The sequence below is a fragment of the Methanoregula sp. genome (assembly GCF_052325125.1).
In the GTDB taxonomy this organism is placed as follows: Archaea; Halobacteriota; Methanomicrobia; order Methanomicrobiales; family Methanospirillaceae; genus Methanoregula.
This window is the reverse complement of the sequence record NZ_JBKQWO010000051.1, coordinates 57,385-113,866: the sequence shown is the minus strand read 5'-3', so window position 1 is coordinate 113,866 and position 56,482 is coordinate 57,385. Positions and strand designations below refer to the sequence as shown.

58 protein-coding genes, 1 tRNA gene and 1 pseudogene (1 of these 60 cut by a window edge) are annotated in these 56,482 nt (G+C 49.7%); 37 read left to right on the top strand and 23 right to left on the bottom strand.

All coding sequences use genetic code 11. The annotated features are described in order from the left end of the window. The first annotated feature begins 333 nt into the window (after positions 1-333). A complete protein-coding gene (locus tag ACLQMU_RS11785) occupies positions 334-3,900 on the top strand; it encodes a hypothetical protein (RefSeq protein ID WP_422149249.1) in 3,567 nt (1,188 codons plus the stop codon). Further along, positions 3,897-4,190 (top strand): acylphosphatase, encoded by a 294-nt coding sequence (locus tag ACLQMU_RS11780; protein ID WP_443673716.1) that lies wholly within the window; start codon positions 3,897-3,899, stop codon positions 4,188-4,190. The genes ACLQMU_RS11785 and ACLQMU_RS11780 overlap by 4 nt, the downstream gene beginning before the upstream one ends. Here the strand turns inward: ACLQMU_RS11780 and cas1 are convergent. Continuing rightward, positions 4,174-5,106, bottom strand: coding sequence for a CRISPR-associated endonuclease Cas1 (cas1, locus tag ACLQMU_RS11775; protein ID WP_443673715.1), 933 nt, complete (start codon positions 5,104-5,106; stop codon positions 4,174-4,176). The two genes, ACLQMU_RS11780 and cas1, sit on opposite strands and share 17 nt — an antisense overlap. 219 nt (positions 5,107-5,325) lie before the next feature. Here cas1 and ACLQMU_RS11770 point away from each other — a divergent pair, with 219 nt between their 5' ends. From ACLQMU_RS11770 to ACLQMU_RS11760, 3 genes are read left to right on the top strand one after another with little or no spacing between them, the layout of a single operon-like run. Continuing rightward, positions 5,326-6,615 carry a phenylacetate--CoA ligase family protein gene (locus ACLQMU_RS11770; RefSeq protein ID WP_443673718.1) on the top strand — a complete coding sequence of 430 codons (1,290 nt, stop codon included), beginning with the start codon at positions 5,326-5,328 and terminating at the stop codon, positions 6,613-6,615. Then, positions 6,615-7,916: a phenylacetate--CoA ligase family protein gene (locus tag ACLQMU_RS11765; RefSeq protein WP_424040778.1), complete on the top strand. Its 1,302-nt coding sequence runs from the start codon at positions 6,615-6,617 to the stop codon at positions 7,914-7,916. Before ACLQMU_RS11770 ends, ACLQMU_RS11765 begins: the two co-directional genes overlap by 1 nt. A gap of 1 nt (position 7,917) precedes the next feature. Continuing rightward, a complete protein-coding gene (locus ACLQMU_RS11760; RefSeq protein WP_424040776.1) occupies positions 7,918-8,352 on the top strand; it encodes an ACT domain-containing protein in 435 nt (144 codons plus the stop codon). Between the two features lie 9 nt (positions 8,353-8,361). Here the strand turns inward: ACLQMU_RS11760 and ACLQMU_RS11755 are convergent, their stop codons facing one another. From ACLQMU_RS11755 to cobT, 5 genes are all read right to left on the bottom strand, one after another. Next, complete coding sequence (locus ACLQMU_RS11755; RefSeq protein ID WP_424040774.1) at positions 8,362-9,648, bottom strand: bifunctional hexulose-6-phosphate synthase/ribonuclease regulator; 1,287 nt, start codon at positions 9,646-9,648, stop codon at positions 8,362-8,364. A 107-nt stretch (positions 9,649-9,755) separates the two neighbouring features. Then, positions 9,756-10,268, bottom strand: coding sequence for a nitroreductase family protein (locus ACLQMU_RS11750; RefSeq protein WP_424040772.1), 513 nt, complete (start codon positions 10,266-10,268; stop codon positions 9,756-9,758). Positions 10,269-10,324: 56 nt separating this feature from the next. Further along, positions 10,325-11,272 carry a DUF3821 domain-containing protein gene (locus ACLQMU_RS11745; RefSeq protein ID WP_424040771.1) on the bottom strand — a complete coding sequence of 316 codons (948 nt, stop codon included), beginning with the start codon at positions 11,270-11,272 and terminating at the stop codon, positions 10,325-10,327. 301 nt (positions 11,273-11,573) lie between these two features. Further along, a complete protein-coding gene (locus tag ACLQMU_RS11740) occupies positions 11,574-12,128 on the bottom strand; it encodes a GMP synthase subunit A (protein WP_424039527.1) in 555 nt (184 codons plus the stop codon). A 40-nt stretch (positions 12,129-12,168) separates the two neighbouring features. Then, positions 12,169-13,179: a nicotinate mononucleotide-dependent phosphoribosyltransferase CobT gene (gene cobT, locus ACLQMU_RS11735; protein ID WP_424039526.1), complete on the bottom strand. Its 1,011-nt coding sequence runs from the start codon at positions 13,177-13,179 to the stop codon at positions 12,169-12,171. A gap of 101 nt (positions 13,180-13,280) precedes the next feature. On the opposite strand from cobT, the gene ACLQMU_RS11730 reads away from it, so the two are divergent. Both ACLQMU_RS11730 and cobS read left to right on the top strand, forming a co-directional pair. Then, positions 13,281-13,715 (top strand): phosphatidylglycerophosphatase A, encoded by a 435-nt coding sequence (locus tag ACLQMU_RS11730; RefSeq protein ID WP_424039529.1) that lies wholly within the window; start codon positions 13,281-13,283, stop codon positions 13,713-13,715. Then, positions 13,712-14,422 (top strand): adenosylcobinamide-GDP ribazoletransferase, encoded by a 711-nt coding sequence (cobS, locus tag ACLQMU_RS11725; RefSeq protein ID WP_443673714.1) that lies wholly within the window; start codon positions 13,712-13,714, stop codon positions 14,420-14,422. Before ACLQMU_RS11730 ends, cobS begins: the two co-directional genes overlap by 4 nt. 240 nt (positions 14,423-14,662) lie before the next feature. On the opposite strand, the gene ACLQMU_RS11720 is transcribed toward cobS, so the two are convergent. After that, a complete protein-coding gene (locus ACLQMU_RS11720) occupies positions 14,663-14,959 on the bottom strand; it encodes a hypothetical protein (RefSeq protein WP_443673713.1) in 297 nt (98 codons plus the stop codon). A 162-nt stretch (positions 14,960-15,121) separates the two neighbouring features. Here ACLQMU_RS11720 and tuf point away from each other — a divergent pair, with 162 nt between their 5' ends. From tuf to ACLQMU_RS11705, 3 genes are read left to right on the top strand one after another with little or no spacing between them, the layout of a single operon-like run. Further along, complete coding sequence (gene tuf / locus ACLQMU_RS11715) at positions 15,122-16,399, top strand: translation elongation factor EF-1 subunit alpha (RefSeq protein ID WP_422150233.1); 1,278 nt, start codon at positions 15,122-15,124, stop codon at positions 16,397-16,399. Between the two features lie 19 nt (positions 16,400-16,418). Then, positions 16,419-16,727, top strand: a complete 309-nt coding sequence (rpsJ, locus tag ACLQMU_RS11710) for a 30S ribosomal protein S10 (RefSeq protein WP_012106238.1) — start codon at positions 16,419-16,421, stop codon at positions 16,725-16,727. An 11-nt stretch (positions 16,728-16,738) separates the two neighbouring features. After that, positions 16,739-18,367: a flippase activity-associated protein Agl23 gene (locus ACLQMU_RS11705; protein WP_422150234.1), complete on the top strand. Its 1,629-nt coding sequence runs from the start codon at positions 16,739-16,741 to the stop codon at positions 18,365-18,367. A gap of 842 nt (positions 18,368-19,209) precedes the next feature. Here the strand turns inward: ACLQMU_RS11705 and ACLQMU_RS11700 are convergent. Both ACLQMU_RS11700 and ACLQMU_RS11695 read right to left on the bottom strand, forming a co-directional pair. Continuing rightward, positions 19,210-20,346: a hypothetical protein gene (locus ACLQMU_RS11700; protein ID WP_422150235.1), complete on the bottom strand. Its 1,137-nt coding sequence runs from the start codon at positions 20,344-20,346 to the stop codon at positions 19,210-19,212. A 5-nt stretch (positions 20,347-20,351) separates the two neighbouring features. Further along, complete coding sequence (locus ACLQMU_RS11695; protein ID WP_422150236.1) at positions 20,352-21,542, bottom strand: tubulin/FtsZ family protein; 1,191 nt, start codon at positions 21,540-21,542, stop codon at positions 20,352-20,354. 190 nt (positions 21,543-21,732) lie between these two features. Between ACLQMU_RS11695 and ACLQMU_RS11690 the strand changes: the two genes are divergently transcribed. From ACLQMU_RS11690 to ACLQMU_RS11625, 14 genes are all read left to right on the top strand, one after another. Next, a complete protein-coding gene (locus tag ACLQMU_RS11690; RefSeq protein WP_422150237.1) occupies positions 21,733-22,971 on the top strand; it encodes an NAD(P)/FAD-dependent oxidoreductase in 1,239 nt (412 codons plus the stop codon). Then, a complete protein-coding gene (locus ACLQMU_RS11685; RefSeq protein WP_422150238.1) occupies positions 22,958-23,674 on the top strand; it encodes a glycosyltransferase in 717 nt (238 codons plus the stop codon). The genes ACLQMU_RS11690 and ACLQMU_RS11685 overlap by 14 nt, the downstream gene beginning before the upstream one ends. Then, entirely contained in the window at positions 23,658-24,632 is a 975-nt protein-coding gene (locus ACLQMU_RS11680; protein WP_422150239.1) for a lysylphosphatidylglycerol synthase transmembrane domain-containing protein, read from the top strand. Before ACLQMU_RS11685 ends, ACLQMU_RS11680 begins: the two co-directional genes overlap by 17 nt. Next, a complete protein-coding gene (locus ACLQMU_RS11675; protein WP_424039112.1) occupies positions 24,595-26,622 on the top strand; it encodes a DUF2298 domain-containing protein in 2,028 nt (675 codons plus the stop codon). The genes ACLQMU_RS11680 and ACLQMU_RS11675 overlap by 38 nt, the downstream gene beginning before the upstream one ends. A gap of 151 nt (positions 26,623-26,773) precedes the next feature. Then, the gene (rpl7ae, locus tag ACLQMU_RS11670; RefSeq protein ID WP_422150241.1) at positions 26,774-27,142 is read left to right on the top strand and encodes a 50S ribosomal protein L7Ae; all 369 of its coding nucleotides are present in this window, start codon (positions 26,774-26,776) and stop codon (positions 27,140-27,142) included. Between the two features lie 9 nt (positions 27,143-27,151). Continuing rightward, complete coding sequence (locus ACLQMU_RS11665) at positions 27,152-27,361, top strand: 30S ribosomal protein S28e (RefSeq protein WP_012106229.1); 210 nt, start codon at positions 27,152-27,154, stop codon at positions 27,359-27,361. A 5-nt stretch (positions 27,362-27,366) separates the two neighbouring features. Next, positions 27,367-27,558, top strand: a complete 192-nt coding sequence (locus ACLQMU_RS11660; RefSeq protein ID WP_422150242.1) for a 50S ribosomal protein L24e — start codon at positions 27,367-27,369, stop codon at positions 27,556-27,558. An 8-nt stretch (positions 27,559-27,566) separates the two neighbouring features. Then, positions 27,567-28,019, top strand: coding sequence for a nucleoside-diphosphate kinase (gene ndk / locus ACLQMU_RS11655; protein WP_422150243.1), 453 nt, complete (start codon positions 27,567-27,569; stop codon positions 28,017-28,019). A gap of 50 nt (positions 28,020-28,069) precedes the next feature. Beyond that, on the top strand, positions 28,070-28,720 hold the full coding sequence (locus ACLQMU_RS11650) for a MarC family protein (protein WP_422150244.1): 651 nt from the start codon (positions 28,070-28,072) through the stop codon (positions 28,718-28,720). Then, positions 28,720-28,920, top strand: a complete 201-nt coding sequence (locus tag ACLQMU_RS11645; protein ID WP_422150245.1) for a hypothetical protein — start codon at positions 28,720-28,722, stop codon at positions 28,918-28,920. The genes ACLQMU_RS11650 and ACLQMU_RS11645 overlap by 1 nt, the downstream gene beginning before the upstream one ends. 25 nt (positions 28,921-28,945) lie before the next feature. Then, a complete protein-coding gene (locus tag ACLQMU_RS11640) occupies positions 28,946-29,743 on the top strand; it encodes a nitrilase-related carbon-nitrogen hydrolase (protein WP_424039116.1) in 798 nt (265 codons plus the stop codon). A 53-nt stretch (positions 29,744-29,796) separates the two neighbouring features. Then, positions 29,797-31,002, top strand: coding sequence for a threonine synthase (gene thrC, locus ACLQMU_RS11635; RefSeq protein ID WP_443673717.1), 1,206 nt, complete (start codon positions 29,797-29,799; stop codon positions 31,000-31,002). Then, on the top strand, positions 30,939-31,577 hold the full coding sequence (locus ACLQMU_RS11630; protein ID WP_422150248.1) for a DUF5803 family protein: 639 nt from the start codon (positions 30,939-30,941) through the stop codon (positions 31,575-31,577). The genes thrC and ACLQMU_RS11630 overlap by 64 nt, the downstream gene beginning before the upstream one ends. 308 nt (positions 31,578-31,885) lie before the next feature. Further along, entirely contained in the window at positions 31,886-32,161 is a 276-nt protein-coding gene (locus ACLQMU_RS11625) for an acylphosphatase (protein ID WP_422150249.1), read from the top strand. Positions 32,162-32,194: 33 nt separating this feature from the next. Here ACLQMU_RS11625 and ACLQMU_RS11620 read toward each other — a convergent pair whose 3' ends face one another. From ACLQMU_RS11620 to ACLQMU_RS11595, 6 genes are all read right to left on the bottom strand, one after another. Then, positions 32,195-32,779, bottom strand: a complete 585-nt coding sequence (locus ACLQMU_RS11620; RefSeq protein ID WP_422150250.1) for a DUF7504 family protein — start codon at positions 32,777-32,779, stop codon at positions 32,195-32,197. A gap of 13 nt (positions 32,780-32,792) precedes the next feature. Further along, positions 32,793-34,112, bottom strand: coding sequence for a PAS domain-containing protein (locus tag ACLQMU_RS11615; protein ID WP_422150251.1), 1,320 nt, complete (start codon positions 34,110-34,112; stop codon positions 32,793-32,795). A 406-nt stretch (positions 34,113-34,518) separates the two neighbouring features. After that, positions 34,519-35,463, bottom strand: a complete 945-nt coding sequence (mch, locus tag ACLQMU_RS11610) for a methenyltetrahydromethanopterin cyclohydrolase (protein WP_422150252.1) — start codon at positions 35,461-35,463, stop codon at positions 34,519-34,521. 66 nt (positions 35,464-35,529) lie between these two features. Next, positions 35,530-36,654, bottom strand: a complete 1,125-nt coding sequence (locus tag ACLQMU_RS11605; protein WP_422150256.1) for an ORC1-type DNA replication protein — start codon at positions 36,652-36,654, stop codon at positions 35,530-35,532. A gap of 409 nt (positions 36,655-37,063) precedes the next feature. Beyond that, positions 37,064-38,215 carry a cofactor-independent phosphoglycerate mutase gene (locus tag ACLQMU_RS11600; protein ID WP_422150253.1) on the bottom strand — a complete coding sequence of 384 codons (1,152 nt, stop codon included), beginning with the start codon at positions 38,213-38,215 and terminating at the stop codon, positions 37,064-37,066. Between the two features lie 9 nt (positions 38,216-38,224). Beyond that, on the bottom strand, positions 38,225-39,160 hold the full coding sequence (locus ACLQMU_RS11595) for an NAD-dependent epimerase/dehydratase family protein (RefSeq protein ID WP_422150254.1): 936 nt from the start codon (positions 39,158-39,160) through the stop codon (positions 38,225-38,227). Positions 39,161-39,199: 39 nt separating this feature from the next. Here ACLQMU_RS11595 and ACLQMU_RS11590 point away from each other — a divergent pair, with 39 nt between their 5' ends. Genes ACLQMU_RS11590 through porB form a run of 5 tightly spaced genes read left to right on the top strand, consistent with a single transcriptional unit; the run spans position 39,200 to position 42,986 of the window. Beyond that, a complete protein-coding gene (locus ACLQMU_RS11590) occupies positions 39,200-40,078 on the top strand; it encodes a methanogenesis marker 12 protein (RefSeq protein WP_424039691.1) in 879 nt (292 codons plus the stop codon). Positions 40,079-40,122: 44 nt separating this feature from the next. Beyond that, positions 40,123-40,668 (top strand): pyruvate ferredoxin oxidoreductase subunit gamma, encoded by a 546-nt coding sequence (locus ACLQMU_RS11585; protein WP_422149048.1) that lies wholly within the window; start codon positions 40,123-40,125, stop codon positions 40,666-40,668. After that, the gene (locus ACLQMU_RS11580) at positions 40,668-40,928 is read left to right on the top strand and encodes a 4Fe-4S binding protein (protein ID WP_422149047.1); all 261 of its coding nucleotides are present in this window, start codon (positions 40,668-40,670) and stop codon (positions 40,926-40,928) included. Before ACLQMU_RS11585 ends, ACLQMU_RS11580 begins: the two co-directional genes overlap by 1 nt. A gap of 1 nt (position 40,929) precedes the next feature. Further along, positions 40,930-42,084: a pyruvate synthase subunit PorA gene (gene porA, locus ACLQMU_RS11575; RefSeq protein WP_424039688.1), complete on the top strand. Its 1,155-nt coding sequence runs from the start codon at positions 40,930-40,932 to the stop codon at positions 42,082-42,084. A 2-nt stretch (positions 42,085-42,086) separates the two neighbouring features. Further along, the gene (gene porB, locus ACLQMU_RS11570; RefSeq protein ID WP_422149435.1) at positions 42,087-42,986 is read left to right on the top strand and encodes a pyruvate synthase subunit PorB; all 900 of its coding nucleotides are present in this window, start codon (positions 42,087-42,089) and stop codon (positions 42,984-42,986) included. A 105-nt stretch (positions 42,987-43,091) separates the two neighbouring features. On the opposite strand, the gene ACLQMU_RS11565 is transcribed toward porB, so the two are convergent. Then, positions 43,092-44,108, bottom strand: a complete 1,017-nt coding sequence (locus ACLQMU_RS11565) for a nuclease-related domain-containing protein (RefSeq protein ID WP_424040212.1) — start codon at positions 44,106-44,108, stop codon at positions 43,092-43,094. A 225-nt stretch (positions 44,109-44,333) separates the two neighbouring features. On the opposite strand from ACLQMU_RS11565, the gene ACLQMU_RS11560 reads away from it, so the two are divergent. From ACLQMU_RS11560 to ACLQMU_RS11550, 3 genes are read left to right on the top strand one after another with little or no spacing between them, the layout of a single operon-like run. Next, complete coding sequence (locus tag ACLQMU_RS11560; protein WP_422149054.1) at positions 44,334-44,855, top strand: hypothetical protein; 522 nt, start codon at positions 44,334-44,336, stop codon at positions 44,853-44,855. Continuing rightward, positions 44,855-45,091, top strand: a complete 237-nt coding sequence (locus tag ACLQMU_RS11555) for a hypothetical protein (RefSeq protein ID WP_424040214.1) — start codon at positions 44,855-44,857, stop codon at positions 45,089-45,091. The genes ACLQMU_RS11560 and ACLQMU_RS11555 overlap by 1 nt, the downstream gene beginning before the upstream one ends. A gap of 4 nt (positions 45,092-45,095) precedes the next feature. Beyond that, positions 45,096-47,039: a type B DNA-directed DNA polymerase gene (locus ACLQMU_RS11550; protein ID WP_422149052.1), complete on the top strand. Its 1,944-nt coding sequence runs from the start codon at positions 45,096-45,098 to the stop codon at positions 47,037-47,039. An 83-nt stretch (positions 47,040-47,122) separates the two neighbouring features. Here ACLQMU_RS11550 and ACLQMU_RS11545 read toward each other — a convergent pair whose 3' ends face one another. Both ACLQMU_RS11545 and ACLQMU_RS11540 read right to left on the bottom strand, forming a co-directional pair. Beyond that, positions 47,123-47,659: a hypothetical protein gene (locus ACLQMU_RS11545; protein ID WP_424040216.1), complete on the bottom strand. Its 537-nt coding sequence runs from the start codon at positions 47,657-47,659 to the stop codon at positions 47,123-47,125. 37 nt (positions 47,660-47,696) lie between these two features. Beyond that, positions 47,697-48,116 carry a tetratricopeptide repeat protein gene (locus ACLQMU_RS11540; RefSeq protein ID WP_422149050.1) on the bottom strand — a complete coding sequence of 140 codons (420 nt, stop codon included), beginning with the start codon at positions 48,114-48,116 and terminating at the stop codon, positions 47,697-47,699. Between the two features lie 261 nt (positions 48,117-48,377). Between ACLQMU_RS11540 and ACLQMU_RS11535 the strand changes: the two are divergent. Together ACLQMU_RS11535 and ACLQMU_RS11530 are read left to right on the top strand one after the other, a co-directional pair. Beyond that, a pseudogene (locus ACLQMU_RS11535) lies at positions 48,378-48,704 on the top strand (double zinc ribbon domain-containing protein); the annotation flags it as partial. 123 nt (positions 48,705-48,827) lie between these two features. After that, entirely contained in the window at positions 48,828-49,538 is a 711-nt protein-coding gene (locus ACLQMU_RS11530) for a DUF4064 domain-containing protein (RefSeq protein ID WP_424040220.1), read from the top strand. A 74-nt stretch (positions 49,539-49,612) separates the two neighbouring features. Here the strand turns inward: ACLQMU_RS11530 and ACLQMU_RS11525 are convergent, their stop codons facing one another. Continuing rightward, positions 49,613-50,173 carry a hypothetical protein gene (locus ACLQMU_RS11525; protein WP_443673712.1) on the bottom strand — a complete coding sequence of 187 codons (561 nt, stop codon included), beginning with the start codon at positions 50,171-50,173 and terminating at the stop codon, positions 49,613-49,615. A gap of 86 nt (positions 50,174-50,259) precedes the next feature. Then, complete coding sequence (locus tag ACLQMU_RS11520) at positions 50,260-51,315, bottom strand: hypothetical protein (protein WP_443673711.1); 1,056 nt, start codon at positions 51,313-51,315, stop codon at positions 50,260-50,262. A gap of 12 nt (positions 51,316-51,327) precedes the next feature. Here ACLQMU_RS11520 and ACLQMU_RS11515 point away from each other — a divergent pair. Further along, a tRNA-Val gene (locus ACLQMU_RS11515) sits at positions 51,328-51,399 on the top strand. Between the two features lie 1,476 nt (positions 51,400-52,875). Here the strand turns inward: ACLQMU_RS11515 and ACLQMU_RS11510 are convergent. Beyond that, positions 52,876-53,481 carry an FKBP-type peptidyl-prolyl cis-trans isomerase gene (locus ACLQMU_RS11510; protein WP_424039612.1) on the bottom strand — a complete coding sequence of 202 codons (606 nt, stop codon included), beginning with the start codon at positions 53,479-53,481 and terminating at the stop codon, positions 52,876-52,878. Positions 53,482-53,592: 111 nt separating this feature from the next. Here ACLQMU_RS11510 and ACLQMU_RS11505 point away from each other — a divergent pair, with 111 nt between their 5' ends. Next, on the top strand, positions 53,593-54,702 hold the full coding sequence (locus ACLQMU_RS11505) for a hypothetical protein (RefSeq protein WP_424039614.1): 1,110 nt from the start codon (positions 53,593-53,595) through the stop codon (positions 54,700-54,702). A gap of 113 nt (positions 54,703-54,815) precedes the next feature. Then, positions 54,816-55,709 carry a nitrogenase cofactor biosynthesis protein NifB gene (gene nifB / locus ACLQMU_RS11500; protein WP_422149206.1) on the top strand — a complete coding sequence of 298 codons (894 nt, stop codon included), beginning with the start codon at positions 54,816-54,818 and terminating at the stop codon, positions 55,707-55,709. A gap of 183 nt (positions 55,710-55,892) precedes the next feature. Here nifB and ACLQMU_RS11495 read toward each other — a convergent pair whose 3' ends face one another. Both ACLQMU_RS11495 and ACLQMU_RS11490 read right to left on the bottom strand, forming a co-directional pair. After that, a complete protein-coding gene (locus ACLQMU_RS11495; protein ID WP_422149207.1) occupies positions 55,893-56,378 on the bottom strand; it encodes a hypothetical protein in 486 nt (161 codons plus the stop codon). Positions 56,379-56,417: 39 nt separating this feature from the next. Next, on the bottom strand, positions 56,418-56,482 hold the 3' end of the coding sequence (locus ACLQMU_RS11490) for a hypothetical protein (protein WP_422149208.1). It continues 265 nt past the right edge of the window; the window shows 65 of its 330 coding nt (coding positions 266-330); its start codon lies off the right edge, out of view; it ends in the stop codon at positions 56,418-56,420.

Sequence of the window (56,482 nt, the reverse complement as noted above, 5' to 3'; positions counted from 1 at the left end):
GCTCGCTAATCTTTTAGTTGTCTCCTTGCTTTTTGGACTCACAATCGAATGTAAGGAGACAATGTACCTTAGATCTTTCGGTCATTGGTACCGTCTGTTTTGGATAGGATTTCTACAGAGCAAAAATCTGGAAAAATATTCAGATTTTAACCGAATGCTAAGAAATCCAAAAAACCATTTAAAACTGCAGATTTCATGAAATATTCTTTATAAATTTAAAATAAGCGAAAATTTGACAAATTTTTAAAACAAAAATTATATCTACTAATTGAGTTAAATTGAATTTGTTCAATCGTATCTGCTTTACGTACAGTATAACAATCTGGTATAATAATGATTTTATCTTCATTAATTAACAAGAGAATACAAGAGGCGCTTGCCACTGATAACTGTGAAGTGCTTAATACAATTGTTGCCGAGGTATCCCATTTTAAAGGAAAACATGAACGTGCACTGATGCAACGTACCCTGAATTCAGTTATTGTGGATTGTGCCATTCGAAAAAATAAACCGGAACTATTATTAGCAATTCATAATATCCCCCAAGAGGGTGCTGAAGATTTCTGCTCTTTGATTTTAAAACAGTATATAACAACAAGAGAGAAAAAATGGTTCGACGGACTTCTCAATCTCCCGGAAAAATTGGGGAAAAAAAGCTTCCAATCGAAGATAATCTCCTTTATTGCACGGAAGCTAATCTCGACGGGTATCTCAGAATCAAATCCAACATATATCGAACAGGGATTAGCAGTATTGGATAAGATTCCCATCAGAAAATATCGATCGGATTCTATTACCGAATGTATCCCCAGACTTATCAGATGGACGGTTATAGGTAATAATAATACTATTTTGCACCATGCCCAAGATCGTATAGGTGAGATTAATGATATATCAAAACGGGCGGTCCTGCACGCCGAAATAGCGCAGGCACTTGCCACCATTGCTCGCCATAAAAAAGATATGGGCTTTTTTCTGGAAAGTATAAGGCTTGCAGCAACGATTCACCAAAAACTCCGCAGGAGAGAATGCCTAACCAATATTATCAAGATAGGAGTGAAATCAACATTTGGAAAGAATGTGCTGGAGATCCATATATTTATACTCAATTTTGAATCTCTACCGGATGAGATACGGGGAGATCTGATTAGTGTTCTTACTGAACAATTTCTTGATTATACAAAAAACAAAGATCAAATTAATGATAATTTAAAGTTTCTCTGCAGGAAATTACCGTTTACAAGCAATCTTATCATACAGAATCTTCTAAAAAAAGCAGAGCGATCCGGGGACTTCTGGTACCTTTTAAATGCAATAAATTTTCTCCAGTACTTGTCATCAAAAAAGAACTATCCGGTCAGGGAGATCGTTCATGCAGGGATCGTCATTGCCCAGCATTCACATTCCACTCATTCTCTTATAAAACTGATACCATTTATTGAAAACGCATGTGACAATAAAGATTCCATGGGGTTCTATCTCCAATTTTTACAAATCATGCTATTACAAGACGATTTTGAAAATGCTACAAAAATTTTTGGAAAAATAACACAATCAGAAGAAATTTTACCGCAATACACCAATTGCCTAGCAAAATTAATAGAAGAGGGCATATTTCATGATCAGCAATCATTCCAATTTAGGGAGATTCTCTCAAAAGCCGACCGCATCGTTTCTTCTGATGCCATGAGTCAGGGAATTCGCCAAATAAGTCATGCTGTACCGTTTGCGGATATTATAAAACATTATGCTTCATTAAAGCAGCTTCTGACACTGTATTCCGATTGCGACACCCTCACCCTTGATTGTATCACAACCTTGACAACCAGGGGATTTCTTGATGCATGGGATTCTTCGATTCTGGTGGATCTTGCAAAATCAATTCAGAATCTAGCCATCAGGGAACAGGCAATATCAACAGTGGTCATGAAACTTGCAGAAATTGGCGTTAGGACCGGGAACCGTGATTTTCTTCAACACGCGGTAGGAATAACCTGCCTGATAGAGGGACAAACAACTCGATCTGCAACGCTAAGCAGCATCATTGACGATGCTGTACTTCTTGCTACATCGCAAGGGGATCTTGATCTTCTTTTACGAATGCGAGTATGGGGCAGTTCACTATCGGATCCCAGACTCGTGGCCTATGCAATGACAAATATCATAGAGGGGGTGATAAAATATGCAACTGACAAACAAGTTCCGGAACCCCTTGATGAAGCATACATGATTGCACAGGGTATTGAAGATCCCTCATTAAGGATGCAGTTATGCGAGCGCATTGCGGAGTCTTTTGTCAGGATTGGGTGCGACCTCATTCAAGATACCGCCTCACAGAAGAACCGGTGGAATGAAAATGTTCCTTTGAAATCTTTCGAAAAGGGCTTACAAGTGTTAAAATCAGAGATTAAAAAAACCCGGATTTCTCTGAAAATTGCCGGGATGATAGATATTATGCTCTTCTCCTCAAAAAAAAGTGCCAGCATTGATTATATTCTCCCCTTAGTATTGTATTCTATCGAGATAGAAGATTCCTTGGAACGCAATGCCATGATGTCACGGATCGTTGCAAACCTCAATGAAAATATCATTCATCCGGACTCAGCGGATCCATATGAAGTACTGGCATATATCCTCCAGAAACACTATCAGGCGCAGTCAGCGCCGGAAATTATTGATCTGGTACATCACCTTCTTGATATGACACGTGATCCGTTTGTACGACTCAAAAGATTATGCGTGCTTGCAGATTCAGCGATTTGGATAAATGAGGGGGAACATTCCCATAGAATACTAGATGAGGTTTTTTCGGCGGTTCCAAAACTTCCCGAAGAGTACCAGAAGGTACTAGTCATGGCAGACTTAGCAATCGGATATCGCCGTATCGATCCGGAAAAAGCAAAACTCTGTCTTGATGAGGGGCTCAAGAAACTACAAAGCATAGAGTCCGACAAAAATATTGTTGCATGCCGCCAGCTTATATTTGCCATTGTCAGTATGAAAAACATCCTGCCGGATGAAAAGCGAATAAATCTTGTATTAGAGGTTATTGCAAAAATATCCGATCCCATAGAGTATGTTAAAGCTCTTATTTCCGCATATCCCATCGTCAGCGAAGACAAAGAAAAAAGCAAAAACACCATACGTCACATTTCAGAAGCAATTGAACAAATTGATTCTCCTTACGATCAGGTGCTACTCATTTTAGGGGTGGTACCGCTGGCATTACAGAACAGTGATGATGATATGCCCCTTCTCCTGTTAAATAAAGCAGAAAAGTTGTCAAAACTTATAAATATTCAGCACATTGCCGATTCTATTCGTGATGAAATCGCAAGGTTCCTATTTAATCTCTCCCGAACACGGGATAAATCACAGTATCTAAAAAAATCAGCCGAAATTCTCACTTTAATCGAAGATGATGACTTGCGTCAATATCGTCTTTCTCAGATAGGGTATAATGATGCTCCAGAAAAAATTACACTATATACAAAAATCACGGTATTCTCAAGGAGGATTATGGATGAAGGCCCCCAGCCGGGTCAGATTGCAACGCTTGAACGGATGGTACGATCCATTACCGATCGAGGAAAAATGGCACTTTTATTCTGCAGGCTTTCCATTCTTTTCCGGAACAAGGGGGATCCGAAATCTGCAAAACGAATGTTAAACGATGCAATAAAAGAATCAGGGATTATTCGACCTCTTTCAAAAAGGGCATATGTGCGGTGCGATATGGCAATGAAGATGTATATTGCAGGATACGAGAGTATTGCGCAAGATATTCTCGATGATGCGATAGACGCAGCAACAAATATCCGACAATCCCTCCTTCGGGATGTTGTCTTTAATGAACTGGGATTGGTAATCAGAATAATGCAAGGGGAGATGCAAGAGTGAAAACCCTTGAGATCGTTATCACAGGAAGAGTACAGAAAGTTGGATTTCGTGCTTGTGCAAGAAAGATCGCAATGGATTTAAAAGTGACCGGGACAATTATAAATCTTTCTGATGGAAAAGTGCAGATTTTTGCAACTGCTGATCCGATAATACTTGAAAAATTCATTTCGATGCTCTATGGTTGTCCCCGGGCGATTATAAGGGGTATAAAAACCAAGGATATAATGATACGGACCTATGATGAGTTCTCTGTAATTAAAAATGATGGACGAATTAGTACATCACTTTAAAATCTTCAATTTTTTGAATTGTTTTTAAAAAATTATTTGTTTGACCATCGATTTTTTGATTATCGATCGACTTTCTGAAAGCGGAGATTAAATGTTTTACTAATGCATCTGAAAGCATGCATCGTGAGGGAGTCAGCTCAAAGTCACTGCATTTGAGAGAGTTTTGAGCCAGGCTGCACACAATGGGATCAATCATTTCTGCCTTAAACGGTCCGATAAGATCCTGTACAAGTGCACCAGACCCTTCGTGCAAGAAACCGAGATCAGGGTTTAGCCGTGCACCGATTACGGATACGCTGCAATTTCCATAAAGCATCGCATAGCCGAAAGAGAGCATGGCATTAATCGGATCGCACTGTGGACGCACGGTGCGCCTCCTGAAATTAAAACATTCCGGAATCACACGTGAAAGTATTTCATAATACATATCAGTGGTCAGATTTGATAACCGGCGGACTTCATCCAGTTTTACCAGATACTCAAGTTCATTGAGGGCTTTGTGCAGAATCTGCAGTTCCCCTTCATAGAGAAGATCCGATTCCCGGTGATCCTGAAGTCGTTCAATCGCTATGAGACGAGACCGGAGGGAGGCCTGTGCAATTAAAGTGGCGTACCGATGACGGGGCAAATCCTGCTGGAGATTATGGATTTTTTTATCGTCACAATTTCCAAAGGGTCGGATGATCCCAACGGGATTACCGTCAGGTTCAAAGAATGAGATATATGAACCATTTTTCAGCAGATGAAAAATCGTTGTCGAGTTCAAAGTATGCCCTCCAACAACGAGAAGATTCTGTACTTCATCAAGAGGGTATTCCTCAATACTTCCTTTATTGAGAATAATCAAATTTTTTTGTGTGGACTTGATATGGGCACCGAAGCCATATACTGCCAACCACGGAATCGTTCGTGACATAAAAGCCCACATGAAAACGCTTGATTAATCTAGTTAGTGCCATTTTCACCTTGATTAAAGCATCGTTTTCAGTTATAGATCGAACTGTTTTCTAAAAATACATTGTACATTCGGTACCTAAAAACGGATTTTTAAAAATTCTCAACAGAAACGATGAGATATAAACGATAAAAGATGTCATTCATACAATGTCATGCAATAGCATAACAGATGATGCAGATGTTCTGGGACAAAAAAATGGAAACACTGAAACCTGCTGATCTTCAAGTTCTTCAGCTGAAACGTCTGAAAAAAACTCTCCGATCGGTACAAAGTGTCGAATTTTACCGGAAACAGTTTGTCAATGCCGGAATAGCGACATCCGATATTAAAACCCTCGAGGATCTTCAAAAAGTTCCCTTTACGAGAAAACAGGATCTCCGTGATGGCTATCCTTTCGGGTTTTTTGCAGTTCCGATGAGAAAAATTGTACGAATACACACAACATCGGGGACCACCGGAAAACCGACCGTTGTAGGCTATACCCGTCAGGACTTGGATACATGGGCTCGTCTTATTGCCCGTAATATGACAATGATTGGGATCGGAAAAGATGATGTTTTCCAGAATATGGTCAATTACGGAATGTTTACCGGGGGGTTGGGATTCCATTATGGCGCAGAAATGATCGGTATGACGGTGATTCCGAGTGCGACAGGAAATACGCGACGCCAGATCGAAATGATCCGCGACTTCAAAGTCACTGCTATCCACTGTACACCAAGTTATGCAATGCACCTTTCAGAAGTCGCCGAAGAGATGGGTGAAACCCTCGACAGTCTGAAGACGGGCATTTTTGGTGCTGAACCCTGGTCAGATACCATGAGAAATACTCTTGAAAAACGCCTTGGGCTCACGGCTTACGATTCTTACGGTTTGAGTGAGCTTTTCGGTCCTGGTGTCGCATTCGAATGTCCAGAACGCGATGGGCTCCACATCTGGCACGATAGTTACCTTGTCGAAATTATTAATCCGAAAACCGGAGAACGACTTTCCGATGGTGAACGGGGGGAACTGGTCGTAACACCACTTGTTAAGGAAGCTATGCCACTCCTACGTTACCGGACAGGTGATGTCACTTACCTCATGGAAGATGGATGCATCTGTGGCAGATATAAAAAAATTGCACGGATTACCGGAAGGAGCGACGATATGCTGATTATCCGTGGTATTAATGTATTCCCTTCCCAGATAGAACATGTGCTCCTCAGGATTCCGGAAGTAGGCAATCAGTTTATAGTGTATATTGACAGAATCAATCATCTGGATGAGATGACCGTGGAAGTTGAAGTTAACAGGAGCCATTTCAGCGGTGAGCTTGCAGATCTCGCAAGAATCCAGAAAAAAGTTGTGAAAGAACTGCATGACACCCTTGAGTTGCGGACAACAGTAAAACTTGTCGAACCAGGTTCGCTGCCCAGATTCGAAGGGAAAGCCAAACGAGTTATCGATCGACGGGGGGGCATCTGATGCAGTTCTGGGATCCGAGGATTGAAGAGCTGCCAAAAGCGGATCTCCGGAAGATGCAGTATAAATTATTAAAAAGCCTCATATGTCGTCTCTATAGTTTCTCACCTTTTTATCACAACCGGATGAAAGAACAAAAAGTCCATCCGGATGATATCAGGGAGTTATCAGATGTCCAAAAACTCCCGTTTATGTACAAACAGGATCTTCGGGATAATTACCCCAACACGATCTTTACAGCTACTCAGGAAGAACTCGTCCGGTATCATGTCTCCTCCGGGACAACAGGAAAACCTACGGTAGTTGGATACACCCAGAAGGATATCGACACGTGGAGTAATTCGCTTGCCCGAGGACTCACCGCAATCGGGTTGGGAAGGGGGGATGTCATTCAGGTCAGTTACGGGTATGGCTTATTTACCGGTGGCCTTGGCATGCACTACGGTGCAGAGCGTATTGGTGCAACCGTTCTCCCGACAAGTGTCGGGAATACCGAACGCCAGATTGAATTGATGCAGGATCTTGAGGTAACAGCCATTGCCTGTACCCCATCGTACCTGCTCCATATCGGTGAGGTTGCGGAAAAGATGGGTGTTGACATCAAAAAAGATACGCGGCTCAAAGCGGGAATCCTCGGAGCAGAACCTTGGACCGAGGGAATGCGCACGAGAATGGAAAACTGGCTGGGGATAAAGGCGTTCGATATCTATGGAACGAGCGAACTTTCAGGCCCGATGTTTACCGAATGCGGGGAACAAAACGGGTTCCATATCTGGTCAGATATTGCTCTAGTGGAGGTAATTGATACAAAGACCGGAGAACAACTCGAACCCGGTGAGAAAGGAGAACTTACCCTCACTATGCTCCAGAAAGAAGCACTCCCGATGATCCGTTACCGCATTGGAGATATCTCATCGATCGAGGAAGATATCTGCCCATGTGGCAGGACTCACCCCCGAGTTACGCGGATTCAGGGAAGGGTCGATGATATGTTGATCATCAGGGGCATCAATGTCTTCCCATCACAGGTCGAGTATACCCTGATGTCAATTCCCCAAGTTGGCCAACATTTTCAGATTGTCGTCGAAAGAACCGGAGCGCTGGATGACATGCTCGTAAGGGTCGAGTTGACCAAGGAATCATTCAGTGACAAGATTACAGACCTGATGCAGATCCGAAAGAACGTAGAACACCGGCTCAGAAATGCATTGAATGTTGCCGTAGACGTCGAGATTGTGGAGCCGGGATCATTACCACGATTTGAAGGTAAATCCAAGAAAGTTATTGATAAGAGGTCGTTATAACATGGATACAAAAAAGTATGTCATTAAACAGATCTCGATTTTCTCAGAAAACCGACCGGGCAGGCTGGCCTCGGTTGCACATGCACTAGGTGAAGAGAATATCAATATCCTTGCATTCAGCATTGCCGAAGCAAACGGGTTTGGTGTTATCCGGGCACTGGTGGATTACCCGGAAAAAGCATATGAAAAATTGTCATCTCTTGGTTTCAACGTTGCCTTCACCGATGTGATCGCTGTGCAGATGAAAGACCATCCTGGAGGACTTTTTGAGATTGCAAAGGTTCTGGGGGATGCAAATATCAATATCGAATATTCCTATGCATATTCGGGGAAAAAAGGCGCTGTACTTATTCTGCGGGTTGATCATGTAGATATCGCAATAGAGAAAATTCTGTCATCGGGTGCGACACTGCTGGAACACTCAGTCTTTCATTAGGATCCTTTCTCACTTTTTTTCCCATTTGATCAATTCCGAGACTGCGGATAGGGTACTGCCCCGGCGGATCTCTTCGCGGATTCTGGCTTCGGTCTTTTTGACTTCGAGCGCCCTGCGGGCAATTTCATAAGCCCGTTCGCGGGGAATTACCACAACACCACTCTCATCGCCAACAATCCAGTCTCCCGGATGAATGTACTGCCCGCAACACTGGATTTCTGCGTTGATCTCACCAAAGCCTTTAGGCTCCCCGGCATTAGGCACAATGGCCCGCGCAAAGAGGGGAAACTTCATCGCGCGGATATCATCAATATCACGCACCGCCCCATCGATTACGACACCGGCGATACCTTTTTTCAGGCAGCTTAATGTTGCAAGTTCTCCCCAAGGTGCAACATTGACACAGGCATCGTTATTGATTACAAGAACAGTGCCGCACTCCGCAATCTCAATTGCTTCCACCGGTTTCGCCCAGTCACCGGCAATCGTATGGACCGTTACAGCCTTTCCCGCCATTTTTACATCGCCACAGAGAGACACCAGTCCTGGAAGTGCACCCTTCCTGTGCATCGCATCGCTGATATTAGGAGTGGATACCTGCATCAGAAGAGATTGTATCTCTTCATCCAATCCTTTTTTTTCGGGTGCCTTCAATGAGGAGGAATCCATTGAATGACGGATTAGTTCTGTTGATCCGGTTATATCTGCTGAACGAACTATCCATCCCCCGATTATCACAATATCCGCCCCATGATGCACAGCGTCACAGGCAGTCGCAGCATTGAGACCACCTGCAACAGCGACAGGAATATGAATTTCTCCCTGAAGCGTTTTGAGGAGTTCAAGAGAGTCTTTACCAATCATCTGCTGATCGATCCCCACATGAGCGGCAATGATATCGACACCGATAGCTTCAAGTGCGCGGGCACGGGAAACGGGATCAGGAACATTGATCAGATCCGCCATCAGTTTAGTCCCGTATAACCGGCTGGACCGCACAGCTTCTGCAATAACCGCATCATCCGCATCAGCAAGAATGCAGATGATATTGGCCCCGGCTTTTGCTGCCATCTCGACTTCCATGGAGCCGGTATCTGCGATCTTCATGTCTGCCACGAGAACAGTATTCGGGAACTGTTCACGTAATGCACGGATAGCCTGCATCCCCTCGCTTTTGATCAACGGAGTGCCGGCTTCAATCCAGTCCGCTCCTCCGGAGATCGCCTCTTTAGCGATTTGCACAGCCCGTTTAAGCTCAAGAAGATCAAGTGCAACCTGCAGGATCGCCTTTTTCATAACTAGAGATGGGATGCGGGGGATGCTTAAGGATTGCGAGACGAAGAATACCTATGCGATCTTCAGAGAGAATAAATAAAAAACGAGGGGAGAGTAATATGATATCGTTAAAGTTGGCCTTGATCGCATGTATTGAAAAATACCATTTTTTTTACATCTTTCTTTGAGGCAAGAGAGATGTCCTGAGGCAACCCTGCAGGAACCAACGCGACAAGAGTGTATTTCTCAGATACATTCAGGAGTTTTCGAACTGCCTCCGCGTACTCTTTTTTCTCCCCGGCCACCCAGCAGGAGCCCACACCATAAGCCTGCAGCCCGAGGATCAGATTCTCGGTTGCAGCGCAGCAGTCTTCCAGATAATATTTCGCATTGCGCTCTCCAAAAACAGCAAAACAGACAGGTGCGTCCTTAATGAATTTTCCGTGATCGGTAAAATCTGCAATTTTATCGAGCAGTTCTTTTGACCGTATAACGCCAATGAGCCAGGGTTGGAGGTTCATAGCAGTTGGTGCATGAACCGCACACTTGATTGCATCGTGGATGACGGTTTCATCAACCGGATCTGATTTAAATTTTCGCACGCTGTGCCGGCCTTTGATTACCGCGGTTACAACATTCATACAACGGTTATGGAGAAATGGCGGATAAAAAGATTATGGACACTGTAAAAAACAGGTCAATGCCGTTTTATCAGAATAACCGCGGCAATGGCACAAACAGAAACAAGTGTCAGAAGTGTGCCAAATCCCCCGGATTGCGTAGGGATTGTTTCGAGGGGTGCGAGTGAGACTGAACCATTAGGCACTGGTAAAGTTGTTGCTGCAACAGAGGAGTTTTGAGTACCATGAGGCGTTGTCTGAAGTGAAGGGGGAATTGTCGTGATCACGGTCGTAGGTATAACCGGTTGTATTGTTGTTGACGTGGTGATGGCCTGAGATGTCGGGTTCGTAGTGGGGACATTCACCGAGATTAATGGATTCTGTTCCTGATCGAGGAGACTGGTTTGCTGACTTATCGTTTTACCGGTTACTCCATAATTATCATACATACTGTTCACATCGCATTTCGCCCAGATAGAATAAGTACCGGCGGAGTACTGGGAATTGCCGGTATCCCAGCTCCAGGGTGTTTGGTAGGTTGATACTGTAACGGGGATGTTTTCAAGAGCATGAGGAGTTCCTGAACTATCGAGAAGAGCGGAGTATGTTCCTCCAGCCGGAGATTGAACATATATAGTAATACCTTCAGATGGCGATCCGCTCGTCGATCTCGAGAATATCTGGTTCAGGTTGGTATCGATCCTGAATGCAACCTGATCGCCCCGGGGCACCCATTTGTTCGTTACATCAAGATTGATCGTCGTATCCACTACCCTGATATCCAGTGAGGGATCAGCAACAATGAAAGCAACGCCATCCGGTTTCCCCTGTGACGTGAGCCGGTACCACGTGCCGGTGTACGGACCGAATGCTGACGAAGATATATAAAAATTCGAAGGTGTTGGAACCTGTATCTGGTCATCGGGAGAACTCGTGGCAATTGCTGCACCTGACGCCCACCAGCCTATGGCGGGATCACTCCCTACGGCTGCACTAACGTCGAGACCCTGCTCACCAATAAACACGGTACTACCTTGCGGAATGGTAGTATATGCCCCCGCCATTGCCGGGATAACAAATACACACAAACACAAAATGAGAATCAAACACAGCCTGTTTGCTTTGGTTAACATAATCTTCCAATCTGCTTTTGTCTTAAAAAACGTGACGTTTCAAAATTTCATTCCATAAAGGGAACTGTATTCATATATTCCTGAGCCAAAGCGCGATTTACCTAAACTTTGACGTCCCCATCTGCGCTTCCATCAGATGTGGAGAAATTGTTCATCACAAAAAATCTTTTTTCGGTAGCCTTTTTCGGTAACCTCATTCTTTACAGATTGCATTAAAATTCTCATAAACCATCTTCCCGTCCAGCGTATGGCTGACTTCAGGATGCCACTGAAGACCATAAATCTTTTTTTGTGGGCACGCAATAGCCTCTACTTCGCATATACGGGAGCTGGCGAGCAGTGTAAAATCCTGTGGCACCCTGCAGACTTCATCCGCGTGTGATGCCCAGACCGGAATTTTTTCAGGATATCCTGTAAGGATGTCGTCATGGTCACAGATACTGACTTCTATCGACCCATATCCCCCAGATTTTCCCGGATGAACATCACCACCAAATTTTTTTGCTATAATATGAAGACCCAGACAGATCCCAAGGACTGGAAGTCCCAGATCCAGATATTCAAAACACTTTCCAGCACGCTCGATTGTCGGACCTCCGCCCAGAATAATCCCACGGTACGTGGACGCGACTTCCGCCGTAGGGGTTGTGTTTGGTATCAGCACGATATCGATATCCAGATCTCTCAGGGTACGATGTATCAGATGGTTGAACTGTCCATAATTATTGACCACGCAGATGGGGAGCATAGTTCCATTATATCTATGATAAATGGAATATTAAGCCTGATCAGCTATACCCTTTAATCGTGTCAAAGATCTTTTTTTGAATCTGATCCGGTGAAAAACCCATTGCGCAGGCCATGAACATCGCCCCTCCGGCTCCCGAACCTTCCTTGACCTCTCCGATGCAGTACCGGGCAAGGCCATCATGCCCAATCTCATCGAACCCCGGATCGATATAATATATGCAAATATCCATCATTGCTGCCAGTTCCTGCATATTGGCGGTATGGTCATCGCGGACATATGAAGTCGTTGCGACCACAGGGACGTGACCGTTCATTGCCTTGATCACACTGCATACCGCAAGCATCTGAGTCCCTCCTGCAAGCACCAGCGTACCTCTGTAGGAATGGGCAATACCCGCCGCTACAGGGATCATTGGATCCCCGGCGCGTTTGACTATTTCGAGTGGATCCTTTATATTATCGGCAACAATTCCTGCCAGGACTTGATTACAGATCGCCTCTTTCTGGTTTACCGGATTCCGGGCAAAACTGCTGCTGACCGTGGCGGGATACCCAAGAGCACGGAGAACGCAGAGTGCTGTCGTTGTCCCCCCCGGTACACATTCACCCAGTACAAGCAGATCGCTCGACCATGAAAGGAATTTTCCAATCTCTTGTCCACGGAGAAAAAGTTCCTTTGCCAGAGGGACGGCATCGCCATTCCGCGGATCCTCTCCTACCCCACCCAGCGCATCGATGTACGGAACAGTCAGAGGAAATTTCAACCCGGCATTGATAAAAAGCGGGGGGACACCAGTCAGTTCCATCATCGCCCGCGTAATGGAAGCTGGCGTGGGGCACCCGGTTGGGGTGTTGGGTTTAATGGGCAGACTGGTAATCCTACCATTCATGATTAGTTCAGCGTCAAGATTGGGAGTAAGAAGAGTTTTTTCCGGGGTCGGGCCAGCACCGGAGATACCTGGAATGACGGAAATCAGGGTATTACCAAGGATGACACAAAAGGCGGGTTTTTTGCCGGATATGAGGGGTGCACCAGAAAGAAACGGCATGAGTACTCAGGATAGAATCATCTTTTGTCCATCAGGTTTGAAGATATCGCCTTGTCGTTTCATAACCCTCTAATAGGAGCGTCCCCCAGTATATGTCTGAAATGTTTGAGATCGAAGCCCGGCTGGAAAAAAGGGGGATCACCTTTGACGCCATGGTGGATGCGGCCATGGGGCTCTATATCTCTCATGGGATGCCGGACGAACAGGCGGCTGAAAATATCAGAGGAAAGATGCAGAAATACCTCGCGGATCCCAACGTTGCCTCCCTGCTTCTTGGCGCCGTGCTGCTTGAAGAAGAGCTCTACGAGAACCGGAAAGACTCCGAGATCGCTGATGACCCGGTTTTTTTACTGAGCGATGAGATCATCGGCATGGCCATCGCCGAATGTATTGGCGGGACCTATGCGCGGTTCGAGTTTACCCGGTACGACCAGAAAAAACCCGGCATCCTTGCAACGCTCGGGCCCTTCCTCGACGATGCCGTGGCGGGTCTGATCGCAGGATGCACCTCCCGCCTGTACAGTGAATGCGTATGAGGCCCGTCCTGTCACTTTTACAGTTCACCACTATTCTCCCCTTAGGAAAATCCCAGGATTTTGATCTTTTTGCACGGCATTCCTGGATTTTTCCTGCTGCAGGATATGTGATAGCCCTGCTGGTTGCCGTGCCGGTATTTTTTATTGCAGATACGACCCTTGCTGCGGCCGTTGCTGTCGCCGGGGTAATCTTTTTGTCCGGTGCCCACCATTTCGACGGCCTGCTCGACCTTGGCGATGGCCTGATGGCACAGGGCAACAGGGAGAAACGAGTACGAGCCCTCACGGACCGGTATGTCGGTGCCGGGGGCATAGCTGCGGGACTGGTCGTGACCCTCCTGCTCTTTGCCGGCCTCCATGCAACCGCATCCCTTATATCAGCCCTTATCATCGGAGAAGTTTCTGCAAAATTTTCCATGGCTTTCCTTACAGCATACGGAACACCCTTCAAAGAAGGGATGCACAGTTACATCCACCGGTTTGCAAAGCCCTATTTTCCCTTCCTTTCGCTTCTGTTGTGTATCCCCCTTGTTCTCCTCCCGGTATCCCTCTTTCGCCTCACGGTCGCTGCCATCGTCATGATCCTCTGCCCGCTCGCACTTCTTACCCTGTCCAAACGATTGTTCGGGGGGGTCAATGGTGATGTGGTCGGGGCGGCAAACGAGATCACCCGGGCACTCGTGATTGTTGCGCTGGCATTGGCCTGAACACCCCCCCTTTCCGGGGAAACAGGCGCAGCAAATTCCTATTGCATCGGTTCGACAATCCTTGAAAAAATATCGTTTGAAGAGCATTTGACAATACTATGCAAATTGAACCATGAAAGAGATAGTTACCTGCTTTCTAAAGAATGGCGGGAATGAAGGGAGATTCGATTTGAAGACCTGCTGTCACAAGGATTGTCCGAAGTTAAAAAAATCCACCTGCTTTTGGGTTCAATTGGTGATTCAGTACAACTTTTGAAATCCCTGATTGTTATCATCATCACATTCTATTGCAGAACCGTCCCGGACCAGCGTGTTGAACATCAGTGCAGCATTCATGAGCGTTTCATCACCGACACCAAGATGACGCAAATCGCTGAGCGCTTTTACCTGGGGGGAAGGGGCCAGACGATCCCCCACCCGGACTCCCTGGCAATGCCTGCAGTACGCGCAGGTACTATATACGGATACGCTGCCCGCAGCACATGCAACAGTGACCCGGTTTTTTGCGGTGTCGCGTTGGAACGGTAGTGTCTTCATCTCCCTGAGAATAATCACACAAACGATATGAGAATATCGATATGAATTCTCACCTGAAAAAGGTGTATGGAATCGAAATACTTTATATAGATGCGTCTCATATATGTAATACTCGCATAGACAGACGGTATGCGGATAATCACAACATGGGAGGAATGTTTAATGGCAGCTGATAAGCCCCATATGAATCTGGCTGTTATCGGACACATCGACCACGGAAAGTCAACCACCGTTGGACGGATGATGTTCGAGACAGGTGCAGTACCTGCACACATTATTGAGGCCTACCGAAAGGAGGCTGAATCGAAAGGTAAGGCGACTTTTGAATTTGCATGGGTCATGGATAACCTCAAAGAAGAGCGCGAAAGAGGTATAACCATCGATATCGCACACAAGCGGTTCGATACACCCAAGTACTACTTCACGGTCGTAGACTGCCCCGGGCACAGAGACTTTGTCAAGAATATGATCACCGGTGCATCTCAGGCTGATGCTGCGATCCTTGTCGTGGCGGCCCCTGATGGCGTCATGGAACAAACCAAGGAACATGTATTCCTTGCGCGTACCCTTGGAATTACCCAGATCATTATTGCCATCAACAAGATGGATGCAGTGAAATACGATGAGAAGCGGTTCAACGAAGTTAAAAAGGACCTCTCGGATCTCATCAAGATGGTTGGATACAAGCCTGAAGAGACTCTTTTTATTCCGATCAGCTCGCTTCAGGGTGTCAACATCAAGATAAACAGCCCTGAAACCCCGTGGTACAAAGGACCTGCGCTGATCACGGCTCTGGATACCTTCAAAGAGCCATCAAAACCAACCGACAAACCTCTCCGCCTGCCAATTCAGGATGTCTACAGCATCAGCGGTATCGGAACGGTACCAGTCGGCCGTGTCGAAACCGGTATCATGAAGAAAGGCATGAAGGTCTCCTTCATGCCGGCAAACAAAGATGGAGAAATCAAGTCCATCGAGATGCACCATGAAGAGATCCCGCAGGCAGTACCCGGTGACAATGTTGGTTTTAACGTTCGTGGTATTGCAAAGGGTGACATTCGCCGCGGCGATGTCTGCGGTCCTGCCGAGCAACCCCCGACCGTAGCAGATGAATTCACTGCACAGGTCGTCGTGCTCCAGCACCCCAGCGCAATCACTGTCGGTTATACACCGGTCTTCCACTGCCACACCACTCAGACCGCATGCACATTTATCGAGCTCAAGAAGAAACTCGACCCGCGTTCTGGCCAGACCAAGGAGGAGAACCCCACATTCTTAAAGACCGGTGATGCAGCTATCGTTCAGGTAAAACCGACAAAACCGATGGTCATTGAGAATGTCAAGGAACTCCCGCAGTTGGGCAGATTTGCCGTCCGTGATATGGGGTCAACGATCGCCGCCGGTATGTGTATCGCCATACAACCGAAACAGATGAGATAATATTTTGGTGTGAATCATTATGCAAAAAGCCAGAATTCGCCTGACAGGAACAGATTTCAACAAGGTAGAGACGGTCTGTGACAGGATCCGCGAGATTGCCGAACGCACAGGAGTGAATCTGGCTGGTCCCATCCCACTCCCGACAAAAAGGCTCGTTGTACCCATCCGCAAAAGCCCCGATGGGGAGGGAACCGCAACATTTGATCGCTGGCAGATGCGTGTGCACAAAAGACTCATTGATATTGACGCAGATGAGCGTGCACTCCGCCAGCTGATGCGGATTCAGGTGCCAAAAGATATCGGAATCGAAATCGTACTGGAAAGTTGAAGGTGCGGCGCGTGGAGAAGGCCGCTTTCTTTTCCGATAAAATAAAGAAAATTTTTACTTTCGAGAGAGTCTTTCTTTTAATCCTCCTGATTGCCATTATCCTCCGGTTCTGGCACCTTGATCTCAAATTGTTCCACCATGATGAAGCCATCCATTCATGGTTTTCCTATACTCTCCTGACAAAAGGTACCTGGGTCTACGATCCCAGCTATCACGGCCCGTTCCTTTACTATGTCACCGCCGGGATGTTCTCGCTTTTTGGTGCCTCAGATCTTGTTGCACGACTGCTTCCCGCATTGTTCGGCACCCTGCTTATCCCACTGGTATACTGCATTCACCGGCTCGGGTATATCACGAGAGTGCAGACGCTGGTCGTCGCGCTGTTCCTCGCCATCTCCCCGGACATGGTGTACTTCTCCCGGTTCCTTCGTCATGACATTTTCATGCTTTTCTTCACGATGCTTCTTCTTGTTGCCCTGCTCTATTATTTTGAACGGGGTCAGCTACGGTATGTCATTATAGCGGCAATAGCCGCAGGGGGAGCGCTTTGCTGTAAAGAAGAGATGCCAATTATATTGTTGATTTTCATCTCGTTTTTTGGGTATTCACTCTGGAAAAAACGCATCCACCTGCCACCCCAATGGAAAAACGATCTCATTATAGGATTGTTTATTATTATCGGGATTCTGATTGCCCTTTATTCAGCATTCGGGATGCATCCGGAAACACTGGTCGGGCAAAATTTCCAGATAAATTCAACCGGATGGTATCAGGCCATTGATCACTGGGTATCTATGTCGGACGAACAGCGTCTGGGAGGCCCGTTCTATTTCTATATACCCCTGTACCTCTTATATGAATTACCCATATTCCTTCTTGCAATACTGGGGACACTCCAGTTTGTATTCAAAGACGCCAGCTTAATTCTTACCATCAAACGGCTGAAAAACTGGCTGTTAACCCGGCATTTTGAACTGTCAACAAAAGATGTCGTTGCGACGAGTCTGACCCAACTCAAAACCCCAAAGACCGGCAGTGAAAAATCAGATTTCTTTTTCCAGTTCTGTATTTACTGGATGATCCTGACCATGGCATTTTATGCGTATGTCGGTGAAAAAGTGCCATGGCTGATCATTCACCAGCTGCTCCCGATGAGTTTTGTTGCCGTATACAAACTGAATTGGCAGAAAATTGCATTTGCCCTTATAGGTTGCCTGTTTTTGGCCCTGATAACCTGGCATGTCGCATTTATCCCGGCAGACATCAACGAGCCTATTGTCCAGGTCCAGAACTCCGAGGATCTCAGGGACGTTATGAACATAATGGATAACTCCAGTCAGGTGGTTCTGGCATCACAGGAATACTGGCCATTACCGTGGTATTACCGGGGCGATCGGTGGGATAAGATCACGTTCTATGGCCAGAAAGAGGATATAAAAACCCTGACACAGGATCATCCGGGTGTCATTATCCTCCACGATACTGAAAGTTATCCCTCTATACCGGGATACAATAAAACGACCTACAAACTGGATTACTGGTTCTCATATTACGATAACCAAGACCGGTTGTTTGATTATTATATCCACCGTGACGGGACAATGGGGAGCATTAATCTTGATGTGTTCACACCGCAGTAGTGAGAGATCTTATTTTTTAGGCGATTTAATAGTTTGAGGTTGATACAAATTATTTATGCGGAGTGAGGATTCAAGGAGATCTATCATTTAAGATGTGACTGTGAAGTAGTTATTGAAGCACAGCTGCATTACTAGTGCAGGTCACGGACCTAGGTTTTTCCGACCACATGTTTAAGGAGTTCCTCATCGCCTGATTGAAACATTTTCAAATCAATGGAAAAAATTGAACGGTGATTCGGCTTGCTCGAATAAAAACTCAGGCTGTCTAATTTTGATGGGGAGTTCGTCATCTGGTACAACATTCTCTCCCCATATGAGTATTAACTTCGATGAATACAAAAATCTAGAAACAACTTTCTGAAGAAAATTGTCCGATGAACGGATGCTCAATTATTCAAAGGAGAGGTTTCTCTGCAATTGAATGAAATGACCACAGGATTCCGTAGAAATAATTTTGCCTCCAAATCCTAAGTACAGAATAAGTATATGGAGTCATTATCCACCAGCCTTCATTCAGCCCAAAGAAATTCCTGAAACCATCATCCTCTACGGCCAATCGAATCCTGTTGACCAGAACCCGCAGAGCGGACAAGCTAAAAATTCTATGTGTGCGGAAAACCCGTGAAAGAGCATTATTTCTTTCAAAAAATCGTTTTTTATGGCTGTGCTAATTTTCAATTCTGACCCAAATTTTTCCCTGTATAATTTTTCTTATGGAATGACATACGATCGCTGAATCTGGATCAGGGATCCATATTAATGACACCAAAAGGTCATCTCCAAAAAACTGAGCCGCTCTTCGTATAAGTTTCTGAAATTTCTGATAAAAAGATAAGATGAACTTAACCCAGTTCATCCCACCGTGAGCGTTTACGGTAGATAATGATACCGACAATAATTAATACAACGGCTATTACACCAACAATAATAAAGAGGACGCTGGAACTGAAGAGCGAACCAACCGAACCAAGTCCCGCTAAGGGATTCCATGTTGCTTCTACCGCTGCCTGAAACGTGAGTGCATCATTATAGGATTGATTTCCTTCGGTATATGCCTGCTCAGCTTTTGAGCGTGCCGATGCATAGTTACCACTGGTCACGAAATCGCTTGCTGCCGATATATAACTCACGGCAATTTCCCGCTCAGTAATAACCGTTGCCAAGCGGGGATCATTTGCCGTACTTGAATTGCCCTGGAAATACGCGATCAGTGTGTCGACATTATTTACTGGTGCCTGAGCAGTAGCGATCTCCGATTCTGCCCACGCTTTGTCAAGGAGGGTCTCGCCGTTGGCTATTGTGGATGTCGCCGTAGTGAGATCATTTAATGCATCGGAGTACTGTGTCGATGGCAACGATTGGGCCTGACTGATCTGGCTTTGGGCAGTATTATATTGCGCTTGGGCCGCAGATGTGTCAATACCCAGCGCTGTTTTTTCATCAATATCGGTTTTTAACTGGCTGAGTTGGGAATTCGCATTTGCGATTGCGGTCGTAACATCACTGGGATTGACCACGAGAACGGTCTGCGTATAGGGTGTTGCAACCTGATTGCCATTTGAATCAACCTCATAAATCTGGATCAATGTCTGGTTTGAGGTCTGGGTTACCGTGGGAACCGTCCCTGACAACGTTACAGCCACTGTTACATCATCAGTGGATTTATAGGTCAGTAAAAAACCACTGACATCAACAGTTGGAGACCCTGATGTAGCGGGTGAAGTCGGGTTACCGTTCACATTAATGATGTACGACCATTGTGGTGATTTCAATGCGGTATACATTACGAGATCGTTTGTTGTCGTTTGTCCGCTGGGCTCCTGTACCGTGAATGAAATATCAACTGTTGTTCCCGGGGTCAGGGCCCCACTGCTCGGGTTAATTGCCATTGAGTTCACCGTATATGCTACGGAAACTGCTGGTACTATGATCAATATCAGGGCAGTAATCAAAATTAACCGTTTCAATGCCTTCATCATCAACCTCACTCGAACAACGGTTCGATACCTTCCTCGAACATATTCGATTTCTTCTCCTTGGATTTAATAACCTCTTCTTTTGTTTCCTTTGCAATATCAAGGAGTTCCTTGATACGGGGGGCATTGCCAACAGTTGCCAGCATCACGACTGCCGCGACATACTCACTGTTTACCGGATAATCTCCTCCTCTCACTTCAACCCCGGCTATATTCTCTTCTACCCAGCTCTTGGCTTTTTCGACACCTTTCCGATCCATCTCGTCCGGGGGTCCTGCTATGAGGACCAGCGCACGTTCGGCAGTAGAATAATCACAGGGCAGTGTAAGACGACCGAGCATGGCACGGCGGACAAGGCCGACAATCTTTGCTGACCTGTCCTCACCCATGAGCACTTCCTCATTTGCCTCCTTCTTACCACCAAATGTATCCTTAATGTTCTCCTTGAGGCCCCCAAAAATTCCCCGCTGCTGCTTGGTGCGTGTACTGAGCACATCACTGATTGCATACCCAACCGATGTGATGCCCCCCCCACGGAGGGTGTTGATGATCTCACTTGAATCCACCACCATTTCACCGACACCCATCCGGCCCACTTCACCTGCGCGGAAGAGAATGGCAAACCTTCGTACTACTTCATTATTGAGTCGCTGGAATGCGCTCTTGACACTTTCTCCCTCATTCTTCCATGCACTGTTATCAAAAATGAAGGTATTATCTGCTTCATTTACCAACGTCGTAAGACTGCGGGCTGCATTGTAAGAATAAAGCCGTCCTTCTTCCGGTGCCGGAATAATGCCCAGTGCGTATACCGGCTCCCGGTAAATCCTCTTGAGATGACGAGCAAGTACCGGGGATCCCCCTGAGCCGGTACCTCCTCCAAGACCAGCGACTATTACAAATGCATCGACATCATGCGTTCCGCGGGTATCGACGGCATTGATAATACTGTCAATCTCATCTGCAGTAACCCGGGCCCCCGTTACATTGTCAGTGCCTACACCGTGACCTTTCACCAGTGTCTGACCAATAAGAATGCGATCTTTCATCTCAATGTTTTTAAGGCCCATCAGATCGGTCCGTGCGGTATTAACGGCAATGCCCCGGAAACTGTTAGTTCCGAGCTTCTTGTCCTGTTCAATGAACATATCGACAATTTTGCCGCCCGCTTGACCAAAACCAATGAAAAATACCCGCATCTGGTTACACCATCCAATGGGCTAACGGATAAGTATTTTCTTTTAATTCTTTTAAGTCCTTTGTTTTAAGAACTTTAAATTCAACAATACAAAAACTTTCTTACAAACTTTCGTCATGTTTTGTCGCTTTTTTCCAGAAAGGTTACGGAGCCTTTTTCATTTGATCCCGAACAAATAGTACCGGTACACCATGAAAATCGGAATACTCGGGGGAGGTATGTGCGGGCTTGTTGCCGCCCATGCATTGGCCGGGGAGCACGAAATAGTACTATTCGAGAAGATGCCGTTTCTGGGGGGGTGCCTCTCATCTTATCACATCGACGATTACTGGATCGAGCGGTATTACCATCATTGTTTCTCCGATGACAAGGATTTATTTTCCCTTATCCGCGACCTCGGGTTGTGGGACCGGCTCGAATGGCACGAGGGGAGCACCGGCTATTTTTCCGGGGATTCTGTTTATCCGCTCACAACTCCACTTCAAATCCTGCGCTGGCCGGAACTTTCGCTTATCGATAAGGCAAAACTTACGTGGCTCACCCTTCAGGCAAAAAAAATAGATCCTCTTTCCCTTGATGACATCCCGGCCGAGACCTATATTCTCGATCATCTCGGCCCCCGCATATACTCCTCATTCTTTGAGCCCCTGCTGAGAAGTAAGTTCGGGAGGAGCCGGAGCAAGGTATCCGCAGCCTGGCTGATAAGCCGCATCGCCATCCGTTCAAACAGGGGTGCCTCCGGAGAACACCTTGGATACCTGAACGGAGGATTTCACCAGATTATTGACAGGCTTGAAAAGTCGATACTGGTCAAAGGGGGAAAAATTAACCTGCAAACTCCTGTTACAGCACTCTCAAGACGCGATGGCCGTTGGGAGATTAACGGAGAGAGCGTGGATGCGGTGATGTCCACCATCCCACCCCAGGAACTTGGGGGTATTTCTGGACTGGTGATGCCGGATATTCCCTACCAGGGCGCTGCCTGTATGACCCTAGGAATCGAACGAGATGTCAGCAAGGGCATATACTGGATCAATATGAAAGACGAAGGGCCTTACGGGGCGGTCGTTGCACATACCAATTTCATCCCGTGGGAGCGCTACGGAGAGCATATCGTTTATTTGGCATCTTATTTCAGTGGTTCTGTTCCCGCACGGCTTGATCAGAAAATGAGGGAGGATTTCTGTTCACGTTTTGGTCTTCAGGAAGGAGAGATCCATTGGAGCCGCATGACGGTCGACCCATGGGCCGGACCGGTCTATACCACCGGTTACCGCTCACTCATACCTGCATATGAAAAACACGGAATCTATATTGCCGGGATGTTTTCTGAAGAGAACTATCCTGAGCGGAGCATGGAAGGCTCGATCAGGGCAGGCAACCGGATTGCCAACTGTATTCTGGAGAAGGAACACGATGGTTGCACCTGAAATTACGGCAATTATCCCGGTTTTCAATGACCGGCCCGCGCTCGAACGTGCAATTCCGGAATCTCTCAAAGTACTCTCAACGATCACGGAAAATTTCGAAGTGATTGTAGCCGAAGATGGAAGTTCTGATGGAAGTACAGAGTTTGTCCGACAATATGAAACAATATCATCTCACGTGAAACTGCTGCATTCTGACATCCGTCAGGGGCGGGGGAAGGCACTCAACCGGGCGATAAGGACCGCACAGGGTTCAATTGTCTGTTACTACGATGTCGATCTGGCGACCGACATGAAGCATCTTCCGGAGCTTATCGATGCAGTAAGGAAGGGTGCTGATATTTCGACTGGATCCCGGCTCCTCCCGAAAAGTGATATCCGGCGGACTGAGGGGCGCGAGATTGCAAGCCGGTCGTATAATTTCCTTGTACGGCACATCCTTGGGAGTCGCCTGTTCGATCACCAGTGCGGTTTTAAGGCATTCAACAAGACACGTATCATCCGTGTACTTCCCACAATCCGCTCAAATCACTGGTTCTGGGATACAGAACTTCTGGTCAGGGCACAGAGACTTGGGTATACAGTAGACGAGTTTCCCGTCCGCTGGCGCGCAGGATCAGGAACAACCGTCCGTGTAAAGGACGTATTCGGGATGGGTTCATCCATCCTGCGTCTCTGGTGGCAGATCCATGTATCGAAAAATTAGTACAATCCTTATCCCGACCCTGATTGCTGTCGGGATCATTGGATATATGCTCTATCTGGTCTGGGGCGAGCTGCTCACCGCACTCCAGCATATTGTTCCTGTCTATCTGGGAATAGCGATCATTATCTGCCTGGCCGCATGGTGGTTGCGCGGGTGGCGATACCACCGGATTCTTCTTGGTCTCAATTACCGGATCAAGGTTGTCGTGACCACGGCGTGTGTTTTTATCAGCCAGACGGTCAATGTGATCGTTCCTGCCCGCCTGGGCGATTTTGTGAGGATCTTTATCCTGAAACATGACTACAACACGACATACTCTGAAGGTATCTCCTCGATTGTTGTGGAACGGGTCTTTGATATCATCGCCATCTCCGTTCTCGGGGCAGTTTCCCTTTGGTTTGTCCCCAATGTGCCGTCATGGTTTAAGTTGATAATCATTGTGCCACTCGCACTCGGTTTTGGATTCCTTGTCTTCTTGATCTTTGCAGGAAAACTAACGACACAGAACCGATATGTCCGGTTTATACTTACCATGCTTGAAGAGATCAGGCGCGCGTCGCTATCTGTGCGCTCTATGGTAATTCTCGGGGCATCGTCTATCGTAATCTGGATCATCGATATCCTTGTCTGTTACGCAGTTGTGGCGATGTTTGAGCAGCAGATCCCTTTTGCAGTGATCGTCCTTGCCATTGTGATCGGGAATCTCGTAAAAGCAGTACCGATAACACCTGGCGGAATCGGAACCTACGAAATCGCTGTCGCAACGACATTTTATGAGATTGCCGGTGTCGCATACGCCGTTGCATTCCTGATCGCTGTTGTCGATGACCTTATCAAGAATCTTGTCACCCTTGCCGGAGGAGTTGTTTCCATTTATTATCTCGGGGACTGGGTGATCCCGACGATCAAATCAGCAATGAATGCAAAACCGAACGGAGGAAAAACTCCTGATCCCTGAATATCAGATCCTGTGTGTCGCAAGCTGGCTGCTGGTCATTACTTTCCTGCAGTTTTCGCTGTACCCACTACTTAAAAAGATCCTGCTGCAGTATGCATTCCCGGCCGCATTCGCAGCCTCACTGCTTATCTTCACATTTCTTACATGGTACTGCGGTCTCGCCCGCATTCCCGTTCAGCTGGCCATCGTACCTTTCATCCTGCTCTTTGTCTATAATCTCTACCGGCGCGAGTACGTTTTTTCTGAGATCAAAAAAGAATGGCACTGGGAACTGATCTTCCTCATTTTCTTTTTTTTAATGCTTACTGTGAGGTTTGTTAATCCTACCATCTCTTACGCAGAGAAGTTCATGGACCACGCTTTCCTCGCATCCATTATGCGAAGCCCGGTCGTGCCCCCTCTTGACCCTTGGTTTGCCGGGGGGACTATGGACGTATATTACTATCTGGGTTACTGGATTTTTGGTTGCCTCGGCATTGTGAGCGGCGTTCCTTCGAGTGTGGCGTTCAACCTCTCCCTGCCGACCGTTCTCGGTGTCGCTGCGGTGACCGTCTACGCGATTGGTACGCTCCTGCTCGACCGGTTCCGCTGGCTTCCGCTGCTCATCTTTTTTATCCCGAACCCCTCGTTTTTTTATCAGATAATCATGGGGAAAGGGCTCAACTCCGTGCTCTGGGACAGCACCCGGACGATCACCAACACCATCAATGAATATCCCCTTTTCTCGTTCACGTGGGGAGATCTCCACGCACACGTCATTTCGATATTTAACCAGGTCTTTTTGATATTCCTGCTGCTCTATCTCTGCAAATACTGGGAATCGCTCAAATCGAGAGAGAAATGGATAATGTGCGGTCTTGCCGCGCTCAGCCTCGGTTCCATGCCACTGATCAACACTTGGGATGTGCTTATCTACGCGCCGATTACGATTGTTATTGCCACACTGATCATCCTGGGTTGCAGAAAACGGGGGCAGAACATATCATCATGGGGCCATCTGATCGCGATCCCTCCCGTTTCCATTCTCATTTATCTCCCCTTTTACCTGACGCTTCAGACAAGTACCGGTGGAATCGGAATCGTAAAGACGCCATCCGATCCCTTCCAGTTCCTGCTCGTAAACGGCTGGTTCATTGCCATCTTTCTGCTCCTTCTCATCAAAGACATACGGAGGCGACCGTATCTTTTGCTCATCGCTGTGCCATTCATCCTTGCCGGCTATACTGCTGCTGCAATTGCTGCCATCCCCCTCATTTATTTCATTGCAAAAAAGGAGCGTTGCATCCCCGATCTTCTTGCTATATTCGGGCTTTTAATTCTCATACTCGTGGAATTGTTCTACCTCAAGGACAATATGGGGGACACCTATTTCCGGATGAACACGGTCTTTAAGTGTTACCTGCCTGCATGGATCATCCTTGGCACAAGCGCCTCCGTGATGGTCGGCGCATGGCTTGCCCGGCCCGGGCGCATCCCGGTTATACCGGTAAAAAAAAGTGCTGTTCTGGCAATCTTCGTTATTGGCATCCTTTTTGTCACGCCTTTTGTGGTTCCTCTCGATCTCAATTACGGGAGCCGTTCGCTCGACGGGCTTGCGTATATCGATACCACCCACCCGGGCGATGCCGGCGGTGTTGCCTATCTCAGAAACCTTACCGGTGATGAGCGCATTGTTGAGGCTGTGGGAGGGGACTATACCTATTATTCCCGGATCTCATCGTTCACCGGTATCCCCACGATCATCGGCGAGCCATTCCACGAATTTATGTGGCGCGGGGATACCACAGGCTGGTACAGCACCCGGCCTGCCGATATTAAATCAATCTATGAGGATCCGGATCAAACGGTTGTCTTAATGAAAAAATACAACGCAACCCTTCTCTACGTTGGCGACGTAGAGCGGGAGACGTATAACGTGAGCCTTCCGTCTACCGGGCTTGAACCGGTGTACTCCGGGCAGGGCACCGACATTTACCGCATTGCCGGCTGATGCGCACCGGCCCGGATATGCGAGGTACCGGGCCGGGTATGCCGCCGCCGTTCACAAACCTTTATTTCTCCCCCTGATGAAATGATATGGCTGCATCACTGCTGACTGATGAGTAATGAAGGGGCAATCTGGCTCCTGAATGAGGTGAGTTATGGCAAAAGGATACGTAAAAACCGAGGCTCCTGAGGAGCTCCAGAACAAGGCGCTTGAGGCCCTTGAAGTTGCAAGAGACACCGGGAAGATCAAGAAGGGTTCAAACGAAGCCACAAAAGCCATTGAACGCAGCGCTGCGCTGCTTGTTTTAATCGGCGCTGACGTCGAACCCGCGGAGATTGTTATGCACCTCGCACCGCTGTGCGATGAGAAAAAAATCCCCTACATCTTCATCAACAAACAAAACGACATCGGTGCCGCAAGCGGCCTTGACGTCGGTTCTGCTGCCGCCGCTATCGTCAAACCCGGCAAGGCAAAAGAAGTGATCGAAGATCTCTCCAAACAGCTGGTTGCCTTAAAGGCATAAGGAGCGATCATGGCAGACGACGCAACGCCAGCAGAAGTCATCGAGGTCGTCGGTTCCACCGGTATGCACGGGGAAGCGATGCAGGTCAAGTGCCGGATCCTTGATGGCAATAACAAGGGGCGCATTATCACCCGCAATACGGTCGGCCCCATCCGGGAAGGAGACGTTATCATGCTCCTTGAGACTGAACGCGAGGCAAAGAAACTGTCGAGACGGTGAACCATATGGTCGAACAGCACATCTGCAGTTTCTGTGGTGCACAGCTTGAGCCGGGCACCGGTAAGATGTTTATCAAAAAAGACGGAACTATCTACTATTTCTGCAGCACCAAATGCCAGAACAACCACAAGCTGGGCAGGGTTCCCCGCCGGGTTGAATGGACTGCGGCAGGACAGAAAGGTGCAAACAAGGAGTGATCTTCTTTATGGATCGCACCTTTGTGATGGTCAAGCCTGACGGCGTCCAGCGCGGCCTTGTCGGCGAGATCGTCTCCCGCCTTGAGGCAAAAGGCCTCAAACTCGTGGCAGCCCGGTTCGAGAACCTGCCCGAAGCCCGGGTCACCGAACAGTACCGGGAACACCTTTCAAAGCCGTTTTTCCCGTCACTGAAGACCTATATCATGGGAGGCCCGTGCTTTCTTATGGTATGGGAAGGCAGGAACGCGGTTGCGATCATCCGCAAAGTGATCGGGGCAACAAACCCGCAGGAAGCGGCACCCGGTACCATCCGGGGAGATTTCGGGATCGATATCGGCAGGAACGTGATCCACGCTTCCGATTCACCCGAGAGTGCTGCACGCGAAATCGGCATTCACTTCAAACCAGCTGAAGTATTTACCTACACCCGGATCGATGAATCCGTGTTATACGAATACTAAGCCCTTTTTTTACCATAACTTCTATTACCCATAAGAGCCGTTTCTTCTTCATGCCCGGCGACCTGCTCAGTTTTTCACTGCTGTGCCTCTCTTCAATCATCATCATCGTGAACCCGCTGGGAGCAACATTAACCTATATCTCCCTCACAACAAATCTGGAAAAGCCGGTAAAAGACCAGATCCTCCGGGATGCCTGTACGATTGCACTTGTAATACTCGTCGTCGTTGGCCTTGCCGGGACGATAATCCTCCAGGTCTTCGGGATCTCTCTTGAAGCGTTCCGCATTGCCGGTGGCATCCTTCTCTTCGGGATCGGCATGGAAATGGTGTATGCAAAAACATCCCGGACAAAGCTCACGGCGACGGAAAAATACGAATCGCGGGACAATGAGGATGTCGCAGTGATGCCGCTTGCCATCCCCATGATCGCCGGTCCCGGGGCGATCACCACCACAATTGTCCTTACCAATGAAGCCACGGGTATGTCGACACTTGCGTGGCTGGTGATCTTTGCCTCAATCGGAGTTGCGATCGGGATCACTTACTTTATGATGCGGAACGCAGACTATATCATACGGAAGATTGGCCAGCGGCAGTACCGGGTGATAAACCGGCTGCTGGGTATACTGCTTATTGCCATTGCCGTGCAGTTTGTGATCACGGGGATAAAGATCGCATTTCCCCTGATGGGTGGATCATAATGTCTGATTGGGATATGGCAACCGTGGGCCTGATTCTTGTGGGGTGCAGTATCATTGTAGTAGGGATCAGCATAGCAGCCATGCTCCTCGGGATTCTTCATTCATTCACGCCGTTCCTGTTGCTCACTGCAATCGTGCTCGTAGTAATAGGTGCCGCCGTGGTCCTGTATGTTGACCGGGGATCTGGCCAGGACACCTGATTCCTGATCGGGAGATGGCCTGACGATGCGATGCTGCAGCGCCCAGATCGCCGGCATCTGGGAATCACCGGAACAGACACTAAAAAAAGCAGAACTGGTTTTTTGCGAGGTCGCCCGGGCCGGGGCAGCACTCATCTCGTTTCCCGAGCAGTTCGCGACCGGCTGGGATCCCGTATCGGACAAAAATATCGAAGATTTCACCGGCACAACGGTGACCGGGCTCAGGAGACTGGCAGAGGAGTACTCAATCGCCGTTATCGGATCGTTCCGTGAAACATTCTCCCCAAAACCGAGGAACACCGCCATCGCCATCGGTCGCAACGGCGAGATTCTTGCCACTTACGCAAAGATCCACCTTTTTTCGCCAGGTCACGAGGATTTGAAATTTACTTCAGGCAGCGGGCTTGCAACCTTCTCTATTGAAGGAATACGTTTTGGCCTTGCAATCTGTTACGATCTCCGTTTCCCGGAGCTTTTCCGGTTATACCGGCATAAAGAAGTACACGCGGTCGTTGTCCCTGCGGCATGGCCAAAAAGCCGGCTCCAGTACTGGGAACTCTTCATCCAGTCCCGGGCTGCAGAAAACCAGATGTATGTCGCAGGTGTGAATACGACAGGAACTACACCTGTCGACAGCTATACCGGTGCGTCCATGACCGCTGACCCCTGCGGGACGAGAATCGCACGGGCCGGTGATGGAAATGAGCTGTTGTACTATGAGATTGATCCTTTTGTGGTGGAACGTGCCCGCAGGGATTTTCCCGTCGATAATGACCGAAGGGACGCACTGTATGCCTCTCTCATGGGAAAACGGCAGGAGTAATAGCCTGCCGTTTGACGCTCGCCTATATGTACCCGGAAAACCAATACTTGGTCATGTACCATCTCGTGTGCGTTCACTGCGGTGCGACCTATCCCGCTGACGAGATCATCTATAACTGCAAAAAATGCGGCCATCTGCTGGCGGTGAAATACCCCCTCGATGAGATTGCCGTAAAGAGGGCAACCTGGGAATCCCGCCCGATTTCGGTCTGGCGCTACAGGGAACTGCTGCCGGTATATGGAGAGCCGGTCACCCTCTGCGAAGGGGGAACGCCTCTTTATCACTTAAAACGCCTCGGGGACGAGATGGGCCTCAAGTATCTCTACGCCAAGCATGAGGGCATGAACCCTTCGGGCTCGTTCAAGGACCGGGGGATGACGGTGGGCGTCTCAATGGCGCTCCAGCTCAAAATGAAGAGTGTTGCCTGCGCGAGCACAGGGAACACTTCGGCAAGCCTCGCGGTATACGCGGCAAAAGCCGGGATCCCGGCGATCGTGCTCCTGCCGGCGGGACACGTTGCGGTCGGCAAGATTGCACAGGCGCTGATGCATGGTGCGAAGGTCATCTCGATCCGGGGCAACTTCGATCGTGCGCTCGAGATGGTTCACGAGCTCTGCCTCACCCATGGGCTGTACCTGCTGAACTCGATCAACCCCTACCGGCTCGAGGGCCAGAAAACAATAGGGTTCGAGGCAGTCGACCAGCTGGGCTGCGTACCCGACCGGTTTGTGCTGCCCGTGGGTAACGCAGGCAACATCTCCGCGGTATATAAAGGACTGCTCGAACTCCAGGCTCTCGATTTTATCGATCGACTGCCAAAGATGACCGGGATCCAGGCTGCCGGATCGAGCCCCGTGGTCAGGGCAATCAAAGAAGGCCTGCCCGCAGTGGTGCCGGAAGAGCATCCCGAAACCCTCGCATCGGCAATCCGGATCGGTGCACCGGTCAATGCGGAGAAAGCGCTTACGGCGATACGTAAGACCGGGGGGACGGCAGAGTCGGTAACCGATGAAGAGATACTCGCGATGCAGCGTGACCTTGCACGGAAAGAAGGCATAGGTGTTGAGCCTGCATCTGCTGCTTCGGTGGCCGGTATCCGCAAGCTCGCCGGGATGGGATCTATCGACCGTGATGAGAAGATTGTCTGCGTAGTGACCGGCCACCTTTTAAAAGACCCGGAAACGGTGATCAAGCAATGCGAACCCCCGATAGAGATCGACGCGGACCTGCGCTCGCTGCTCTCTGCGCTGCACTTATAATTGCCCTGGCCGTCCCTTCCGTGGGGGCGCTCAATGCCTCGTACCAGGTGCTGGGCAACGCCAGCTCGTATGCCGCTCAGGTTGACCTCTCGGATGCGTCAAATTACATGTTTGCCGACACGGGCATGCTTGGGGAGAATGTACCGATCACCGTCGCAAACGTGACCTTGCTTGCCGACAACGGCACACCTGTGGATTTTAACTGGACTACCCGGTGGAGCGCCCCCTCGGTGATCACATTCCCAAAAGGGAACTACACGGTCATGTATATCGCACCTTTGAGTGACAATCATCTTCAGGGTACGTTCCTCTCACCCTACAACGTGAACGTGACCCTGCCTGATCAGTATGATGTCCGGAACCTGCTCCTTGCCGGGTTAAGTCCCGGGGCAAACGTGACCCGGTTTCCGGATAATTCCACGCAGGTAACGTGGAACAAAACAATGTCGTTCGATCTCCGGTTCTATGATCAGGGCCAGGAAGACCTGCTCTACATGTTCGCCGAGTTTATGATCATCCTTGCTGTAATCCTGCTGATGCCGTTTTTATTGATGAGAAAGCCGCCGCAGGATTAAGCTAAGCTGGTTTACTATGAACCGGGACTAGGATTTCTTTTTTCATTGCATGATATCCCTACCACTCTGCCAGTCTGCCGGTGCCACCCTGGACAATAGAGAGAACTGTTTTCAGAGTCCTTTGGAAGTGGGGATAGGTCCACCGCCTTCCTGATTGAATACGGGATCCTGTAGAGCAAAAACAGATCGTAGACGGAGGGTATATCCTATCGATAAAACCCCCCCACGCATCCCGGTGACACTTCAGGCACACCACCTGCGGATCAGATCGGCAACGATTAAAATGATGCATCCCCAGTTCCGGAATAATGATGAGGGTTACCGCAGTGGCAACCGGAAAAGTGCAGGGTGTCGGATACCGGCATTTCGTGGAGGTATGCGCCCGCCGGTTCGGATTGCACGGCTCAGTGCAGAACATGCCGGACGGTTCCGTCCGGATAATTGCAGAAGGATCCCCTGCATCTCTTGAGGAGTTTGCCCTGCTCGTGTGGGCTCACGGGGAGCCGGGAATCCGTGTTGACGGGTTGCAGGCGCTGCAGGGAGAGGCAACAGGAGAGTTCAAAGGATTCTGGGTGAAGTGGTGAAGAAAAAATGGCCGGGGTGGCAGAGCGAGGACCTCATGGAGGCGGTTTCAGTTCGCCGCTCTGGATGCCTTCCGAATCCGCATCAATGACCCTGTCAACAAAGGTCGTCAGCTGGATAAGCAGATCCGGGTCAAGTCCTTTCTCCACGGCAAGGAAGATCCCGGAAAAATTCATCAGCCGCAGCTTGTTTGTCACAAAGTGGATGAACCGGGTAATATTCTGGGACGAGATATAGATAAGCATGGCATTGACAGAATCAAAAAGCAGGGAGATTTTTTTCTCTTTGTTACTGTTTAAGATTGTCGTGATGGCAATTCCCAGATCCGTAAGATCGGAAGGATGGTTGATGAACCGGCAGTCTGATGTGGGTTCGTGATCATGTCCCATTGCATATTTCGTAACCGTATCAACCACGAATATCCTCTCCATGGGAATCCCCTTCTGCTCATAGATTTTTTTGAGGATATCATACGGGTGGTTCGCTGTAACCACAAGCACGTAATAATCCCGCGAAAGCAGCATCCTGATCAGATTGATATTTTCCTCTTTCAATCGTGCGGCAGAAGCCATGATCAGGTACAAGGCTCCCTCCTTTATCTCAATAGGGGAAATCGCCACGAACAGGTCCCCTTTATTCCGTCAGGAATTTTTTCGAGGCTTCCGGGATCCCGCCCCCATGATCGACAATTGCCTTGTTCAACTCATTGATATTATTTCGGATCTGTTCCAGATTCTTTATCTGCAGCCTGAGCTGGAGGGTGATATCCGGGATGCTCGCGTCGCCCCGGTCAAGATCGCCAACCACAGACCCGAGGTTGCCTTCGACAAGAACCAGGGGGTTTTTCAACCGCATGGCAGCCTCACTGATAAACGCGAGGAACCGCGCATCGCTTTCCCTGAGGGCGATTTCAGCCTGTTTTTGTTCGGTAATATCCTGGTTTGCACCGTTGGTGCGGACCATGCGGCCCGATTCATCCCGGGTTGTGCGGACACATGCCCTGATATACCGGACCTCGCCGTCCCTGCGAATAATCCGGTGCTCCAGTTCGGCAAGCGTTTCCGGGCTTTGTGTTGTCTGGGCCATGGCAATCCGGTCCCCCACGAGACGGCGGTCTTCAGGGTGGACGAAAGTGTTCACATACGCTTCTGCCGGCATCCGGTACCCCCCTTCGCGTTCCGCGGTGGTACCATAGAGGGCGTAGAACCGGTCGTTAAAGACGAACATCCCCGAAACCACATCGTATTCCCAGTACGCCATGTGCGCCAGTTCCATCGAATCTTCCAGCAGGGTCCTGTTCGCTTCAAGGGCCTCCTCGGCATGCATACGATCGGTCACATCGGTGAATGTTTCAACCGCCCCGAGAAGAATGCCGCTCTCATCCCGTACCGGGGAGGCGGTCAGGTAGAACCAGCTGCCGTTTTTTCCGATATGCGGGAAAAAATTGACCACCTCGTACGATCCATCCATAATCTTCGATTTGGTGATCCCGCCCTTGTACCATTCAGGAAGTTGTTCAATCTTCCCGTCAATAAGAAGATCTGCGAGAGTCGGTCGCTCCCCTGCATAGAAGGCATGCCAGGGATACGTGGTGCCATACACCTCGGATGCCCTGATCCCGGTTGAGATCTCCAAAGCCCGGTTCCAGAAAATGACCCGGTGATCGGCATCGATGACAAACTGCGGAGCCGGGGAACCATTCAGGAGCGTATCCAGCCGGGCTTCTGCGGTACGGAGAGACCGGAGGGGGAAAAATGAGATGAACGCTGCGCTTGCACTCACCACGATCATGGTGATAAGTGAGGCCTGCCATGTCGCAAAATACGGAAGAAAAAGATCCCCTCCAAGTTCAAACACACCGGTTATGGCAAACATACCCATAAAGATGAGAATCAGTACCATGCGGGGATCAAGCCCGGGGGTTTTCTTCCATGTATTCCTGCCGTCCATCATGTACCCTCCCATTGTACCTCAGGTACTGCCATGGCAACGACAACACCGGGGCCAGGTATGCGTACGCAGAACCAGTTAGTACGATGAATGTATCTGGATGATGGTGGGTTATAAAATGTTGTTTAAGAACTGATTTTTATTATGAGAATCTTTATTTCACGTTTTCCTGAGAGGCACCGGGTTAAATTTCCGGGTGGAGCCGGACACTAAACACGGACATTTCTCCGGTCTGAAAAATTTTTCCCGAATTTTTTTGCGGCCGAAAAATCTGTGCCGGACCGGGCGACCCGGTATTTTTTGAAAAGTTTTTGTACGGGCCTGATGAGCCACCATGACTGGCAACTTCACGTGCCGGCCCGGGCCTCAGGATAATGTAACAGAACCCGGAAAAACGATAAAAAAGTGGTTACTGTAACCCGAACGACTTCAGGGTCACGTCATTGTTGACAGCGCCGACATGGTAGACACTCCCGTCCGAGAGCTCGTTGATAACGACCTCTGCGGGTGAGAAAAGCGATGTATCGATCTTGTAGAAATCGTTGCCGGCTTCCTTGAAGATATCGTTGAACGGCTTGCCGTATCCTTTGGACTTGTTGCTCGGGATCCTCTCCAGGTAGTCTTTGATCTCCGGTGCATTCATCGTGAGCTGGATCTGGCCATGGTAAATGGTCGCATCGTTTGTCACGCCCATCGCACGCTTCGCCCCCCGGACCGGCGGAATCGGGGCTGTGCCGATCGCCGATATGATCTTACGGGTATCAAAGCCGAGCTCGTTTAATTTGTAGATTGCCGTCTCTACACAGCGTCCTGAAACCTGGATCGATCCGACAATAGAGGATGTCGGTGCGACCACCGCACAGGTATTTGCCACATCGACGTGGCATTCCTCGGCGATCTTCTCCATAACCTCGCCGTTTGGCAGGTGATCGGACTCCAGGCAGATCACAGCGCAGTCATAGTCGTCCTCGTAGTCGATCACTTCGAAGGTGTGCTTGGGCTTGAGGGAGAGTGCCCGTGCCGGGCCACTGCCCATCGCAAAGTAGTTCCCCACCTTGACCGTCCAGCCAGCCTTCTGCGCCCCGAGGCAGGCAATCGATGGGAAATCGGTATTCACATCGATGAACGGCTGCGGGAATTCCTTTATCTGTCCCATCCTGAAGTTGACCTCGCCAAGACCGCCCATGCAGATCTCGGTAAACGCCCTCCCTGCCGCATAACCGCCCCGGGTACTCACACCACAATCAACGATGCGTGCGCCATTATCCAGTTCGTGGTACGCAGCGTTAAACTCCTCGGCCAGATCGGCGAGGTTGTCGAATATTTCAAGTGCCAGTTCGTTAACACTTAACATGGAAAACCCTTCTCATAAGAAGAGGGGGCGCATATAGATAAGATTTTTGAAAATATTCCTTCGACCTTATGAAAGGTACTCCAGCACCTTTGCCGGTTCGTACCGGAGCGTGATGACCCGTGTCCTGCCTTTCCCCTCCCGGTACTGGAGGTTTACCAGCCGCATCGCATCCATCTTTTTAACAATCTCATAGAACCGCGTGTACCCGACCGGCGCCTCATTCTTTATCGATTTGTAGACTTCACCGGCGTTCATCTCGGCTCCCGTGGCACTTGCCGTGGCAAGTTCCTTGAGGATCCTGCGCTCCTCATCCTTGAGCGTCTTAAGCGTGTATTCCAGATGCAGGTACTTCGAGACTGCGTAGGCGCCGCAGATATCCTCGCGCTCGATGCTGCGCCGTGCAGCCCGCTCCGCATTGAGTGCTGCCCGTTTCAGGAGGTCAATACCCACGCGCAGGTCGCCACTCTTGAGCATCTGCTCTACAACAAGATCCAGCATCGCGTCGCTGATAACACCGTTAAAGAACCCCTGCATCACACGGGCCTTCATAATTTCCTGCACTTCCGCGCTCCCGTACGGGGGGAAGTAGATCTCGGCAGGCCGGAAGACAGAAGCGACCCGGGCATCCACAGCGCGCGAGAGATCAACATCAGGGTCGCTGATGATCACGATAACACCGATACGGACACCGTCATATGACTCGTGGGCCCGCAAAAGCGTGTAGAGCACCTTGTTGAGCTCGTTTTCGTAGAGGAGGTAATTGGCATCGTCAAGCGCCACGAGCAACACGCACTCTTCCTTCTGGAGGATACGGGCGACCGCATCGAAGACCTGCTTGAACGAAGTTCCCGAAGAAGGAGGCAGGTGGCCGGAGAGTTTCCGGTAGATCTGGGAGAGGATGGCAAACTTGGTATTGTCGATCTGGCAGTTGATATGGACCGGCACCAGTTTCTTTGTGGTCTCCTCGATCTCCTGGAAGAGTTTTTTGATACTGGTGGTTTTCCCGGAGCCGGGCAGGCCCTTGCAGATCGTATTGAGGGGGCGGCCGCCCCGGAGCCCTGGCCGGATCTGGAACGCGAGTTCACGCATCTGAGTGTCACGGAACTCGAACTGCTCGGGGACGTAATCGATCTCGAACACATCAGGGTCACGGAACAACGACTCGTCCCACATCAGCAGGTTCTTTTTCATCGTATAGTATTCCATCAACGTTGCAAAAGATAACAACTCTGGTTACCGGGATCGAAATCCTCCCGGCCATGTTCGAAGCAGGCCCGACAAAGATTTTCCCCGGATAAAAAAACTGGCATGCATGCTGTTCAGCAACAGGCACCGGCACGCCCCGCACTCGTTGTGCAGGATGCCAGACCGCGGGGGTGAAGAGAAACGGTACTCCGGTAGATGTACCTGAACCGGGAATGGCGGGGGGAGCCCGATATCCGTTACGGTGCTGCGATGGGAATCCCTGCCTGTATTCGCGCCAAACTTATATCCTTGTGCAAGAGAAACGGGAGTGCAGGATGTGGCAGATGATGAAAGTTACCCCCACTGAATCGATGATGATGCAGGGGACTGATGCCACATTCGGTCTCTAACAACTTCAGCTGAATAAAAACGACAGGAACTCTGTTGCTTTTTTTGTCCCGAACATTCCCGACCGTGCCTCGTTCTCGGTGAAGTGCCTGCATGTGTCACACCCCTTTCCCGTCACCACGAATGGCACAGGCTCGCGTGAATGCGTTTTGATGCGGACAGGTGTGGGGTGATCGGGAAGGACCGCAACAATTCCTCCAAACTCTTTTCTTACTGCGCCCACTACCCGGTCCACATTCTCGATCGCCCGCACCTTTTCCTCGATACTCCCCAGATGCCCTGCCTCGTCAGGGGCCTCGATGTGGACATAGACAAAGTCGAGGTGCCGGATTGCGTCGAGAGCATACCGTGCCTTTGCCAGGTAATCCGTGTCGAAATACCCGGTCGCACCGGGGACGGTGATGATCTCCATGCCGGCACAGCGGGCGATTCCATTGAGCAGATCGACAGCAGATATCATGCCGCCGTTCTTATGGTACTTTTCCGAGAATGCGGGGAACGCAGGACGTTTACCCCCGCTCCATGGCCATATCTGCGTGGCCGGGGGTTTGCCCGCTTTCAGCCGTGCTGCGTTCACCGGGTGATCGCTGAACACTGCGGCGCTCTTTTCCATGCAGTCAAGCAGAAGCGGGGCATCCCCGTTCTTTGGCAAAAACTCAGCTATGGACTGGCCTACAATGTCGTGCGGGGGTGTGGATTCTGCACCGTCACCATGCGGCACCACCAGCAGGTTCCGGTAACTGACGCCGGGCCGCAGCATAACCTTACGGAGGTGCGGGGCAAGCGCTGCAAAAAGAGCTGCCCCTTCTGCACTGGATATATGCCCTGCTGAAAAATCAGCCATTATCCCCTGTTGTACCGTCACGATATTGCAGCGGTATGCGACATCGTCAGGTAACAGATCGATACCCATGCTCATCGCTTCGAGAGGGCCTCTTCCGGTATAGTATTGTTCCGGGGCATAGCCAAGGATAGACATGTTTGCAATGTCGCTGCCGGCTTCGTAGTTTTCAGGAATCGTGCGCAGCATTCCGCACGCACCTTCCTGTGCCATGCGGTCCATATTTGGCGTTTTTGCATATTCAAGGGGGGTCCTGCCACCGAGCTCCGGGAGTGGATCATCTGCCATACCATCTCCGAGAATGACGATATATTTCATAAAAACCCTTCACCGTTCTTCAAGCATCGCCCGGACGGCAATCCGCACGCTTTCCCGTGAACCAACCTGAGGTTTCCAGTGCAGCGTCTTGATCTTATCAATGGCGAGCTGCATCTTCGGGACGTCCCCGACCCACCCGCGCTCGCCACCGGTGAACCTGAATTTTGTGTCGGGAAGATGCATCTCCTCTGTCACGATCTCCGCGATGCTCTTCACGTCAATCCAGTCATCAGACCCGATATTGAACGTGTTGACCCTGCCCCGGGCATGCCCGACGGCAAAGAGCATTGCCGCCACGCACTCGTGCACTTCAAGGTAGGATTTTGTCTGTTTCCCGTCGCCAAGAATTTCAAGTTCGGCAGGGTTTTGTTCAAGTTTATGGATAAAATCGGTGATCACACCGTGACCGCTCCGCGAGCCGATGATATTGGCAAACCGGAACATCCACGCGCTCATGCCAAACGAGTGGCAGTACGCAGAGATCAGCGCCTCGCAGGCAAGTTTGCTTGCCCCGTAGACGGAAATCGGTTCGAGCGGCGTGTAACTCTCGGGCGTCGGAATAACTGCGGCATCGCCATACACCGTCGAAGTCGAGGTGAATACCAGTTCGGGAACGTTGTGGTGGCGCATCGCTTCCAGTACCCGGTATGTCGCCATAATATTGTTCTGCATCGTCGGGTCAGGATTTATCGCGCTCTGGCGGACATCCGGGTCTGCTGCAAGGTGAAAGAGCCGGTCGGCACCGTGTATGGCTTCCTGCCACCCGTCACTGAGCAGGTCTGCCTGCACGAACCGGATATCGCATGAATCAATGTGCCGGGCAATTGTATCCCTGCGCCCGGCACAGAGCGAGTCAATAACCACGACCTCGTTACCCTGGGCAACGAGCGTATCAACCAGATGTGAGCCGATGAAACCGGCACCACCCGTTACGACATCAAACATCAATACCTATTATGTAACCTATGCTATAGGATTACTGCTATGTTCATCGGGATCGACCACGGCACGACCGCTATGCGGTTTGCATCTGATACAGATCAGTTCAAGCTGTCGCGCGAAGAGGCTAGGGATTTCACCGCGGCGGATCTCGGCCGGCTCTGTCCCCCCGATGATATTGAGGGGATCGCAATTTGTTATTCGATGGGTGACAATTTTTCAAAAATTACCGATATAAAAAAAATAAAAAACCGGGGTGTCGTCAGCCGCGAGGGTGCCGGCAAGCACATCGGCGGTGGCACGAAGGTTTTTGACGAGATCAAAGAAAGCGGTATACCCACGGTAGTAATCCCGGGGCTGCACCGGGGTTCCCCGACCGATCCAAGGTTCAAGGCCTACTCCCACCAGTCCAGCCCCGAGAAGATCGGAATTGCATACATGGTCTGCCATGACCTCGGGGACGATGTTGTGGTTTCCGATGCGAGTTCTAATACGGTCACACTCCTTGTGACCGCAGGAAAACTGGTCGGGGCCTTTGATGCCTGCATCTTTGCACCGGGCACCCGTCACGGTGCACTCGATGTCAATGCCATCCGCCGTGTGGACGCGAAGGAATGCACTGCAAACGAGGCCTTCCAGCATGCCGGGGTGGATTATACCATGCCCGATGATGATTCCCTCAGAACAAAGACGGTTGCCATGTATTCTGCCATGGAATGTGCCGCGCTCCTCCTGCTGAACCCACGCGCGCGGGTGGCACTTGCCGGCTCGCTTGCGCCTCTTATCGCACCCGATGTCGAATCACTTCTTGGCCTTGACGTAGCCGTTTATGATGAATGGTGCGCGTCAAGGGGGCTGGCAAAAATTGCCCATGACGTCTTTTCCGGGGGCCGGGAAATCCTCGGGCTCGGTGTGGATCTCTAGATTTATATTGATTTATCATGTAAAATTATTAGGGGATTTTTCCTTTGAGAGAACTACGCATCCACGGCAGGGGTGGCCAGGGATCGGTCACCGCTGCGGAACTTATCGCTGTTGCTGCATTCGAAGGAGGCGTTTTTTCACAAGCGTTTCCGGCATTCGGGGTTGAAAGACGCGGCGCTCCGGTCCAGGCATTCGTCAGGTTCGACGACAGGAAGATCCGGCTCCGCAGCCAGGTGTATGAACCGGACTATATCATCGTGCAGGACAGCACGCTCATAAAAGACGTGAATGTTTTTTCCGGAGTAAAAAAGGGAGGGATCGTCATCGTCAATACCGAGAAGGCACCGGACTACAAGGTGCCCGACGGCGTCAAGCTGATTACCATCGACGCGACATCTATCGCGCTCAAGGTGATCGGGCTTCCCATCACTAACACTTCGCTGATGGGTGCGTTTGCAGCGGCGACCGGCGAGATCAAGTTCGATGCACTCAAAAATGCGCTCACCCACCGGTTCCCAAAAGAGCTGGCGGAGAAGAATATCGAAGCGGCCCGACAGGCATTCGAAAGCGTAAAGGGGGCGGCGGCATAATGGCGCTTGCTGTAGGATGCCGTGCCCGTCCGGGAAAAGGCCGGGACAACAAGACCGGGTCGTGGCGGGTCTTCAAGCCGATCTTCGATCACGGGAAGTGCTCCAAGTGCGGGACGTGCCAGATCATCTGCCCCGAGGGCTGTATCGCGGAGGACAAGGAGGGATTCTTCGATCCTGATTATGCATACTGCAAGGGATGCGGGCTGTGTGCAGAAGAGTGCCCCAAGGAAGCGATCGCGATGAAACAGGAGGAGAAGTAGAATGCTTGAAATTACCGAAGGCTCTATGGCCGTCGCCGAGGCGGTCCGGCTCTGCCGGCCGCAGGTTGTTGCCGCCTACCCGATCACGCCCCAGACACATATAGTCGAGGCGCTCGCCGAGATGGTGGCAAACGGGAGACTCGACGCGGACTATATCACGGTCGAAAGTGAGTTCTCCGCGCTCTCCGCCTGCCTCGGGGCAAGCGCTGCGGGATCCCGTACCTATTCCGCAACCACCTCGCAGGGCCTTGCCCTGATGTTCGAGGTCTGCTTCAACGTTGCCGGCATGCGCCTGCCCATTATCATGACGATTGCCAACCGTGCACTCGGGGCACCGCTCTCCATCTGGAACGACCAGCAGGACTCGATCTCCCTGCGGGACTCCGGCTGGCTCCAGTTCTACGCAGAAGATAACCAGGAAGCCACCGATCTCCATTATATCGCCTACCGGGTGGCAGAAAATCCTGCCGTCCAGCTCCCCGCGTTTGTCTGCTTTGACGGGTTCATCCTCTCCCATACTTATGAGCCGGTGGACATGCTCACGCAGGAGGATGCGGACAAATACCTCCCGAAGTTTGCGCCCGCAGAAAGGCTCGATGCGGCCGACCCGATCAGTTTCGGGATGTATGCGACCCCCGAATACTACCTCGAATTCCGGTACGAGACCGACAAAGCGCTCAAAGAGGCAAAATCTGCGATTCATGCAGCCGGAAAAGAGTTCGGGCAACTTTTCGGCCGCGACTACAGCGCGATGGTCGAGGGATACAAGATTGAGGACGCGGAGACCGTCATCGTTGCCATGGGTTCGATCTGCGGTACCGTCAAGGATACCATCGACGATATGCGGGCAGAAGGAAAGAAGGTCGGGCTCCTCAAGGTCCGCGTCTTCCGCCCGTTCCCATCCGAGGATGTTGCAAAGGCGCTCAAAGGCGCAAAGCACGTTGCCGTGCTCGACAAGAACATCTCGCTTGGCGCCAAGGGTGCCGTGGCTCTTGAGGTAAAAGATGCGCTCTACGGTTCCGGTATCCCGGTCTTCGATTATATCATCGGCCTTGGGGGAAGAGACGTGCAGAAGAAGGATATCCGGGAAGTTGTCGCGCTTGCCGAAAAAGGCAAAGGCGATCAGTTCATCGGCCTGCGCAAGGAGGTGCTCTGATCATGGCAGACAAAACCTGCGAGCTCTTCGACTGCGGGCACCGTGCCTGCGGCGGATGCGGGGCGGCTCTTGCGGCCCGGCTCATGCTCAAGGCAGCGGGCACGAATTGTATTGTGGTCTCATCGACGGGATGCATGGAAGTCTTCTCCACCCCCTATCCCGAGACCGCGTGGAAAGTTCCGTGGATCCACTCGCTCTTTGAGAACGCAGCGGCCGTTGCCTCAGGCATCGAAGCGTCGCTCAAAAAACAGGGGCGCAAAGAGAAGGTCCTTGTGATTGCCGGGGACGGCGCGACGTTCGATATCGGGATGCTCTGCATCAGCGGTGCGTTCGAACGCGGCCACGATATCACCTACATCTGCTACGACAACGAGGCCTACATGAATACCGGTATCCAGCGGTCCGGGGCTACCCCGTATGATGCCAGCACCACGACGAGCCCGGCCGGGTCCCGGTCGTTTGGGAACAAGCGTCCCAAAAAGGACATGCCACAGATCCTCGCGGCCCACGGTGCCCCGTATGTGGCAACTGCCTCAATCGCCTATCCGAATGATCTGATCCAAAAGATTGAAAAAGCGATCAACACCGAGGGTCCTACCTACGTGCAGCTCCATGCCCCCTGCTGCACCGGCTGGGGTTTTGAAAGCGACCAGACGATGGCCATCGCAAAACTGGCCATCGAGACCGGTCTCTGGGTGAACTACGAGATGTTGGACGGCACGGTTACCAAGGTCAAAAAGGTTGTCAGGAAACCGGTCGAGGAATACCTCAAGACCCAGAAACGGTTCCGGCACCTCTTCAAGCCAAAGAGGCAGGACGCCGAGATCGCCGCCATCCAGACGATTGCCGACAAGAATGCCGAAAAATACGGCATCGACATCAAGATAGCTAAGAAAGAGTAAATTTCTTTTTTATTTTCCTTTATCCGGTGAATACTATTTTTACAAAATACTCGCCCTCTAAAGGCGAAGAACACTGAAACCCGGTTCTGATACCTTGATTCCGTATTAATACTTCGAATGACAGGTTTCCTGCCTTTCAACAATTTTGACAAATTTTTTCACGATTTCATCGGACAATGCCGGATACCTTTGTCGTTGAATATAATCGTATATCTGGCCGGGTGTAATGATATCCATATACTTGTCCATTTTTCGTCCAGAGTTCACGCCGTGTAAAGATATGACGACATTGAGGACTTTTGGCCTTTCATAATACCGGTAATAATCGCCGGTGTAGTACCATAATGCATAGCTAGAACGCCGAACCTGATGAACCAGCACGTCGGCATTCATCTCAAGGTTTGAAGATTTCCAATTCTTGGTTTCCAGAAGGAAAATCCCGGTGGGACCAACAACAATATGATCGATCTGGCAGGACTGAATATATTCACCCGTCTCTTTCCATCGTATCGCAGGACTGAACCGGAGATTGACATCGTTTATCACATGATATTCATCCGGTAGGTGGGAAAGCGATCCTATCACGACTTCTTCACCGTAAGCCCCGATCAGAAATGGCTCGTTTGTTTTCAGGAAATTATACGAGTTGACGACATTGTTGCATTCCCATTTGATAGCAAAATCTCTGTTGTTGATGAGATTTGTCCTTTCGTTCCGCACATTGCGCAACTGCCGGGATAATCCGGCATAGGGGCTGTGTATATGGTGATCCCGCAATGCGACCGCAAACCCGTGCTGCACCCGGTAACCAATCCGTGAGAGAAAACCGGCGGCATCGGTAATTTTCCGATTCAGCTCTTCAATGTTTTTGTCAACATCTACCGTCTGCCGAGTAAGACCTTCCTGTAATTCTTTGTCCAGCTGGGTTACTTCTTGACTGAGGGCGAGGATTTTCTCATCCTGTTTTCTGGCAGCGGTCGTTTCTGTTTCGGCAAGGATTTCCTCATAATGGGTGTAGAAATGCTGCATTTCGGCCAGCGTTGAAAAATGTTTTCCATTAATGGGTTTCATGCCTTTCAGCAGGTACTGGGTGCTGCCGGACTTACCGTGGATTGTTGCCATGATTTTTCATCGCGGAGGGTATTCGTAGTATTTGATTATGTAATTCCTTTTGTTAAGCGTGATATTGAAGTATAATCAGAAGCCGATGTAAGTTTCGGCCACACACGATATTGTTCATTCTTGTGCAGGGTCTCATCAATTTTGCGCCAGTATCCGGCGGGACGATCACTTTCACGCCACTCAGCCGGTCATTTATCCTCCTCAGTGCAGCAGGGATCCGGTGCTATGCAGATCGAACTCCGCCGGGGAACGGCGCTCCAGCCGGGCACATTTAGTGCCGTCGTCGCACCCGAGAAATTGATGGTCTCTGCCATCAACTCCAACGTGGATCTCCAGCGGTTTCTCTTTCTCTACATTGGGGGAAATTACTCCCGGATCTTATCAGGTATCAATCGACAGTCCAAGAATTTCGACGTTCGGCGGGCATTCACAGCCCACCAGCTTTTAACTATGCTCCGCGAGGCCGGACATACTGTCGTCTTCATTGAACACGATCCCTCTCTATTCGACGGAGCTATGAACATGATTGAGCCGCTGGAGGGGGCATTGAAAGAGGTTGCCCGGGAGTCACTCGTCATACTCTATGCACCGGTCGCAGACCGGACATTTTCAGCGCTGGCGCGTCGGGCTGACCGTTTTATCGAGCTTATTCCGGTCGAACCTGACGGGCTCCCGCGTAGAACCTCACGTATCATGCGTCAGTCCGGTATACATCAAACCGGTCAACGGACTCTGGAGGTGTCGTGATGGGCAGAACATTCCCCAGCGTGCGGCAGGGTGTTAACAGTACGGCAGACCGGTGGGCACGCTCAGCCCGTGCACTCAAAAGGGAAGACCAGAAGTACGGTGAGCGCCTCGCGGAACTTGCAAAACAGCATTCAAGCGAAGCGTTTGTTGCCTGCGACGACCCGCTCGAAGCCGTAGTATTCTCCGTGCTTGTCGAGATCCTTAAACAGCAAGACCTACACGAAACCCGGGAGTAGGATCGTGTGGATCGTTGACTCTGCGTACCGGGACGGAGGTATCGATCTCTGGACGAAAGAGGGTAGTGTACAAAAAGTCCATCACGATTACAACCCACCCTTTTCCGTTCACTTCCACGACCCGCACGCTAACCATGAGATGATCGAGGCGCTGGAAGAAAAACACGGTGCTGAGGAATGCACCATCCGTAACATATTCGGGACTCTCCCGGGCTACGCAGTACGCGCAGGTCGCGACATAGCCGAGGCCATAGAACGGCAGGCGCAATATGATGTTGAACTTTTCAACGTGGATGTACGTCGCGATCAGAGATTCATGGCAGAACGGGGGATCTATCCCTGTGCAGGAGAAGGGGATGACCGGTTTTCTCCGGAAATTACGCACGATTTGAACGTGACTGATATTCGGATTCATGGCAATCCCTCCCTCTCCCCGTTGTGCACAGAAATCGAGGTTATCCACGGAAGTACGGATCGGCTGACCGGTGAGACGAAGACGGTACTCACAGACCTATTTGGGATTGTGAGCTCGCTCGATCCAGATGTGATTCTCATGCCGGATGCCGACACGTGGATGCCGAAGATACGCACACTGGCGCGGCAGTATGATCTTGATATGCCCTTCTCACGGAATGGAAAGTACCGGCAGATGGACTCACGCTCATACTGGAGTTACGGTAGAATGGAACACAAGGAGTCGGCTCTCATTCCTGACGGGCGCATCCTGATCGATACAGAACAATCGTTCGTGTACCGTGAGAGTGGGCTTACCGGGGTGCTCATGGCAGCACGACTCTCGGGGCTTCCTCCCAATCTTGCGTCCCGGTTCACACCCGGCACGCTCATCAGCAGCTATGAAACCTACGAGGCAGTGAAACGAGGGATATCGGTACCATTTCGCAAGAGTGACCCGGAACAAATGCGGAAACTCTCCGCGCTTCAAGCCGCTGATCGGGGCGGGCTGATGTTCCAGCCAAAGCCGGGAATCTATGAAAATGTCGAAGAGATCGATTTTACCTCGATGTATCCATCGATCATTGTTCAATCAAACCTCTCCCCGGAAACGGTGGGACATTCGGAGCGCGTAGGATTCCTCCCTTCCGTGCTTAAACCTCTGCTCGAACTTCGTGTTGCGACGAAACGACTCAAGAAAATTGATCCCAGCATCGCCGGAATCGATGCTATTCTCAAATGGATGCTCGTCACTTGCTTCGGGTACACGGGCTACAAGAATGCGAAGTTCGGGAGAATCGAGGTACATGAGGGGATCACATCCAGATCGCGCGATATTCTCATTCGGACGAAGGATATCGCGGAGGCGATGAATTTCCACGTGCTCCACGGCATTGTGGATTGCCTCTGGTTGCAGGGAACACCTATTGATGCACTCAAGGCGCAAGTCGAACACGATACCGACCTGTTTCTCGAAGTTGACCATTTCGACTGGATCGTGTTCCTGCCCCTTGCAGATGGGTTCGGTGCCTACAACCGGTATTATGGCCGGCAACCGGATGGCAGCATCAAGGTCCGGGGGATTGCCGCACGCAGGCATGATACGCCGGAGCACGTGGGGGAGATGCAGCGCCGTATGCTGGAGGTGATGGCCCGGGCAAAAAAGATCGCGGAACTCGAAGCGACACGAGAGGACATTGTCGCAATTTACCGGGAAACAGTAAACGGCCTGCCTGCAGCGGACCCTAAACAGATGGCGATCAACCGCAGGATCAGCCGGCTCACATACGCACACCGGTGTATCGAGGGCGCGGCAGTGCAATCATATCGGGATCACGGCGTTGGAATCGCACCCGGGATGAAGATTCAGTATGTGGTAACCGATGCCCGACGTTACCACGTGGAGCCGGCATGGTGTGCGAATACCTTCGATATCCCGTTCTACCGGGGACTTATCGATAAAGCCTATGCTGAGATCGCATTTGCATTTTCATGAAGGGTCTTATGCTAACCCCGCGTCTTACACAAGCCCCGTTCTCGCTTTTTTTAGACTGATGCTAATTCAATATATCAGATTAATCAACGTCGTGGCATGTTGAGTTCATATTCTGCAATTTTTCTCCCACGCTTCAGCATTTTTTTAAATTTCTTTTCATCCCATTCTCTCCGGAAACCCATCTCGTTTAACAGATTTTTCAAAACGTAAAAGACCTTGACCGGTTCTGAGGAGAAATAAAGTTCACCAAATGTATCCGAGATATGATTCCATAGACCCTCCATCTCTTGCTTCCCACTAATATCGTTCGAGAGAACATTTTCCACTTCTGCAATGAGTTTATTCGAGAGTCCGCAATCATATTGTTTTGCAGTCTCGGCAGCTTTTAGAACACGTGCCTGCCATTTTTCTCCGTGGTTTGGAGCACCCACTGCATGGCAAATCTCATGGATGATCAGAAGGGGAGAAGGAGAGCCAAAGTAGAGATGTTTTTGATCACAATTACAATATCCAGACATGCCCCAGTTACGATTATACGTAAATCCCCAAGGCTTCCATCGAGGAAAATAGATTTTACATATATTCTGATACAGTTTTGTTATGGATTTACTCATTGCCATTCACATCCCCGTTCTCGCTGCACCAGCTTGTTTAACGTTATACCCGCAATTGAGATTGCACCGATCGTGAATCACTTTTCTGCGTATCACTAACCTGCGCCATTTTCCGGGTGATCAACGCACGCTGGGATTGTGCCTCCGTATCGTATGGACTTATCTTGAGGACGTTATCGAGTGCCTTTAGTGCCTCTATATCTTTCCCGAGGTTCACGAGAGCCAGACTTTTATTGAACAATGCGTTTGTGAAGTGGGGATCGATGTCAGCTGCCTGCCCGAAGGCATTCACCGCATCAAGGTATTTTTCTTGTCTGAACTGAATGATGCCGATGTTATTCCAGATGCTGGCGTTGTTGGAATCAGATTTAAGAAGTGCCTGAAATATAGTGAGTGCCTCGTCCAACTGATCCTGTTCGGCGAGTTCGGTTGCCTTATTGAACAGGTCGAACGCGTCGGGCATAGTATCGTGTCGTGGTGGTGGTGGATGAAGGTTACGATATGGAGAACCATATGCCCGTCGTCCTCTAAAGGCGAAGATGTTTAAAGCCCAGTTCTCATCTGTTCTCCTTTGTGTAAGGGTGCTGTTGCGTTAACGGGACTTAACGGAAAAGTGATGTCGTCGTAAACCATCAATCTTGACTATTAAAAAAGCTCCGTCGGAGCAACAAAATGAAAATAAAAATATTAATCATCTTATCTATTGAACTCCCCATGTGATACAATGGTAAAAATTTGTCCGAAATGTGGGACGCATTCGATTGATGATCAATCGATGTTCTGCAATAAATGTGGGACTAAATTACCTGAAAACATTCCACACAGAGAGAGTAACTTCTGTCCGAAATGTGGTACAAAAATTCTACGAGAAGAATCTGCATTTTGTAATGCCTGCGGTTCACCGTTGCCGATATCGCAACCCGTAAATCCACCACCCATAGCAAAACAACCCGTGCCAGAACAAAATGAAAGGCGGCAACCTGCAATTAACGGGGAAGTCTGTCCTGTATGTGGAGCAATTGTCGAAGCGGGGCGGTACTATTGTAATTCCTGTGGTGCGTACATGAAGGGATCTCCCGCCCCACACGAATTACCCGGAAAAAGTCAGGTGTCACTAGAGAGAACAAATCCACAGAATTCAAATCAAGTTACACGATCTCAACGCCGTTATTCCATGAACGTGATATTAATTCTGCTATTGGGAGTGGGATTGGTATCCCTTTGTGGTTCTCCAACTACTCTAGCTCTTACCGTAATTATCGTCATTATAAGTGCTATAGCAGTATACTATGATGCAAAAGCAATTGGGGCTGGTGGACAATCCCAAAACGGGTCAATGAACAACGAAGAATCCACCTTTAGTACATATACTTGGAGTCCATTGAGCTGGGGATTGATTGTATTACTTTTATGGATCATCGGTTTACCCTTATACCTGATTAAAAGAAGAGAACTTTTCACGCTCAATATCAACGGATCAATTCCGGCTGGGGTTACTAGATCCGTATATCCGGGCACTCCGTATAAAGCGAGTCTTGGAAATTCTTATGAAAGTGGCCGCTCTCTCACTACAGAATTTGTTTTAGGTCTTCTTGGGGGAATTATTGGCTTTTTTGCTGGCTTTGCTGCAATTGGGATAGGGGGCATCGGAAGTGTTTTTGGTGCCGCAAATGCCGGGACGGTCATAGTCGGGGGAGCAGGGGCAATTGTTTTTTCCATTTTAGGGATCATCGGAGCTGCAATTGTTAACAGACACACAAAAGCTGCGGGCTACTTAATGATAATCAGTGCGATTTGTGGTTTGATCTGTATTTCTCTTTTCTATGTTTTATCATTCATATTGCTAATCATCGCAGGAATAATGGCAGTAAGGCATAACGAATAAAAATATTCTATTTTAAGGATTTGTAACTTGGAATTAATTCGGGACACAAGAAAATAGCAAAGTGGATAAAAAAATTATGGAGTTAATGAGGTCAATTTATCGACGGCTGAATATGTTTTGCCATCTGGTGTATGAACCGTAACGTACGTCCATCCATAGCTTTGTCCTGCAGGAACCTTCATCGAGGAATATGGTACTTGAATTCCTCCACCCATGAACATATTACCGTCCTGCCAACTTGAAATGGTTCCAGATCCTTGGTAAACGAGCTGACCTTTTACTTCGTTATAACTGGAATCGAATTTCGTGGAGTAAATCTGGATATCAACCGGAAGTGTATACCCGGACCATGTAACGTCTGCACCTTTGACATCTTCAAGTGCTGGATAAACAATGATCCCATCAGCATCCGCTCCTGAAGTCCAATGTCCTTGTTTTGTCATAACATCTGCGTGTGTAACTTGCGAAAAGTCGCCTTGAGGTACAGTAGATGCTTGGGTCGTTGACATTTGGTTGGGTGATTCTTGATTCGGTGATGCTTGGGTTGGACCAGTTTCACTAGTGCAGCCAGCGGAAATAGCGAGCGTAATAACAAAAAGAGTCAACAGAATTACTAAATTAGTTTTTGTTTGCATAGCACCCCCATCTATTTATTAGTATATATGTGGTTTGATTCGATTTTTCTGTTATTTTTCTGTTATCTACCTATGTCCTTGGAGATTTACGCCACCAACAGCCCCGTTCTCACTTTTTCTCGACAGACCACATTTGCACCTATATCTCCGGCAGAAAGCTCATTTTCCAATATGTGCACCGATTCCCAGTACTGCATATAGTTCGCGTAGACGTATTCCGGCAATGGGTGCTTATAATGTGCCCAGTCGATTCCGCTCACTCCGTGAGTCAAAATGTATGCCCTGTTAGTTTGATCCCATCGAATGATATCGCCATACTGTTCCGCGAATTTTCTCAGGTCTGACGGAGTGAACATCATGCCGGGAGCACGTGCAAGTGATATCCTGTTGCGTTTTAACCACATCTGGTATCCGACGAATTCAAACGCCCGGGAGTTGTCAGCTTTGTTCTCTATCATTTTCGCGAGTATGTGATGAAGGTCAGGATGGATCGGCACATAGTGTTCCATTCGTATTTTATCTTGAACGGGGTTGACATGAAGAATCGAGGGGGAAGCACTCAGTGCGGTTCTCAGTTGTGCAACCGTGATTTTGCTGATGGTCGCTTCGACGCGCTGCCCCGTATAAGCCCCGAACAACGTAAATCCAAGGTAGTTCACCATTGATTCGTGGCTCAAGTGATGGTCACAGTAGGCATCGAATATGCAATCGATAACTCGGGTGATGTCCACCGTTGTAACGATGCGTGATGTAACTGTTTTGCGGTCTCTTCGTGTCCTCGGCATGTCGAGGAATAACGAGAAGTTCTGGTAGCTCGGATCGAGATGGAGCTTTGACAGATACTTCAGAAAGGCTCTCGTGAAGTTGAGGACTTTCCCCCACGAGTCGTGACTGGAATAGTTCGAAAGGATGGAGTTGTGCAACTTTTCCATGGTGGTCTGACTGATAACCCCGCGTGTATTCTCCCAGAGGATCTCCGATGCTTTCTCGATCCAATACACGGATTTTGGGGCGATATTTCGCGTCCGCGCGGTTGTGCAACTCTCCAATTCAGTGCGGGCGAAGGTCAGCTTCAAGCCGGACAGGGTGCCAATGTTTTTATTTCCAGATACAGACGGTTTTAATACATTCCAGTCCGACATAAGTAGGTTATCGGGCTCGTGGTCTAGCGGTATGACGTCGCCCTTACACGGCGAAGGTCGCCGGTTCGAATCCGGCCGGGCCCATCTCTTTCTTTCGGTTTGCGCGGGATCTCCATCATCATAATTTCCCGGAACCCGCATGATCCGGACCGGCCTGCTGCAAAATTTTCAAAAGCGTTCGTAAACGCGACGGCTCTTTTGGAAAAAGTCCGGATACGCTGCCCGAAGATTTCCAAAAATGGCGAGGAGCGATATCGGACATTCAAAAAAAAGTTCGCGGAGGTTGCCGGACTTTTGGAGAAAAAATCCGGTTATGATCCGGGGATTCCGGGAAAAATCCTGTCCTTACCGGGGGTGCTGGTCCGGCTGACCCCCCAATCCTCCTGATCAGGGCTGCGCTCATCCGGACCCGTATTGAGCCCGGATTGACCCTTATCAGATCCAATCGGAGCCCGTATCGGGCTCCTTTTCAAAATAAGCCCAAATTGACCTTATTTTTGAAAACGGACGAAATAAAAGGTTCGCATATTGGGGCTTTACGGCCCGATTATGGGACCGGATGGATATTTGCATGATCCCGGAAAAAGAGGCCGAAAAAAGGCTGTTATGGGCCGATTATGGGCATTATATGGGGCTCAATTTAGGCTTATTTTGGAAAATAAAGCGATATAATCGCCCTGATTTTCTTCCACTGGAATCGGACGGTTTTACGGGCGTATTTTTGGGGAGAGTCTTGATCCCATCGTATTGCGATTTCTCCCCCCCTCCCTGCTCTGCAGGGAGTCGCTCGGCCGCCTCATCGGGGCCTTGCTCGGCAAGGGTATTGATTCAAAATTCAGGATCACGGTAAGTGGCGTAGCGCAAAACCCGACGAGGCGTTTTCCCGCGTCTGGCATCACTCGTGGGGGTGTGGGGGCGACAGCCCCCATCACATCGTCCAAACCCCCGGCCTTTGCTAAAGATTTCCGGAAAAGTCCGGATCGCGAGTGGAAGATTCCGGAAAAAGGGCGACTCAGCAGCTAAAGATTTTCGAAAATGAACGGGTCACGAGCTGAGGGTTCCAGAAAATGTCCGGCTCAGCAGCGGAGGATTTCCAAAAAAGATTGGATCACGAGCGGATAATTCCGGAAAATGATCGCCCCGACCCTTCGCGATGATCGGCCACCCCGACCTTCAAAAAAAACGGTAGCCCCCCTCTCCCCATTGTGCAGTCCCAAAAAAATTGGTCGGACTGATCGATTTCAAAACCAGTCGGGGTGACCTCTTCTATTCCTGTGCCACAACATGCGCTTCCACTGGAACTTCAGGCGAGACGGGGTGGTCGGTCCGATCGTTTCTGAAATTGGCCGGACCGATCGATTCCGGAATTGATCGGGGCGACCTGTGGTGCAGCAGGATCAGGAGTAGCCCCCCTCCCTCCCTTGTGCGCTCCGCACAAAAACCGGTCGGACCGATCGATCACAAAAGAGATCGCCCCGGCCCTGTGTTCACGCGGGAGGAAGTCCTGTTTCCGCAAAAAAAAGCCCGGCCCGGTTGCTGATAAGAAGATTAAAAAAAAGTTCAGGAAGTTGCCGTTGCCGTGGCATTGCTTCCCGTACTTGCCTTCTGGATAGAATCGATCTTGATGTCAAAGATGAGGTTCTGGCCGGCAAGCGGGGAATTCGCATCCACGGTTACCCCTGTACTGTTGACACTGAGCACGGTAACAACCCTTGTGCGGCCATCCACCGAGCTCTGGAACGAGAATTGTTCGCCCGGGGATATCGTCTGGTTTGTCTGGAACATGCTCCTGGGAACAGTCTGGACAAGACCGGGATTATAGACATATCCCTGGTCGGCGGGGATGTTAACGACTTTTTCCTCGTTCACTCTCATCCCCCGCACCGCAGCGTCAAAACCGGAGATCATAGTGCCCGACCCGATCGTAAAGGTCAGCGGGGTCCCGTTCACGTTTGAATCAAAGATCGTCTTGTTCTCAAACATGCCGGTGTAGGTAACACTCACCGTATCCCCGGCTGCCGCAACAACTCCCGGGCTGTAGAACACGAGATACACGGCGGCGCAAATAACGATGATCGCCACAACTGCCACGATTCCCGCCAGTTTGTACTGCTGCCTGCGTGCAGCCACCTTCTCCCTGCCTTTGGTTTTCTCGGATTTCTTCATGATATTCGTATCTATAATTCACCGGTAAACAATATACCCTTGCCTTTCGATAGGTACGTAAAGAAACGATCAGGCAGGCGTAGCCTGGCCCGGCTTTTCCGGAGGATCACCGTGGAACGAAAGGAGTTCTCAACGATATCAGGGGCCATTTCGGCGCTGCACAAGGCCCTCCGGGCAGAGATCCACGAAGAGCGGGACCGCCACCGTCACCTGTATGCCTCGGGCACACCGGGCAGGATCACCCTCGTTATCCTCGGCGCAGCCATCCTTGGAAACATCCTCTTTTTCCTTGTGAACCCCGTTTATCCCCTGCTTTTTATTTCCGCCAGTTTCTTCCTGTTCATGTTCTATTTTATCACCCTGCTTATCCCCCACAACCTGAAACGCTCCTCATTCCCTGACACTGAGTTCTCGAAATATCTTACCGGACTTCAGGAGACCGGGGTTATCAGGAGCACGAAAAGGTTCACCCGTATCTTTCTCAACGCATTTTTTATTAACTGCCGTACGCTCTTTTACGGTTTCGCCCTTATATTTACCATCGACATCATCCTCGTGATCGCGATGCATCTCAACGGGAAGCTGTCCTCACCCCATACCGGTATTATCCTTTTTCAGTCGGTTGCCATCATTATTTTTTATTTTCTGGTCTGGAAACTGGAGCCCTACTCAACAGATTTTTTTTCCGATGTCTCCGGTATGAGGGCACATCTGATTCGGAAAAATATCCCCGAACCGGTGGTCTCTTTCCTGTTCCTGCTGGGAGCAGCACTTGCCCTTGTCTGTATTATCTCGACCATCATCCTGCTCCCGGGAATAACGGTCAATAACGTCCTCTCGGTATCAGAATTCAGCGAACTCGGCCACTTTTTTGTTTCAATCGGTATAGTGCTGGTAAGCCTGTATTTTATCTTCCGGTACCTCCACGGTATCACGAGCCGTGACCTGCTTATCAGGTTCTCAAAGACCAAAACCGATTGTCTTCTCCACGAGATAGAAATTACCGGTGATGCCATTGGGTCTTCGGGTGCATCGGGATCTCAGGGTTTGGCCGCACCGGATACCGTTTGTAAGGCAGCCGAACTCCTGCTCGAAGCACGGCTGTACCAGGTTGAAAAAAAGACCGTCTTCGGAACGTTTCCGGTTTATATCGTGAATCCTGATTTTTCCCAGGTTTTTCCCCGTTCATCATCCGGGGATACAGACCCGTCACGACAATAACCCCTTACGGAAGGGGAACAGAAACTCCCCGGATCCATGACCGGAAAGATACGACAAATTACCCTGATTGAACTTTATTTATACCTGAAGAACGCATTTAAAACGTAGAGCCTATGTCCGACGAAATAAAAACCGCAGAGGTGGCGGGGAAAAAAGTCCAGTGGGATCCTGCACAGATGCGAAAAATACAGGAGCATCCCTGTTTTTCCGAGAAGGCATGCCATGCTTTCGGGCGCTGCCACATTCCCGTGGCGCCGAAATGCAATATCCAGTGCAACTACTGTATCCGGGATTTCGACTGCGTTAACGAGAGCAGGCCCGGGGTGACCACCCGGATCCTTAATCCCGACCAGGCCATGGACATGGTAAAAAAAGTCGTCGAGAAATACGATTATATCAAGGTTGTCGGCATTGCGGGACCCGGTGATCCGCTGGCAAACGAGGAGACGTTCGAGACGCTTCGCCGGCTCCACGAAGAGTACCCGGGGGTTATCAAGTGCATCAGTACAAACGGCCTCCTCCTGCCGGACAAGATCGACCTGCTCCAGAAGTATGACGTTGGCAATATCACGGTCACGCTCAACGCAATCGACCCGGAGATTGGGGCAAAGATATACCAGTTTGTCGATTACAAGGGCAAACGGTACACGGGGATCGAAGCGGCAAAACTGCTCCTTGCGCAGCAGTTAAAGGGCATCGAGATGGCCGTGGAACGACACATGATCGTCAAGATAAATACCGTCTATATCCCGGGCATCAACGATGATCACATCATAGACATCGCAAAAAAGGTTGGGGAAATGGGCGTCTATACCTTCAACCTCATCCCGCTGATCGCCCAGTACAAGTTTGCCGATATAACCCCCCCCACACCCGAGATGAAAAGGAAGATGCAGGACGCCTGTTCGAAATATGTCAAACAGATGCGGCACTGCCAGCGCTGCCGCGCCGATGCCATCGGGAAACTCGGCCACGATGTGCAGTCGTGCATGTATAAAGGAGCATAATTCCTCTTTTTGATTCACAGTAGCACCTGCACGGCCGGCACCTTACCGCAAAACTGTTTCCTGGCGAAGACACGAATACACTCCTGACGGTATCACGGAAGGCATATCGATGAGTGGTTCCCTTTAAGCGGTTCCCGTACGAGAGGATCATTCTGCGGAGATAAATCACCAGAGCAGCCGGTATTACGGTGTAAACCCTATCGTCGGGTATGCAGATTTCTGTGTACCGGCGCTCTGGAGGATCCGGTTCAGTTCATCGATTATCGTCCCGAGTGAAGGAGGGATATCAGTATCTTCGGCAGCTACGGTCTTGCCCTGGTAAATGATTGTATAGGTCACAATATCTGCGCTTTTATGAGGAGCCGGATAGTTGGCCTGGAGCTGGGAGAACTGGGACTCGTTAAACAGCACTGAAATGAACGCAATGTCGGTTGCATTCAGGTATATTTCGGTGCTGGTGGACCGCCCGGAGATAGCCGCGACCCCGTTGTCGAAAATTACAAGGTGGTCATTTAAACCGGCAGTGCCCCCCGTCCGGTGATAATCGACGACTATTGAGGGCGGCGCGGTCTTGTTAACCGGGAGAACCCTGGTACCGAGACACCCGGCACCCGCAAGTACCAGAACGAGAAGAAAAAGAGGAAGTATCGGTATTAATTTAATACGCATCACTCCGAATGGCAAAGTGAATTTCGCTGCTTTTCCGGGTTATAACTGCACGACGTCCGCTTTTTTGGATTTTGCCGCCGTTTTGCGCTCGGGGAGAACTTCTT

Coding starts and splice junctions, on each gene's coding strand:
- ACLQMU_RS11750 (WP_424040772.1), bottom strand. CDS start 10,268: ATGAATGTTGTAACCGCGGTAATCAAAGGCCGGCACAGCGTGCGAAAA.
- ACLQMU_RS11740 (WP_424039527.1), bottom strand. CDS start 12,128: ATGCTCCCCATCTGCGTGGTCAATAATTATGGACAGTTCAACCATCTG.
- ACLQMU_RS11605 (WP_422150256.1), bottom strand. CDS start 36,654: ATGAAAAAGAACCTGCTGATGTGGGACGAGTCGTTGTTCCGTGACCCT.
- ACLQMU_RS11615 (WP_422150251.1), bottom strand. CDS start 34,112: ATGATGGACGGCAGGAATACATGGAAGAAAACCCCCGGGCTTGATCCC.
- ACLQMU_RS11680 (WP_422150239.1), top strand. CDS start 23,658: ATGTATCGAAAAATTAGTACAATCCTTATCCCGACCCTGATTGCTGTC.
- ACLQMU_RS11590 (WP_424039691.1), top strand. CDS start 39,200: ATGTTCATCGGGATCGACCACGGCACGACCGCTATGCGGTTTGCATCT.
- ACLQMU_RS11730 (WP_424039529.1), top strand. CDS start 13,281: ATGTTTGAGATCGAAGCCCGGCTGGAAAAAAGGGGGATCACCTTTGAC.
- ACLQMU_RS11530 (WP_424040220.1), top strand. CDS start 48,828: ATGAACGTGATATTAATTCTGCTATTGGGAGTGGGATTGGTATCCCTT.
- ACLQMU_RS11565 (WP_424040212.1), bottom strand. CDS start 44,108: ATGGCAACAATCCACGGTAAGTCCGGCAGCACCCAGTACCTGCTGAAA.
- ACLQMU_RS11770 (WP_443673718.1), top strand. CDS start 5,326: ATGTTCTGGGACAAAAAAATGGAAACACTGAAACCTGCTGATCTTCAA.
- mch (WP_422150252.1), bottom strand. CDS start 35,463: ATGTTAAGTGTTAACGAACTGGCACTTGAAATATTCGACAACCTCGCC.
- ACLQMU_RS11760 (WP_424040776.1), top strand. CDS start 7,918: ATGGATACAAAAAAGTATGTCATTAAACAGATCTCGATTTTCTCAGAA.
- ACLQMU_RS11645 (WP_422150245.1), top strand. CDS start 28,720: ATGTCTGATTGGGATATGGCAACCGTGGGCCTGATTCTTGTGGGGTGC.
- ACLQMU_RS11720 (WP_443673713.1), bottom strand. CDS start 14,959: ATGAAGACACTACCGTTCCAACGCGACACCGCAAAAAACCGGGTCACT.
- ACLQMU_RS11755 (WP_424040774.1), bottom strand. CDS start 9,648: ATGAAAAAGGCGATCCTGCAGGTTGCACTTGATCTTCTTGAGCTTAAA.
- porB (WP_422149435.1), top strand. CDS start 42,087: ATGGCAGACAAAACCTGCGAGCTCTTCGACTGCGGGCACCGTGCCTGC.
- rpl7ae (WP_422150241.1), top strand. CDS start 26,774: ATGGCAAAAGGATACGTAAAAACCGAGGCTCCTGAGGAGCTCCAGAAC.
- tuf (WP_422150233.1), top strand. CDS start 15,122: ATGGCAGCTGATAAGCCCCATATGAATCTGGCTGTTATCGGACACATC.
- ACLQMU_RS11520 (WP_443673711.1), bottom strand. CDS start 51,315: ATGTCGGACTGGAATGTATTAAAACCGTCTGTATCTGGAAATAAAAAC.
- ACLQMU_RS11600 (WP_422150253.1), bottom strand. CDS start 38,215: ATGAAATATATCGTCATTCTCGGAGATGGTATGGCAGATGATCCACTC.
- ACLQMU_RS11625 (WP_422150249.1), top strand. CDS start 31,886: ATGATGAGGGTTACCGCAGTGGCAACCGGAAAAGTGCAGGGTGTCGGA.
- ACLQMU_RS11540 (WP_422149050.1), bottom strand. CDS start 48,116: ATGCCCGACGCGTTCGACCTGTTCAATAAGGCAACCGAACTCGCCGAA.
- ACLQMU_RS11580 (WP_422149047.1), top strand. CDS start 40,668: ATGGCGCTTGCTGTAGGATGCCGTGCCCGTCCGGGAAAAGGCCGGGAC.
- nifB (WP_422149206.1), top strand. CDS start 54,816: ATGTCCGACGAAATAAAAACCGCAGAGGTGGCGGGGAAAAAAGTCCAG.
- rpsJ (WP_012106238.1), top strand. CDS start 16,419: ATGCAAAAAGCCAGAATTCGCCTGACAGGAACAGATTTCAACAAGGTA.
- ACLQMU_RS11525 (WP_443673712.1), bottom strand. CDS start 50,173: ATGCAAACAAAAACTAATTTAGTAATTCTGTTGACTCTTTTTGTTATT.
- ndk (WP_422150243.1), top strand. CDS start 27,567: ATGGATCGCACCTTTGTGATGGTCAAGCCTGACGGCGTCCAGCGCGGC.
- ACLQMU_RS11700 (WP_422150235.1), bottom strand. CDS start 20,346: ATGATGAAGGCATTGAAACGGTTAATTTTGATTACTGCCCTGATATTG.
- ACLQMU_RS11560 (WP_422149054.1), top strand. CDS start 44,334: ATGCAGATCGAACTCCGCCGGGGAACGGCGCTCCAGCCGGGCACATTT.
- thrC (WP_443673717.1), top strand. CDS start 29,797: ATGTACCATCTCGTGTGCGTTCACTGCGGTGCGACCTATCCCGCTGAC.
- ACLQMU_RS11630 (WP_422150248.1), top strand. CDS start 30,939: ATGCGAACCCCCGATAGAGATCGACGCGGACCTGCGCTCGCTGCTCTC.
- ACLQMU_RS11690 (WP_422150237.1), top strand. CDS start 21,733: ATGAAAATCGGAATACTCGGGGGAGGTATGTGCGGGCTTGTTGCCGCC.
- ACLQMU_RS11555 (WP_424040214.1), top strand. CDS start 44,855: ATGGGCAGAACATTCCCCAGCGTGCGGCAGGGTGTTAACAGTACGGCA.
- ACLQMU_RS11640 (WP_424039116.1), top strand. CDS start 28,946: ATGCGATGCTGCAGCGCCCAGATCGCCGGCATCTGGGAATCACCGGAA.
- ACLQMU_RS11660 (WP_422150242.1), top strand. CDS start 27,367: ATGGTCGAACAGCACATCTGCAGTTTCTGTGGTGCACAGCTTGAGCCG.
- cobT (WP_424039526.1), bottom strand. CDS start 13,179: ATGCCGTTTCTTTCTGGTGCACCCCTCATATCCGGCAAAAAACCCGCC.
- ACLQMU_RS11595 (WP_422150254.1), bottom strand. CDS start 39,160: ATGTTTGATGTCGTAACGGGTGGTGCCGGTTTCATCGGCTCACATCTG.
- ACLQMU_RS11545 (WP_424040216.1), bottom strand. CDS start 47,659: ATGGCAATGAGTAAATCCATAACAAAACTGTATCAGAATATATGTAAA.
- ACLQMU_RS11675 (WP_424039112.1), top strand. CDS start 24,595: ATGCAAAACCGAACGGAGGAAAAACTCCTGATCCCTGAATATCAGATC.
- ACLQMU_RS11510 (WP_424039612.1), bottom strand. CDS start 53,481: ATGAAGAAATCCGAGAAAACCAAAGGCAGGGAGAAGGTGGCTGCACGC.
- ACLQMU_RS11665 (WP_012106229.1), top strand. CDS start 27,152: ATGGCAGACGACGCAACGCCAGCAGAAGTCATCGAGGTCGTCGGTTCC.
- ACLQMU_RS11685 (WP_422150238.1), top strand. CDS start 22,958: ATGGTTGCACCTGAAATTACGGCAATTATCCCGGTTTTCAATGACCGG.
- ACLQMU_RS11765 (WP_424040778.1), top strand. CDS start 6,615: ATGCAGTTCTGGGATCCGAGGATTGAAGAGCTGCCAAAAGCGGATCTC.
- ACLQMU_RS11495 (WP_422149207.1), bottom strand. CDS start 56,378: ATGCGTATTAAATTAATACCGATACTTCCTCTTTTTCTTCTCGTTCTG.
- cobS (WP_443673714.1), top strand. CDS start 13,712: ATGAGGCCCGTCCTGTCACTTTTACAGTTCACCACTATTCTCCCCTTA.
- ACLQMU_RS11695 (WP_422150236.1), bottom strand. CDS start 21,542: ATGCGGGTATTTTTCATTGGTTTTGGTCAAGCGGGCGGCAAAATTGTC.
- porA (WP_424039688.1), top strand. CDS start 40,930: ATGCTTGAAATTACCGAAGGCTCTATGGCCGTCGCCGAGGCGGTCCGG.
- ACLQMU_RS11650 (WP_422150244.1), top strand. CDS start 28,070: ATGCCCGGCGACCTGCTCAGTTTTTCACTGCTGTGCCTCTCTTCAATC.
- ACLQMU_RS11785 (WP_422149249.1), top strand. CDS start 334: ATGATTTTATCTTCATTAATTAACAAGAGAATACAAGAGGCGCTTGCC.
- cas1 (WP_443673715.1), bottom strand. CDS start 5,106: ATGTCACGAACGATTCCGTGGTTGGCAGTATATGGCTTCGGTGCCCAT.